This window comes from Alicyclobacillus sp. SO9 (genome assembly GCF_016406125.1).
In the GTDB taxonomy this organism is placed as follows: Bacteria; Bacillota; Bacilli; order Alicyclobacillales; family Alicyclobacillaceae; genus SO9.
Window position 1 is genome coordinate 1,614,799 of the sequence record NZ_CP066339.1, and the last position, 57,671, is coordinate 1,672,469.

Below are 57,671 nucleotides of genomic sequence, written 5' to 3' on the forward strand. Positions count from 1 at the left end.
CCTGGCTGGGCCAAGTGGATTTGGAGTCCGTTCGTATCCATTCTCGGCAATGGTGCCACTGCTTTTGTATACCAAGGACGGTTTAAACCGGAAACGTATTTGACGCTGATGCAGGACAACGGGGTCTCCCTGTTGTGTGCTACACCGACTGAATACCGTTTGATGGCAAAAGTAAAGGACTTAAGTGCGTACAGCTTGTCTCTTCGCTCCGCTGTTTCTGCCGGGGAGCCGCTCAACCGTGAAGTGATTGATACCTTCCGTCGAGAATTTGACGTTACAGTCCGAGACGGCTACGGTCAGACTGAAAACAGTCTGCTGGTTGGTACCTTGCGAGACATGGAAGCAAGACCGGGATCGATGGGGACACCGTTCCCAGGCACCAGAGTCAGTATCGTACGGGATGACGGTACGGAAGCAGATGTAGGAGAAATTGGACACATTGCTGTTCACAAGTCATTTCCGGCTTTGTTTAAAGGCTATCTTGAAGACGAAGCGCGGACACAGAAAGCGTTCATTGGAGAATGGTACATTACGGGGGACAAAGGCAGAAGGGATGATGACGGCTACTTTTGGTTTGAAGGGCGCTCTGACGACATTATTATCTCGTCTGGATATACGATTAGACCTTTTGAGGTCGAAGACGCGCTTGTAAAGCACCCCAAAGTGGCAGAGTGTGCGGTAGTTGCCAGTCCGGATTCAGAGCGGGGGCACATCGTAAAAGCCTATGTCATTCTGCGTGATGCAGACGATGCAAAAGACCCCAATCTTGTTGAAGAACTTCAAAATCATGTGAAGACGACTACGGCTCCCTACAAGTACCCGCGTTCAGTAGTTTTTGTCGACTCGCTGCCGAAGACGACCAGCGGTAAAATTCGGAGAATTGAACTGAGACAAATGGAAGATGCAAACAAGTAACAGGAGTGATAGTGCAGCATAAATCTCTCTGGTTATCATGACCATTTCTATTGACAGTACAAAAAGAACGATGCTATAGTGTTAGGAATTCAATTGAATAGTTACTGGCAACTCTTATCCAGAGCGGCGGAGGGACTGGCCCGATGAAGCCCGGCAACCACCATACATCACTGTATGGAGAGGTGCTAAATCCTGCAGGACGTTAATGTCTTGAGAGATGAGAGAGGCGAGTTGGGTTTTATAGCCGCTCCCTCTCGGAGCGGTTTTTTGCGTACTTGTGCGTGTTATCCGCTCAAAATCGAATGTGGCTGGCATTTGAACAAAAATGCGGGACCAACAGAGTTTTGGAAGAGGAGAGATGGAATATGGGAGAAACAAAGCGGGGATTTGAAACAAATGCATTACATGCAGGATTTAACTACGATGCTGCAACAAATGCAGTGGCTGTGCCTATCTATCAGACAACGTCCTATCAATTTGAGGATACGCAGCACGCTGCAGACTTGTTTGCCCTGAAGCAGGAAGGGAATATCTATACCAGAATTATGAATCCCACGCAGGATGTCTTTGAGAAACGAATTGCCGCCTTGGAGGACGGTGTTGGCGCCCTGGCTGTATCTTCCGGTCAAGCTGCCATTACCCTCTCCATTCTGAACATTGCAGAGGCGGGTCATCACATTGTCAGTTCCTCAAACCTTTACGGTGGCACATACAACCTGTTCAATGTAACGTTGCGCAGACTCGGGATTGACGTGACGTTTGTCAACGCTGGGAATTTGGAAGAAGTAGAAGCGGCCATTCAACCCAACACAAAGCTGGTCTACACAGAAACAATAGGCAACCCCAGTATTGATGTGGCAGACTTCAAAGGGCTCTCTAAAGTTGCTCACAGCCATGGTGTGCCGCTGTTTGTGGACAATACCTTTGCTACTCCGTATCTGTGCCAACCTTTTCATTATGGAGCAGATATTGTTATCCACTCTGCAACCAAATTTATTGGCGGACACGGAACGAGTATTGGCGGTGTCATCGTGGATTCTGGCAAGTTCGACTGGGACAACGGACGTTTTCCTGGGCTGACCGAACCGGACGAAAGTTACCACGGTGTCTCCTATGTTCGTGATGTGGGGGCGCCTGCGTTTATTACGAAAGCGAGGGTACAGTTGCTGAGAGACCTCGGGCCGGCGATTAGTCCGTTTAACACCTTCCTGTTGCTGCAGGGACTGGAAACACTGGCACTGCGGATGGAACGTCACTCCGAAAACGGTCTTCGAGCTGCAGAATTTTTGGAGGCACATGCGGCAGTTGAATGGGTTCGGTATCCAGGACTGGCCAGTAGTTCGAGCTATACTCTGGCACAGGAGTACCTGCCAAAAGGACAAGGAGCAATTCTGACATTCGGTATCAGAGGCGGGGTTGAGGCAAGGGCTGCGTTTATCGACAGCCTCGAGCTCATTAAGAATCTGGCGAATGTAGGAGATGCCAAGAGTCTGGTGATTCACCCAGCGAGCACAACGCATCAGCAGCTATCCGAAGAGGAACAGAAAGCTTCTGGCGTTGCTCCAAACATGATTCGTTTGTCCGTGGGAATTGAAACATCTGCCGATATCCTGGCGGATTTACAACAGGCCCTCGACAAGGCAGTCAAGTAGCGGAAAGTGACGAAAAAGTACGACGCTAGACAAAGGAGAGAAATCGTGAAGCCAATTCGAATTGGATTATTGGGCTGCGGCGTTGTCGGAACCGGTGTCGTCCGAGTTTTGCAGCAAAATCGTGAGCGGATTGAAGCAGTATTTGGGAGGCCCGTTGAAATTGAGAAGATAGCTGTAGCCGACTTAACTCGTCCGCGCATGTCCTTTGTACCTGTAGCTAAGTTGTGTGATGACTGGAAGCGTGTTTGTACTGATGACAACATTGACGTAATCATCGAAGTCATGGGCGGCCAGACTGCGGCCAAAGACGCTGTCTCCGTTGCATTACAGCACGGGAAACATGTGGTGACCGCGAATAAGGAACTGCTTTCAACCCAAGGCGGGGCTCTTTATGAGCTTGCAAGAAGCCGAAATGTGAGATTGGAATGCGAAGCCAGTGTTCTCGGCGGGATTCCGGCTCTGCACACTTTAGAGACTTATTTTCGTGTGAATCAGATTCGCAAACTGCGGGGAATTGTGAATGGAACATCGAATTACATCTTGACGAAAATGCACGCCGACGGGACAGAGTTTGCAGAGGCGCTGGCTGAGGCACAAGAGTTGGGATACGCTGAGCCGGATGCGACCATGGACATCGAAGGGTTGGACGCGTCATTTAAATTGCAGATCTTGGCGAAGTACGTGTCCAAAACGGTGACTATTGCAGAATTCAAAGCACAACCGTCAGGTATTTCACAAGTCACACAGCAGGACATTCAGCAAGCTCTGGCGCAAGGCAAAAGGATAAAACACGTTGTCAGCGCTGAATTTGCTGCAGACGGCTGCATTACCTCAATGCATGTCGGACCGCAGCTGCTATCGTCAGATGATGTGCTGTATCACGTGAACGGAGTGCAAAATGCGCTGGAACTGTCGGGAGACATTGTCGGTGACATACTCCTCTCAGGTCCAGGAGCGGGTGCATTACCCACAGCCAGCGCTATTGTCGAAGACCTCGCGAAAGTCTATCCAACCCACCTGCGGTGCTTAGGGAATTCTTCTGTCATGAGTGTCGGCAGTCGTTAGCAGTCTCATGCTTCCACGTTGTCATCCCGACGGTTGTCTCGAAGCATTGATAAATGTGATGAAACCAGACCTGCCGTCGGGATTGACATGGATGATGGATGCATTGTAGGTCTTTGCGCCAAACTCAGCTTTTCCGGCAGTGGAAAAATCCTGTCCGGAAGCGCTGCTGGCTATTTTGGTGCCAGCATCGAACTTGCCCTTGATTTGTCCTTTGTATCGAACGAAAACTTCATATGTGTGATGTTTCGTTTGCACCAGACTCCAACTCGGGGAATTGGCAGTTAGCGGTGCGCCTGTGGCAACCGGAAGCCTAATCTGTTGTCCGTGGATGTACTGTTGCAAAGGTGCGGGCAAGATAACTGGCGCACGATGCCGCAAGACAGCAAATGCCGCAATCACCAGCGCCATTAACACAATTTGCTTAAGGAATTTGGTCATCAACCTTCGCCCCAATTCGCCGGCACACTTCAAGTGTAAATTCAACGTGTGCCATGCCTTTTGCCGTAATGAAGTTGCCGTCGGTGCAGACGTCTTCGTCCACCAGCATACTCTTGCTGAAAACAGACAACCATTCATCGACTGTTTCACGTTCGGCCGCAAAACGTCTTCCGCCGAGGAGACCTGCTGCCCCTAAATAAACAGATGCAGAACAGCTTGCCGCAATCCAGCCGCCTTGACCGTCAAATTGCCGCAGAAATCTATGGAGACCTGCGTTTGCAACCGTTGTCGGTTGAATTTCTCCTCCGGCTATAAGGAGAAGGTCGAAGTCGCGGGGAGCGACTGAAGTCAGTCCTGCATCAGCAGCCAAGGCAATGCCTCCGTCGCTGTGTACCGGTCTCCCGTCCAGTGTTACTGTCCGCCATACCCAACCGTCATCATGCAGCAGCTTTTGTAATAATGCAACTTGCCACAACGCGGCTCCGTCTATAGCGAGAAAAGCAGCCTTCATACAGACATCCTCCAATTTACTTTTTGTTCATCTTACCACGTTTCATGCAGCCATCATGCAGAGTCGCAGCTATCTCACAGCCAAGTAAAAACTATGAATAGATTAGTTTGAAAAATCCATTATTGACGAAGTGTCATTCTGCTGGTACGTTAGAGGGGATAAGAAAGCGGATTCACCCTATTCCGGACTAGTCCACATGGGTTTGAAAGGAGATGCGCCATGAGGAAGCACCGCAACTTGCTGGAAATGACAGCGAATACAGTGGAGCGTTACGGAGACAAAACCGCGTTCTGGAACCCGCGGAAAGAGGACGGTTACCAAACGTGGACTTACAGCGAATTCTGGAACGACATTCGTAAGGTCGCAGGCAGGTTGCATGAAATGGGCGTTGAACCGGGCGATAAAATCGGCTTGATATCCGAAAGCAGAGCCTGGTGGCCCATTACTGATTTGGCTGTCATGAGTCTTGGTGCAGTAACTGTCCCTGTGTTCCCCAATGTGCAAGCAGAACACGTTTTTGACATCCTGAATCATGCAGAGGTGAAAGGAATTTTTCTGCAGGACGGTGCTCAAATCGAAAAAGTACTGGCTTTGCAGAACGAATGGACCACGAATATCACATTTATCTGTGCTTTTGAGACGGCTCTTGACGGTAACAAGGACCTTGAACGGCGAATTTCAGATGCAGGCTGGGCCTATTACCATTTCTTTGATTGGTTGGATAAACCTCATGTATTGGAAGCTGCTGCATGGATGCAAACGTGGCAACGCCTTGACAGAGATGATTTGGCTACCCTTGTTTATACGTCTGGTACGACAGGGAAGCCAAAGGGCGTCAAACTGACCCACGGGAATCTGTTGGCGAATGTCGAAGGAATCAGCACCCTCATCAAGATTCACCCTACTGACCGCTCTATTTCCTATCTTCCACTCTCACATATTTTTGAAAGAACAGCTTCACAGTGGTACCAGATATACAACGGGGCAAGTATTGTCTACTCGCGCGGCATCAACGAGATAGTAAGCGAGTTTGCCGAGATGCCGCCCACTGTTTTCACGACGGTTCCACGACTTTTGGAGAAGGTGCATGAGGGCGTATATCATAAAATCAAGACCGCTCCCCTCATTCAGCGCTGGCTCTTTCGGAGGGCCGTAAAGGCAGGTATCAAGGCTCGTGTGGAGAAACGCTTTGCCCCCTTTCTTTCGCTCTATGACGCACTGGTATTTCGGAAAATTAGACAACTGCTCGGTGACCGTCTGCGTCTCATTGTTGTGGGCGGGGCACCGCTGGCACCGCATATTTTTGAGTTTTTTACTGCATTGGGCATCGCTGTGGTTGAAGGCTATGGCTTGACAGAAACATCCCCCGTCATTGCCGCAAATCCGGTGTCAGATTCACGTAAAGGCACAGTCGGGAAGGTGCTTCCGAATGTGGAATTAGAGATTGCTGACGACGGTGAAATTGTGGTCAGGGGTGACAGCATTTCCTCCGGTTACTACAAAAATGAAAAGGCAACGGAAGAATCATTTTTGGACGGAGGGTGGTTTCGCACTGGTGATATTGGGCTCTTGACCGACGATAGGTACCTTAAGATAACGGATCGGAAGAAGAATCTGCTGGTACTGTCTACGGGAAAGAATGTTGCACCTGCCCCGGTAGAGTCAGCAATTCTGGGCACTTCGCTCATAGAACAGGTACTGTTGGTTGGAAATGGGCGCAAATTCGTGAGCGCTATTGTCGTCCCTGACGCTGTTGCTGTTCGACGCAAATATCAGCGACAGCATTCGGGTGCGAGGCCGCTTGACTGGCCCGATGAAGAAGAACTTCGCCAGATGTTAATGCATCAAATCAAGAAACGTACTGTGGAATTTGCAGAATACGAGCAACCAAAAGCTGTTATTCTTGCGCGCGAGCCTTTTACCATCGAGAATGAACTCTTAACTCCGACTTTGAAGGTGCGGGCAAAAAAAGTGCTGGAAGTCTATGCAAACGAAATCGATGCGTTGTACAGTGGCGCACAAAAGGATAGTAAACAGACAGGATCAAAGGCTGCGGGGGCATAAGAGCAGAGAAATGTCGCCCGTGCATACGAAAAGACTTTCTTTCGGGTTGATTGCTTCGCCTGTGCTCTTTATCATGATAAGCATGCAACTTCATGATAATAAGGTGGATGACAGCATGACCCATTCCTCAGAATCCAACGACCTTTCAACACTGTCGCGGCAGTTGCTGAAAGGTCTCAACCCGGAACAGCGCATGGCTGTTGAAACGACGGGCGGACCAGTTCTTGTTGTGGCCGGCGCAGGAAGCGGGAAAACCAGCGTACTGACCCGTCGCATTGCATACCTCATTGATGTAGAGAACACTCCAGTGCACCACATTCTGGCGATTACATTTACAAATAAGGCAGCAAAGGAAATGCAGTCTCGAATTCGCGCACTCATCGGCCAGCGAGCTGAGAACTTGTGGATGGGGACCTTCCACAGCATCTGCGTTCGCATCCTTCGAAGAGAAGCTGAAAAACTCGGGTATACTCCTTCCTTCAGCATTGTGTCCGGAGATGACCAACAAGCACTGGTACAGCAGTCCATGCTTGACGCCAATTACGATTTAAAGAAGTTTGACTCACGGGCCGTACAGGCTCAAATCTCAAAGTGGAAGAATAGTTTGTCATCTCCAAAACAAGTGGTGCGAGGCAAAGTATCTTCGCAGGCTGAAGCAGTGGCGCGAGACGTCTACGATATCTATCAGTCACGGCTGTTTGGGGCAAACGCGATGGATTTTGACGACTTGATTGGAAATACGGTGGCGCTTCTAAAAAAAGATGGCGAAGTACTTGAGAAATACCAGGAAAAGTTTCGGTATTTACATGTAGACGAATACCAGGACACCAATCATGCACAGTATCAACTTGTTCGGGTGCTGGCTGAGAAGCACCGCAATATCTGCGTTGTCGGAGATTCGGACCAAGCTATTTATGCTTGGCGAGGTGCGGATATCAGCAACATTCTTAATTTCGAAAGTGACTATCCCGATGCCAGCGTTATCGTATTGGAGAGAAATTACAGATCGACACAAAACATCCTGGAGACAGCCAACCACGTGATTCGAAACAATCGCCGCAGAAAAGACAAAAGGCTGCAATCGACACGGGGTGAGGGAGTACCCGTACGCGTCTGCGGACTGACAGAGGGAGAAGACGAGGCCAAGTATGTCGTGGACCAAATTCAAGCTTATGTGAAGGACGGAGGTAAATACGGCGATTGCGCCGTCCTGTACAGAGCGAACGCACAATCACGAGTTCTCGAAGAAGCTTTCATGGGAGAAGCTGTGCCCTATACGATTGTCGGCGGATGGACTTTCTACGACAGACGAGAGATTAAAGACATTCTGGCATATTTACGGGTACTGACGAATCCAAAAGACGAAATTTCTTTGCTTCGGATCATTAACACTCCTAAGCGCGGTCTCGGCTCGCAGACAGTAGACAAGCTGTTGAATTATGCGCATACAGAAGACATGACTCTGCTGGAGGCGCTCAATTCGGGGCGGGAAGCCGGGCTGTCGGAAAAGGCGGCTGAAGCCGCCAAGCAGCTGCATGATATTTTTCAAGAACTTGTCATGTGGATGGAAGGAATGCCTGTATCTGAATATGTCGCTGAAGTGCTTCACGCAACGCGGTACAGGGGAATATACGAAAACAGCAATAAGGAAGAAGACAAACAGCGGCTCGAGAACATTGAAGAGCTATTTACTGTCACCAAGAGGTTTGATGAACGGCGTCAGGGAACGGTAATGGAATTCCTCGCGGAAGTGTCACTCCTCAGTGACGTGGATAAGGAAAAGGGACAGACCGACGAATCAGTTCGGATGATGACCCTTCACTCCAGCAAAGGACTGGAATTCCCGGTGGTCTTTCTTATCGGACTTGAAGAAACACTGTTTCCTCATTCGAGATCGATGGATGACGAAGCTGGAATTGAAGAAGAGAGGAACCTCTGCTACGTGGGTATCACCCGCGCGCAGAATGCCCTGCACTTGACGTACTGCTCGGAACGGACCTTGTATGGTCAAAGCAGCTTTCGGCAACCGTCTCGCTTTCTCGCGGAGTTGCCCGAGCACACGATACAGCGGGTGAGTTTACTGAACGAGGACATTTACGACTGGAAACCTGGCGATCACGTTCGGCATTTCCAACATGGAGAAGGCGTGGTCCTTGAGATCCGAGAGAAACCGATTGGTCAAAGCGAGGAGACAGAAACAGTCATGCAAGTCATGTTTCATCCTTCTGTTGGACTCAAGGAATTTCCTAAGCGCTACGCAAAGCCTGTATGATCCCCATTTGCAACGAGGCAGGATGGATTAGACTCGGGTGCTGTTGCTGTTCCGCTTTGCTGTGCACGACGCCTGCAGCGTCTGCCAAGGGAATTTGTATGAGAGAACTTATTGCGTCATACTTTTAGAGTAGATGGTTTATTGCTACAATGGACAGCAGCCAACTTATTTCTCTGCTTGCTTCGATGTGGTCTCTGTACACAACACAGAGTAAAGCACTGGAGTCGGGCGGACCGTCTGTCTGGAGGAAAAGACATTGAAATCTTGGATCATACTAGGGATTGTGACAGTAGTACTGATTGCTGCGTACATCGTTGTGTTCATTTGGGCTCGCAGGCGCCAGCGGACCTTTGACCAGCAGTACAATGCAGCGAAGGAACGCCATGATATTTTTGTGCTTAATAAAAAGATGGTTCGTGAACGCCCAAAAACGGGAATGTTACGGTACATGAAAGTAAAGACCTATCAAGTGATTGGTCGTGTCAACCTCTCACAAACCGTAAAGGGCATCCAAATGAGCCGCATGCAAACCGTTACCTTTCAGACGTCAAAGGAGCAGTATCAGAAGATAGAACCCAACCACAAATACAAGGTTGAGATAGCGGGCAACTATATTGGAAATGTCTACGCACCCCCTGTGCAGAAAAAGAAGACAGCGAAAAAAGATGCTGCTAAGGGGAGTGCAGGTAAGAAGGATGCCCAAAAAGGGAAGGTTGCCAAAGGCGGCAGAGGCAGCAAGCAGGATAAGAGTAAAAAATCCAGAGCGTCCAAGTGACCTGTCGGTCAGTGAATAAGATGAATGAATGACATTCGCCCGAACACTCGCATAGGCTGTGTAAGAACATGCAATTTGTGCGGGAATAGAGGAGGCGTGTCAGCATGCATCAAAAAAGTTCACTTCGACCAAGAACGCGCAGAGCGGGAACAAAGCCCCCGCGCGGAAAGAGCAAGGCCAAAGCAACGAAGACCAAAAAGCCAGAACTACAGTTCCGTCCTCGTGTCGTGGAGGATGACACTTACATTTTGCAGTTAACGGAAGAGCAACTTGGTCAGATTCACCAACAGACTTTTGGGGAACCGTTCCCAAGAGAACAATTTATGTCGTTTATTCAGTCAGGAGCCCCTGTCACGGTTTTCGAATCTGATGGAAAACGGATTGGATATTACTCGTATTTGGTTGGACCTGACCAGAAAATGCATATCAGTTCCTTGGTCATTGACAAAGCATTTCAGTCCAAGGGTGTGGGAACTGCAGTAATGAAGCACTTGGAGCAAGAGGCAGTACAGAGAGGCGTGCAAACGATGGAAGTGTTTGTGCAAGCGGCAAATGAGCGTAGTGTGCAGTTTACAAAAAGCCTGGGCTTTCTCGAGGCATTCCGTGTTCCGCCGAATACCATAGCATTTCAAAAGCAAGTGCAGGTGCAAGTGGCCAAGAGCACAGGATACAGGTACAAGGCATAAAAATTCTTTTGGCAAATGAAGATAGTCATTTACGGAGCTGAGGTGCGGGTACGAGCCGCACCGTTTTGCTGTACAATGATAGGACAGGCAAAAGCTGAAACTCGGAAACAGGTGACGAGATGTGGAGAGCATTGATGTGGTTGACTTAAAACGATGTGCTTGGGCAAATGATGCCCAGTTGATTGAGTATCACGACACGGAATGGGGCGTGGCGCCTGCTTCTGATGCAGAGTGGCTGGAAAAAGTAGTTTTAGAAACATTTCAGGCCGGATTAAGTTGGAAGACCATTCTGCATAAGCGGGACAATTTTCGACTTGCTTTTCATGAGTTTAGTCCCCGAAGCGTTGCTGCAATGACCGGTACGGATATTGTGAATTTAATGCAGAATGCAGGTATTATACGGCATCGTAAAAAAATTGAAGCTGCAGTAGCCAATGCTCAAATTGCACTTCAATTAAGCGAACAACACGGCTCACTGTCTCGGTTCTTTGAACTGTTACAAAGGAAGCCCGCTGAGGAAATACGTGCGAGTTTGCAGTCAACCTTTCGGTTTACAGGTCCAACCACAGCCGAGAGCATCGCGTTTGCTACAGGCCTGCTGCCTGCGCCCCATGAACCAGGCTGTTGGAAGTCTGAACCAGACTGTTAAAGTGAAAGATAACAGGTGTGCGGCATCTGCGCACACCTGTTTGCTGCCTCTGCTGTTGTAATGTGTCTTACCTGGCTTCCCGCCTGTAATCAGTAAAGAGCATGGAAATAGAATAAAGACCAGCGATTCCGACAATCACGTACACAATCCGGCTGATAGGTGCTGCTGTGCCGCCAAAGATGGCAGCGACCAAGTCATAGCGGAACAGTCCCACTAAAAGCCAGTTCAGTGCACCAATTATCATGATGGTTAGTGCAGTTTTATTCAACTCACATCCCCCCTGCTGGGAGTATGCTCTATTTCTCAGGAGTTATGCGGCTCACTGTGATTTTGGCGTTGGCTGCTTTGACTGGATTGGTTTAATTCCTGTGCGGGACTCACCTGCTTTTGAAAGTTCGGTCGATTTGGTTGACCTGGAGTGGCCAGACCGTCCGCATCAGAGTGAGTCTCCAGTTTGTCAAACAGATTGACAAGCTTTTCGTCCAGGTTTTTCTGCATTTCCGTCAGTTGCGTATGGATGGATTCAAGGCGGTTTAGCTTTTTCCTTGTTTCGCGCAGTTCGTGGAGCACGGAACGGTAGCTTTGTTGAGAATACTGACTTGACGGTCTGACCGGTTTGCTCCCGGAGCTGTGCCCCTGGGTTCCGTGCTTCTGATGTGCAGAACGTTTATGTCCTTTCGTCTTCACACTGCGCACTGCAGCTGACGGTCCTGTCAATCGTCCTCCTGTAGAATTTTGTTTTGCTGCACCTGCAGGACCCGACGCTGTCGCATTGTCTTCCTGACGAAGTCTGATCTCCTGTTGTAATCTGGCATCGCTGTATGCTTTAGCTTACATATGCAAATGGCCACAGACTCATGCAAAAGCAATGGATACCTGTGTGACAGAGTAAACGGTAATGGACCGCACCAATAGGTTCACAACTTGCTTTTTTTCGTGCATATTTGCTTCTTGCCAAATTCGAGAGAAGCTCTTCAATAACTTCAGTTCCACTTCGCTATAGTCGATTTCCTTGGCTACTGGTTCACGCTGAGCACGGAGTTCCAATTCTTGTTCCTGAAGAGCATCCAGGCGTTCTCTCATTTCTACGGCCTCAATGAGTCCTTCTTCAAAGGCGTCTTTCCACCGACTTCGCCTACGTTCGATTTCTTCTAGCTTTGAATCCATGGATTGTTTGAGGTTTTTCAATTCCATCCTTTTTGGTTTATCTATATTATCTTGTTCTTCGTAAATATTTTGAATTTCTTTACGTATCATGGCATTGAGTATGAATTCTCGTATATATGGGAGATCACAGGTTCTCGATGAGTTTCGTTCTGAGCACATATAGTAACGTCTTCCTGTTTTATGGCCCTTGGCCTTCCCGATCATCGGTGCGCCACACCGACCACATCTAAGGACACCAGTCAGCGGATAACTTCCTGTGCCAGATCTCGACGGGCTCGACTTTTTCTTCTGTCGCAGCTTTTGAATATGCTTCCACGTGGCCTTATCGATGAGTGGTTGATGGTCTCCAGGCTCAATAATTGTTTCTCCTTTACTGCGACTCCCGAACCCATATCTTACATAACCAGCGTACACATCATTATCTAGTAAATATCTCAATGTATTTTGTGACCATCGACCACTTATGGGGGTCAATTTCGGATCGGTTGTATCATTCAACCACCTCAAGAGACGCATTGTTCCCCATCCCTGAAGATACTTTGCAAAAATATCCTGTACCAATTGAGCTGCCGGTCCGTCTGGCACCAATTCCCCCCCCTCATATCTATAGCCAAAAGGAGCGTGTGCGCCCGTACGCTTCCCTTGTTGAATTTTCTCTACTTGTCCCATTCGCACACGTTCCCCAAGGTTTTCACGCTCCCACTGAGCCAATGCGGCAACAATAGTGATGAATAAACGTCCCATTGCCGATGTGGTATCAAATACCTCTGTCGCACTTTTGAAAGAGACATTGTGCTTCTCAAGCTCCTGAATGAAATTGTGAAGGTCTACGACGTTTCTTGTAAGCCTGTCTAGTCTGTAGACCAATACAATGTCTAAATGATGCTCCTGTATGTGCGCCATCATTCGTTGTAGTCCAGGTCGCTGAAGATTTTTAGCGCTTTCCCCTTCGTCAGTGTAGATGTCGTATATCTCCCAAGCCTGTGATTCACAATAGGCACGTAGACGACTTAACTGAGCATCAAGTGAAAATCCTTCTTCAGCCTGTATGTCTGTTGATACACGCGTATAGAGTGCGGCTTTCATCTTCAATGCCTCCTATACCGCCAAAGTGTTCCTGATAGTCTTAAAGGGAAGCCAGATTGATGCTGTACATGATTTTGTGTTATGACACTAAAAAAGGGTATGAGATAGAGCTGGTATAAGCAATCTTTGCCGAAGAATGCATTCTTCAGAGATAGATACTTGAACTCGAGAACCCCTGCTGATAAATGCGTTGGACGAAAATTCTGCGTGTTGGGCAAGGTTCGTGCATACGGTTCATGCACCAGCGCATGAATAAAGTCGGCGGATTCGTCCACGGGAAGCGCTTATGGGCCAGTCTCAGACTGTCTCATCAGGCTGATTGCATGGCCTAATTCTTCTTAAGTGTTGCTCCGCCTCCTGCTCGTTTTTGAGCAGGGCGCGCGCGGCTTCTACGCTCCCCATTGTTTTAACCAATTCGATTGCTTGCCGGCGCGCTATGCTCTGGACCACATTCATGAATGCACTTCGCGCTTCCTCGCTCGGTTTATTAAGTACTTTGACCTCCAATTCCGTCACCCCCTGTGTATTCTATGAACTCATGGCTTGGTCAGTTGTCATTGCCACAGGATTTCTTGTTTTATTAGGAAATCTCTGCTTGCGTAGATTTTGTCTCTGTAATGGATGACATCATTCATGGGCTCTATTAAATAAAGTGTCGCTATCGGTCGATATGAGAAATATTGTCTTGACCTATTCAAAATAATATGTTAATTTCACATTAGTTAGTTATGAGACCAAACCAACATGTTTGAGGGGATATTTATTGGAACTCATTAAAGAGACGTTATCCGATTTGAGACATAAGAACAGACTGCGAATCCTTGAAATTATTAAACGATCTGAGCCAACATCTAGAGCTTACATAGCAAAATTACTTAATATGAGTCGTTCTAATGTTTCTGAAATCGTGCAGATACTTATCGAAGAGGGACTAATTACTGAAGAAGGCGTCGGTGATTCGACTTCTCAAGGGGGACGCAGACCTACCCAACTAAAGTTTGCTCCGAATTCCAAATATGCCCTGGGCATCGACATTGGAGGGAGCAAAACCATTGCAGTTGTCACCAATTTAAGAGGAGAGTGCATAGCGAGAACGAAATTCGCCTCACACCCGGCCGGAGACGGGTCAGCACTTCAACATATTCGGGAAACCGTTGCAAAGTTTCTCGATGAATCCGAGATTTCTGTCGACAAAATCGTTGCTACGGGCGTTGGTATCCCTACAATTGCCAACTATGAGACTGGAGACGTGAAATTTGCCCCAGGGCTTTCCGAGGGCGATGTCAACATTCGAAATCTATTTTTAACTGAGTTGCCTGAGCCAGTTTACGTTGACAATGATGTCAATATGGCTGTGATTGGAGAAAGATGGATTGGTAACGCGACGGGCTGCAAGGATGTAGCGTTTGTGGCAGTTGGTACAGGCGTTGGAGCTGGACTGATTGTTAACGGTAAAGTACTTCGAGGAATGTCTGGGATGGCTGGCGAGATTGGCTACTTCCACATGGACCCATTTGTTGACAAGCCGGATACGCAGTTAGCTACATATGGAGTCTTGGAGTCGACGGCTTCTGGTCGGGCAATTGAGCAACAGATACAGTACTATAAGCCAAAATTTCCAGATTCAAAATTGGAGGATGGAATGGGCATGGCGGAGATTTTCGAACAAGCTAGGGACAACGATCCCCTTTCATTGTATTTGATAGACAAAATGACGAAGTCTATTGCCTTCTCCATATCGCATTTAGTTTTGATTTTAAATCCCGAACGAGTGTTGTTGGGCGGAGGAGTTGCTCAGGTCGGCGAGAGTTTTGTTGGTCCCATTCGTGACAGGGTTCAATCTCTCGTTCCAATGAAGATTGCAGTTGAAAGGGGCCAACTAGGAGAGGATGCCGCTGCGTACGGCGCCGCCGCTATGGCTTTACTGGAAACGGAAAATTTAGTCCTCGACTAACTCGACATTGGCCATTTCATGTTACTGAGCTTGAGTGAGTCTTAAGGAGGTGGTTGGAAAACGTGTCTATTGTGTTAGTTCGCAACTGCAACCTAGAACGAGCTAAAAAATATCAAACAGGGGGCATTCTAATGAAAATCAAAGCTGGAAAGAAAGCGTTTGCGTTTGTCGCAATAGCATCCGTAGCAACCACCATTGTGGCTGGGTGTGGGAGTCCTAGTGCCAACAGTGCCAATGGCTCTGCCAGTACGAACAAGACCTCATCACAGAAGGCCGTGACTCTTAGTATTCTCTGGTTTAACAATGGAAATGAAGGTAAGGTTCTAAAGAAGATAACCAAGCAGTACCAGCAACTTCACCCAAATATACATTTCAATATTATTACTGTTCCATACAGTAATGAAAACACCAAATTGAAAACGATGATTGCTGGTGGGCAGCCTCCAGCGCTGGCTCGCATAACAGACCCAGGCGAGTTTGGAAGTTCTCTGCTTAATTTATCTAAATATTTGAACGGAACTGCTTTTTACAATAGTTTTTTAGATGCAGCGAAACCAGACACAACTGTCAGCGGTAGGCTCGTAGCAGCACCAATCGATGTAACCGCAAACGGTTTGTTTTATAACAAGACGTTATTTGCTAAAGCTGGCGTCAAAGTTCCAACATCACCCAACAACGTCTGGACATGGACACAGTGGGAAAATGCTATTAAAACCGTCATGAAAAAGAGTGGAGCCCGTGTAGGATTAGCTTACGACAAGAGTCCATTTCGGTTCTCCACACTTATTTACGAAGCAGGCGGATCTATTTTCACAAAGAACGGAAAGCATATGGCGATTAATTCGACTAAAGCGACCCAAGCTTTTACGTTTTTTAATCAACTGAATCAATCGGGTATTATTCCAAAATCTATTTGGTTAGGCAATGAGAACCCGAATGCGCTGTTCCGAACCGGCACGACCGCTATGGATTTTTCGGGAAACTGGATGATTCAAAATTATAAGAGCCTCCCGTTTAAGTGGGGGGCAACCTACTTGCCGAAGAAAGCGATACGTTCTACTGTGCCCGGAACGGACCAAATAGCAGCTTTCAAGGGAAGTGGTGTAGAAAAGCAGGCAGTGGCTTTCCTAAAGTATTTCATGTCTCCAAAGATTAACGCAGAATTCTGCGAACAAGCGTTTCTTCTCAGTTCTCTGAAAGCTAATGGGGATCTCAAATATCCCGGAGCGACACCGACTGTGACAGATGCAATGAAAGTCTTTGAAAATGAGTTGGCCGCTACTCCGCCCACTCCAGGAAGAGATTGGGCTAATCCAGCCATGCAACAGTTTCAGACACCATTGAAGCAATACGTGATTAAAATGCTTCAGAAGAAATTAACGCCACAACAGACTACTAATGCGTTGCAGAAAATTGGGACAAAAATTCTATCTCAAACTAAATAATGTCCCTCAGTGAAAAATGCATCGGGTGCCCCCTGAACAGGGCACCCGAAAGGAACCCTTTTTGTTAACAGTTATGGCATTCCAACATGGGAAATGAGGGGGTCTAACATCATGCAACAAATGACTGGAAATACACGGTTAAGGTACAAAATTATGAAGGGCAGCACTCCTTACGTCCTCATATTCCCAAATTTACTTTTGTTTTTTGTCTTTATCATTCTTCCTGCGATTTTTGGACTAATTGATTCTTTTGCAAGGTGGAACGGAATTGAACCACTACACTTTATCGGGCTAGGTAACTATGTTGCTCTATTAACTTCGCATTCCTTTTGGACCATGTTGTGGAGAACATTTAGATTCATTCTTATAGCTGTCCCTCTAACATTTTTTGTATCGTTGTGGCTGGCTTACTTACTGAGCAAAGATATACGGGGCCGTTCATTCTTCCGAATGGTATTCTACGCACCAGCAGTTATTTCCGCGATTGTTACCGGGGTAGCGTGGAAATGGATCTTGAGCAGTCAGTTTGGTGTTCTGAATTACGCACTTCATACGGTAGGAATCAGGCCCGTTGATTGGCTTGTCAGCGGCTTTTTTGCAAGTTTGTCTGTGGTAGTCGTGAGTGTATGGAGTTGGGCCGGTTTCTATATGCTGATTTTCATTGCAGGTTTGCAAAGCATACCGATTCAATATTACGAGGCAGCCGCGTTGGATGGAGCGTCCCCATTTAGGAGGTTCTGGAGTGTTACATTCCCTTTATTGCGTCCAACTAGCTTACTTGTGGTTATTTTGAATACGATACAGGCGTTCCAAACATTTGCATTAGTATATGTCTTGACTGACGGGGGTCCGGGGAATACTACCCGGTTCTTCGTTCAAGATATCTATGAAACTGGCTTCAATACGGGGCGTTTCGGGTATGCCAGTGCTCTATCGGTCATGCTCTTCGTGATTTTGGCAGTATTGACAGTAATTCAATTACGTCTTGGTCGGCAGGGAGAGAATGATTTATGAGGGAACACAGACTTAATCACGTCGGATCGTACGCTGTATTGACTGTTTTTACGTTGTTCTTTGCTCTCCCCATATATTGGACTGTCATTTCGGCCTTCAAGCCACTGCAAGAGTTGTTCACATGGCCGCCACTTTTATGGCCAAACCATTTCACAATCAAGAATTTCATTGTTGTACTACGCTCGACAGATTTTGTTCGATATTTTTTAAACAGTACCTTTGTAACTATAACTTCAACAATTATTACCTTGTTTCTAAGCCTAACCTCAGGTTACGCACTAGCAAAATTCAAATTTCGAGGCAGTACGTTCATTCTGATTTTGATACTTGGAACTATCATGTTCCCGCTAGAAGTCATTATGATACCTATGTTTCAAGTTCTCAAGGACCTCCATCTCTACAATTCTCTATGGGGAATTATCATTCCGCCAGCTGCCACACCAACGGGAGTATTTTTAATGAGACAATATCTACTCTCCATTCCCAATGATTTGTTAGAGGCAGCTAGAATCGACGGGGCTAGCGAATGGTGGATCTTTCTACGGATCATTACGCCATTGGCAAAACCAGCTATCGCTGTCTTGGCCATTTTTTCGTTTATGTGGCGATGGAATGATTATCTGTGGCCATTACTCGTGATAAGCAATCCACATAAATATACGTTGGGATTGGCTATTGCAAATTATGCTGGCGAATTCAGCGTTAATTGGACAAGTCTGTTAGCGATGACCGTAATCACCATGATACCAGTGATAGTGGTATTTCTAAGTTTGCAACGATTCATTGTCAAGGGCTTGTTTCTCTCTGGTATGAAATAGAAAAGTACTGAAGGAGTTCGGTATTCATGAAACACCAGACATACTCTCTTTATTACAATACGATGAATCGTTGGTTAGTCACTAATGTGGATACCACGGAAGTGAAACTTCCGATGAGCACCCATACCTATGACGGGAACCTAAACGATTGGCTTGTAAAGGGGTTTGCCCTGTTTGAAAATCCTGAGCGAGAAGCCTTTATAAACCGCAGGCGCCGACGTCGAATATCTTATCCGAATTTGCTGTCGGTACCTCAACCTGGACAGGTGTTTAGTGACATGAATGTTGAAAGAACTTGGGAAATTTACATTCCTTGGAATAATCGAAATGTAGAGTCTTCAGGATTTTGGCGCAACCCGACTCTACTAAGTCAGTGGGCGTACACACGGGTATATAGCGACGATCCACAATTGATACGACTTAGAATAAGAACGTGCGGAGGGGTGTGTCTGTGGTTGAACGGAGCGGAAATACTGAGGTTTGAGCCTTACACTCGCAACGAAGATAGCGAGATAGAGGTTAACGTGACCCTCGACGGGGGACTAAATGATTTTATAGTCTACCACGAGGACCTAGCTGAAAGAGATACTTTATTCAAATTCCGAATTGATGCATACGCTACATGTCCACTCTCAATTCATTTGCCCATCGGAGATGTGAATGGTGACAATTTGAGCCAACTAGAGTTAGCGGTCAACAATGCATATTTCAGAAGAGATACTTTGCGGTCCGGTGACGTTGAATTGAGGATGAGCAATCCTCTGAAGGAAGACTTGACAGTTCATGTAGACAACCAGATTGAATGGGGCAAGAGACGGTCTCAAGAGCTTTTATGGCGCAAGCAATCGAGTTCATTGGTGCTTGGGACGGTAGACGATTTTGATGTTGGTGTTAACTTTTTTGGCCTAGAATTCTCCAATGGTTCAGTTCGGCTAAAGCGTCAGTGGATGATTCAAATCTATCCATCTTGGTGGAGTACGCTTGAAGCTCCAAGTGTTTCTCAGCGTAAGTCAATCTTGCTCAAAGAAATTTCTCGGCATGGGCGTCGGGATGCACATCATGCTTATGCGATGCTGGTAAGCCACGGTTCTAGGGAAGAGATTGAGGATATCATGGGAAACGAGCTGAGTCTGATTGACCAACGGTCCGACTGCAGTGATTTCTCACTTATAGTAATGTTTCGATTTTATCTATTTTCCCTTGATAACCCGGATTGGAACAATTTAAGGCATCGGATAAAGCAAAGTATCTTGGGGTTCAGATATTGGTTTGATGAGCCTGGAAATGATGTAATGTGGTTCTTCAGCGAAAATCACGCATTGTTGTTTCATACGTGTGAGCTGCTAGCAGGACAATTGTTTCCAGATGAGACGTTTTCCAACTCAGGTCTCTTGGGTCGGGAACATGTTGAACTCGCCAAGGAACGACTTTTCAATTGGTTCTCACGGTTCCGTACAGAGGGTCTAGCTGAATGGAATTCAGCTCCCTACATACCAATAGACGTTATGGGGCTGCTTGAACTAAGAGACTTAACCCAGGACCCCGCTCTCAAACAACAGGCGAGTCAAGCTCTAGACAATATTTTTGAACATATTTGCGCTAACAGTCTGGATGGGATTCTATCATGCTCTCAGGGGCGTACTTACGAAAAGGATCTAAAGGCTACAACCACTGGTGCCATTGCTGCTTTATTATGGCTGTCCTACGGAATAGGAGCACCAAATCCGTCGTCGTTTGGCGTGGTTTCTCTATGTGTTTCAGATTACAAACCGCCACACGAACTACAGAAACTAATTGTCACTGATAAACAAAGTATCGTTTACCAATGTCACCAAGGCCCTGATAAACACGCAGACTTGTATACTTTCAAAATCTTCGGTGCCATTTTGTCAACCGCACCATCCTTCCGAAGAGGAAAGAATGGTTACTCGGAACATGTATTACATGCGGCACTTTCCTCGGAAGCAATGGTTTGGGTCAATCATCCAGGGGAGTCAGATCCAAATGGCACAGGACGACCTGGGTATTGGGCTGGTAATGGAACTCTACCTCATGTAGGACAATACCGAGGTGTCGCTGTAGCCTTGTATCAAATTGGGGAATGTCAGGATATTAGCTATACACATGCTTATTTCCCCAAATTCGCTTTCGATAGTGTGGTAGCACGAGGTCAATGGGTATTCGGTCAAGTAGGGCACCGTTACATTGCCTTATGGGTTGCTAATGGGTTCGAGTGGATACGAACTGGGGCCGGAACAGAAAGAGAATTGGTTTCCAGTGGACGAAAAAACACATGGGTTTTGGCAGTAGGAAGCGACTCTGATTTTACTAACTATAATGATTTTATGGATAAGTACAGTTCAATCGCCTTTACTGATACCCCTGGGGAGCAAATTTCCTTTCGTGATCCCCGTTATGGATTTGTCAATTTTGGATGGAAATCCAATTTCGAAATAAATAATCAGAGGGTACGGTATAGTGGCTTCGGCCCTCATCCGCGAATTGAACACTACATAAAGGAGGGCTAAGAATGACTGCACAAGGCTCTGGACTGGATTCTGTGTTAAGAAAAATCGTAGAAGCGACCATCGCTCTGCATGGTAACGCTGAAGAGGAACCATTTCCAATTGGATTGGTCGATATAAACAACTGGGAGTGGCCTCAAGGAATTGGCCTATATGGACTCTTTCAATATGCTAAAGCCACAGAAGACACTCGCATTATGGCCTTTCTCGAGGGATGGTTTGAACGGCACTTTCATAATGGTCTGCCAGCTAGAAACATTAACACCACGGCTCCACTTCTAGCTCTGATATCGTGGTATGAGTTCACGCAATCGGCCGAGCAAAATTTTGGCGAAAAATACCTGTCATTATGCCATGATTGGGCCAATTGGTTAGTAACTACTTTGCCAAGAGCCGGTGAAGGAGCTTTCCAACATACTATAACCGGTGACTCTAATGACGGACAAATTCTTATCGATACCCTCGTCATGGCGACACTATTCCTTGCAAAGTTAGGTAAGATATCGAATCGTAGCGATTTAGTGGATGAGGCTCTGTATCAGTGGTTGGTACATATCAAGTACTTAATTGATCCAAAAACAGGACTATTCTTTCACGGTTGGACATTTCGAGAGCGTCATCACTATGGTGCCGTTCGCTGGGGAAGAGGTAACAGTTGGTTTACCATCGGTGCTGTTGAGCTATTTGAACTATTAGATTCCACCAGTGGTTCAACTCTCCGGCTGATCCAAGAGACATGGAAACGTCACATAGCAGCCCTATCAGCATTGCAAGAGAGAGATGGCATGTGGCATACCGTGTTGGATGATCGATCGTCCTACCTTGAGAGCTCATCGACAGCCGGATTCGCTTACGGAATTTTGAAAGGCGTTCGACTGGGGTATCTAAGTGAAGAATGGAAACCTCTAGGCGAACGAGCTATTTCAGGCCTTGTCAATAGGGTACAGAGTGATGGAGTACTCAGAGATGTCTCCTACGGAACTCCCGTTGGTGAAACAGTGGAATTCTATAAAGCGATCTCTGTCAAACCCATGACATATGGCCAAGCATTAGCAACTCTGGCGCTGTCTGAGGGATTGTACCTCGAGCTTTAGGAAGAACAGCGATTTTGCTAAAAAATACTGAAAGGTGATGGAAATGAAAATACGCTATGCATCCCACCCGGAAGACGTAAAACATCTCTCTAGTCGCGACATATACGACAGATTTACCATCCGTAACTTGTTTGTTGAACACCAGATTAATACCGTTTTTTCGCATCATGATCGTGGAGTTGTATTGGGAATTGTACCGATTTCACCGCTAACACTCGAAGAAGAGCCAGCACTGCGAGCAAGTTATTTTTTAGAACGGCGGGAGATGGGATTGATCAATATTGGAGGGGACGGGACTGTCCAAGTCGATGGTGAGACATACACCTTACACTCTAAGGATGGAATGTATATTGGTAGAGGCGCAAAGCAGGTGACTTTCAGCAGTTTAGACAGTACCAATGCGGCTAAATTTTACGGGCTGTCTGGTCCTGCACATAAGTCACTTCCTACCACTCTCATACGCTTTCATGACACGATGTCCTTTGATCTAGGATCGGAGGAACATTCTAACAAACGAGTTTTGCGCCGATACATACATGAAGACGGAGTTCAGGGCTGCTCGCTAGCGATGGGAATGACAGTCCTAAGTGAGGGTAGTGTATGGAATACAATGCCACCCCATGTTCATGATCGACGCTCGGAAGTCTATATGTATTTTAATGTAGCAGATGGTCAGAGAGTATTTCATTTCATGGGGGAGCCAAACGAAACTCGGCACGTCATCATTGGAAATGAAGACGTTGTGATTTCGCCGAGTTGGTCAATACACAGTGGGGCGGGAACATCGAATTATAGCTTTATCTGGGGCACCATAGGAGAGAATGTCACGTTTAGTGACATGGACAATTTAAACCTTGCGGATCTTAGATAGTCCCTTTTAGGGTATTTCCAGATGGCGATTGGGAGGAGTTACGCATGTTAACGGATCTGTTTTCTCTAAAGGGAAAGACTGCTCTAGTAACTGGAGTTAGTCGAGGATTAGGTAAGGGTATTGCCTGCGCGTTGGCGGAATATGGAGCAGACATTGTGGGAGTCGGGATTAGTAATATGAACGAAACTTCAAAATGTGTAGAGGAGTTAGGCGGTCAATTTACTTCGGTACATGCAAATCTCATGGACCCAACGAGTGTGAGACAGTTGCCAGCTAAGGTTTACCAAGTTGCTGAGAGAATTGACATATTGGTAAATAATGCAGGGATTATTCGGCGTTCACCTGTAGAGGATTACAGTAATGAGGACTGGCAGGATGTGCTAGACGTAAATCTCAACGCTGTATTTTATCTGTGCCGCGAATTTGGCACAAAGATGGCTCTTCGTGGTTTTGGAAAAATAATTAACGTTGCTTCAATGCTTTCCTTTCAGGGTGGACTGCGTGTCCCGGCATACGCAGCTAGTAAGCACGGTGTAGTTGGGTTGACACGTTCACTATCCAATGAGTGGGCTGGCCGTGGGGTTAACGTAAACGCCATCGCTCCGGGATACATGGTGACGGATAACACTGATGAATTGCGGGCAAATACCGAAAGATCCAAAGCGATTTCAGCCCGGATTCCGTCGGGTCGCTGGGGTACTCCAGATGATTTAAAAGGGGCAGCAATTTTCCTGGCCTCAAAGGCCTCCGATTATGTCCATGGACATACAGTATGTGTTGATGGTGGTTGGATGTCGTCGTAACTTAGGCATCGGCGCTCGAGTTAGTGAACTACGTGCGACATACCTTGGTAAGACGCGTAAACCATATTGTTACAATACTGAACATAGTCTATATCTCGCTATCCTTATTAAACGAACTAGTTGTCATGCGGGGCTGCTGCTGAAGCCGGTCATGTCTCGATTTGCTGAACACGAGATTGCAGAAAGTGAAGAGTGCAATTCTGTTGAAAACTCGGGTAGAGAATAGGGGTGTAGTGCTTCATGGTGCTTTTGAGGTCGACACATGTAGCAGAAACGCGGGTAGTCCGCATGCCCCTCATGGCCGGTACTAAGTCTAGCTGATGTGATGACTTACGCAGGAGACTCGATGGGTTAACGGTATGTTACTGGGAGGGCCAATGGGAGATTGTTTACGTGTCGAGACAGTAGTTGGATCGCGCTTTGATAGTCATTGGGATTTTTGAAGCGTATCCAACTTGAAAGAGGTCCAGCGGGTACTTGACGAGACAAGTGAGGTTTTTTAATGAGGGGAGAAGAAATCAGTTTCATGCGTCGTTCGCGCATTATAGCGATTTTACGGAGAATCCCTTTGGAGTCGGCTGTTCAGATTACTGATGCTGCCATAGAGGGGGGTATCAGGGTGGTCGAGGTTACACTCGAAGGTAAGGATGGCCTTAAGGTACTTTATACTCTTCGGGACAAGTACGAAGACCAACTCTTACTTGGCGCGGGAACCGTAATGAGTTGTGAACAGATTAAGGAGGCTAGTAAAGCGGGAGCACAGGTTTTATTTAGTCCTTATCTAGATGTAAAACTGTTAGACTGCGCACAAGAGAATGACATTTTATTAGTACCAGGTGTTACCACACCAACAGAGATTGTGAGGGCTAACCAAGCTGGTGCAAAAGTACTTAAACTGTTTCCGGCAAACTCGCTGGGAGTGGAGTACTTGAAGAGCCTTTTAGGACCATTTCCCGAAATTTCAGTGATACCAACTGGAGGTATTACGCGAGCCAATGCGAGGTCATATCTTGAAACTGGTGCGCTTGCCGTTGGTATGGGAAGTGAATTGTTTCCAAGAACCGACGTGGAACAGGGGAATTGGTCTGAGATCATAAGATTAATCAGCAATACGTTGGAGTCGTTGTCGTAGCATCTTTGGTGGACTCAAAGTGGTGGGGGCGAGCGTATCGGTACTGATTTTGATTTTGCACATGAAAGGAGGCTCCGTATCGAATGTGATGTTGAGAGGAAAAGAATTTGTTGAAGTGAGGGGGATAGGGAAATTTGCAGATTCGTAGATTTGACACTGCCACTGAAGCAGGTTTATATGCCGCCACAATAGTCGAACAGGTCATGCTGAATCGGCGTCGCCCTGTTCTTGGGCTCGCAACAGGAGCAAGTATGTTACCTGTCTACGACTCGTTGATAGGATTCCATAGAGAAGGTCTGGATTTTGCCAGTGCGGTATCTATAAATCTGGATGAATACGTTGGACTACCGCGTGAGTGCGAGCAAAGTCTGCATGCCTATATGGACAGACATCTAATGAGATACGTTAACGTCTCAAAAAACAATATGTATATTCCAAATGGAGATGCGAAAGATCTCGATTCGGAATGCGCCCGATACGATGAGGTGCTCAGAGCTAATCCAAGAGACGTTCAACTTCTAGGAATTGGGGTCAACGGTCACATTGCGTTTAATGAACCGGATGATTCTCTTTCCACACGTACACACGTAGTTAGTCTAGCGAATGAGACCATAACGAGCAACTCGAGGTTTTTTGATGATGCTTCACGTGTTCCGAGGCGTGGCATAACAATGGGACTACAATCTATTATGCAGTCAAAAAAGATAGTACTATTGGCCTTCGGGCAAGAAAAATCCCATGCGGTGAGATTGGCCCTCTCCGGTAAAGTAACTACAGATATTCCGGCAAGTATGTTACAGCTACATCCAGACGCCACTGTCGTGTTAGATGCTAACAGTGCCGAATTGTTATCTTCCAGACAGTAGCACAACCTTGTTGGTCAAAGGAGGCGACATGTCTGTTCGGTCAATACAAATAATTGACCCTGTGGAGGTCCCTCTTAAGCCCATTAACCCACGAACACCGTATTCTTTTTAAACATTCATAGTTAAAATAAGAATTTTGGGTGAAGGTAGCTCCGTGCGTGTGTCTCCACCCTTTGTCAGATCGACTTAGGTAAGATTCGAGTGTCATGAAGAACTATCTCCCGTGCATTTGGTAGGGGTATGGCCCAGGTGGTTGATATGAGGGTTGGTGTCCTCTTTCTGACCATGGGCTTAAAGACCCCATGAATGAGAGGAAGGTGCATCGGCGTGCACGCACTCATAGAATGCCTTACGGTAGAGGTCAAGATTCTTAGGTTTAGGGAGGGTCTTTGATCTAGTATGCTTTTACGATCATCGGGATCCATCTAAACCTTTGTAATTTTTTCACACGAATCCCGCCCCTCTGTACGTTCGCCAAATGATTTAGTACAGTGTATTATGAGTAATTAGCGCTTGAGCAGGATAGCCACCTAGTATGAAGGGGTAATTCCCACCCCATCTCTTCGTTGTATCTTGCCAAAGTTGAATTTTTTAGGGTATGCTACAGCTAACGGAGGGGTTGTATGAAGATAGAAGAACGTATTGGAGAAGCCTTGGACTCAATCCGTGAGGCGATACAACAAGACGGCGGCGACGTCGAATTTGTATCTTATGATGGCTTTACAAAGACCGCTTTTATCGCACTGACGGGTCAGTGTGTAGGCTGCCCGGCCAGTACCTTGACTTTAAAAATGGGTGTTGAGCGGGCTATCAAGCAAGTTGTTCCTGAAGTAGAGCACGTAGAAGCATACTAAGAATTGTGGGCCAAACGGACGTTCTACGCAATTACACAGAAAAAATACATTGCGGCGGTGCGAGTGCACCGCTTTTTCCATGCATATGGATATACTGCGTAGTAGGTACTTGTCGTATGTAGAACAAGCGTCACTAAATGAAGCATCGCGGGTGAGAATATGGGGATATCAACCAAAAAACCAAAAAGCCCTTTTGTGAAGTTTGTCATCCACCTGTTTAACGGCGTGGTCGATCACGACATTGCTTCACTAGCGGCCACGATTGCATTCTATGCGTTTTTCTCGCTGTTTCCACTGCTGCTGCTGGTTATTTACGCAGGTTCTTTTCTGCTCCCGCATGTGCAAACCGAACAAGTACTGCTAAAGGTACTGCAGCCGTATTTTCCGGCATTAAGCGGCACACGGGAGTTCATTCAGCATAATCTCGACAATTTGAGTGTACAAGGACGCAACATCAGTTTGATTAGTGCGGTCACTTTGACCTGGTCTGCTACCAGCGGCTTCATTGCTTTGCAGCAGGCCTTGGACGTAATCTGGAAGTCACAGCAGCGTTCATTTTTGGCTCGTCGTCTGATCTCGTTTCTGATGCTGATTATTCTCCTGCTGCTTGCACTGTCCACTGCTGTGATTACATCGCTCTATCCGTTGGTACAGCACATTCCCGTGTTACAGCACGGGATTCTGGCACGGCTTTCCGCCAAGCTTTCCGTGATTAGCGGCTTTTCCAGAATCCTCTTTCCTCTCTCCCTGTTTATCGGCTGTCTTGTGATATACCGGTTTCTGCCGTCGAAGAAAGTTGATTGGACCTACTTGCTGCCTGGAGCCTTGTTAACAATGGTAAGTGTCGACGTTGGCCGTGCCTTATTTACGTGGTATGCTTCACACTTATCGCGTTATCATATCATCTACGGTACTTTTACAGTCGTCATGCTGGTGGTCTTGTGGATGTATCTGGCCAGCATTGCCATGCTGTTTGGCGCTGAAGTATCCGCCAGTCTGTTTGCCCTGCAGGAAGAAACAGATTAGTCCCAAAGCCTTCTTCAAACTCCTTGGTCATCAAGTCATCAAGTCATCAAGGTTTCACGGCAGGCGCAACGATTGTCGGCCGCACGGTGACAGCCACATTCCCGCGCAGTGCGCTTGAAACCATACAGGTGTGCTCGGCATGGTTAGCCAAGTTGATAATCTCGTTCTCGTCTATCTGCTCGCTGAAATAGATGGTAGGTTGATGTTCAATTTTATCGTAACGCAATACGTCTTCGTCCACAGCGTATCCGGATGACTTCAAATCAATCCTGGTGTATGGAATCTGGCGATTTGACAACAATGTGGAAAGCGTCATCATGTAGCAACTGGCAGATGCAGCCAATAGAAGTTCTTCTGGAGTCGTTCCCTGTCCTGGGCCCCCGCGTTCAAGGGACATGCTGACATCAGTGCTGAAAGCAGAGAAATGAATCGTGCCAGTTTCTGTTTGTGGTCCTGACCATAGACCTTGGATGGTATACGTATGACTATTTTCCATGATAGCGTTCCCCTTTCTTGACTGTTCAGAAAAATTCCAATTGTCAACAGTTATTGTAACGCCGACTGTTGGTCCATTACCAGTATGTTCGTTAAAATTTTGAGAAGTTCCCAACGGAGTATGATAAGCTAGACAAGGATTTTGCACAGAGAAAGGACGTACACGATGGATTTCATCTCATTGACGGGGCTTCAATTTTACGGATTTCACGGTGCGCTAAGTGAGGAAACACACCTCGGACAGCGATTTATCGTTCACTTGAAACTGTACCTAGACCTGCAGGACGCAGGACAGACAGATTCTCTCTCTGCAACCGTGGATTACGCGCAAGTCTATAAATGTGTTCGCAATGTCGTAGAAGGAGCCAGTGTTCGACTTATAGAACGCTTGGCAGAGCAGATAGCTCGCAATGTATTTGAAGAGTTCCCGTTGATTCAACAAATTGATGTTGAGGTGGAAAAGCCGGGGGCACCTATTCCTGGAGTGTTTGGGAATGTGGCCGCACATATCCATCGCCACCGAAAGGAGTTGCCGTAAAGCCTGTTCATTGAAAGCCAATGAACAGGTCTCGGCGGATGGCGAATGGCCAGGTGAATGGTGTATCGAATAAGTCGTTAGCGAACGATTCTATACACAATACATGCACCATAAAACAGCCAGGTTGTCGGCCCTGAGCTCCAGACCAGTTTGCGGGCAGGTTGAACCTTTGCCTGTCGGCCCACTTTGTTGTCTGACAAATACATCGCTAACAACCCATTTACGACGTGACGATGGATATTCGTGTTTGCTTCGATGCCTTGCACGTGCTGCAAGGCTTCTGCTTTGAAACGGCGCAAGCGGGAGTAGGCCTGTCCCATCGATGGATAGGATTGGACAAAATTAAAATCTCCCTCTTGAATGTCTTCTTCCAGGTCAATCAGGTAGTCCAGCAAAATGTGAAGTCCGCACAACCACGGAAAGTATCCCTTCCAAATCGCTTCAGCCTGTTCCTTAGAGAGAGCATTTTGAGCAGCTGCGAACAAAGCAAACGTCCCTAACGTCGATCCCGTTGCCGCCGCAAACTCCCACCACGACAACTCTGGAAATTGTTCTTCGTACCCTTTTGCCCATTCAATCAGGCGCGGCTGTCGCTGTGACGGCTCAATATGTTTATACTCCTGGAGCTCACAGTACCGCTGTGTCAGCCACTCCACGTAGGGCTTGGCTGCATCGTATCCAGGCAGCTGCCGGATTTCCGACTGACACGCAGTAACGAGATCCGCCAGATAACCGCCGTCGTCAGGATATCCGCGCAAAGCATAATAGGGGCGCAAAGGGGCATCCGGATTAACAGCGTCGCGCATGGCGTGATGTAACTGATGAAAATCCCGTTCGTCATAGGTCTCGCATCTGTCGCAGAGGTTGTCCAAGTAATCGCTGATGGTCTGCAATGCCACTATCAGACGAACCAATTGACGCGTTCCTGCTATCTGCTGTGCGGCGTATACGCTGCCTCCGTCAGAGTGAAAGCGTTTGGTCGTGAGGCTCGCTAAAGCCTGCTGGCGCAGAACATCGTCCGGGATGTTGGAAGCTTTTTGCGTCCATCGTCGGATTTCGTTCCGCGCCACCGGCATCACTCTGAAAAAGAGACGGTACAGAAATCGAGGAGAGTTCATCTTGATGGATGAATACAGGGTGTTACACCTCCGCAGGGGATTATAGTGTTGCAAAACTCTATTTCATGAGAAACTGACCGAGATCGCCCGCCATTTTCAACGCCTTCTTTGCATTATCGGCGGTTAAATACTTTCCCAAACTTCCTGGAACCGCTGCTCCTGGTCCTTGGGGTGTCGGAGTCTTTGCAGCAGTGCCAGGAGAGAATGGAATTGGGTGAGACTGCGCTGCGGGTTGAGCCATTTGGCTTTGCGCCGGCGGATTCGATTGTGCACTCGGACTTTGCTGCAGGTAACCCTGCTCATTATTAATGAATCCTCTGCGTTTGGCCCCTTTATGGACCATCGTCAACAATTCCCTGACTTTTTCGTCCTGAGCCACGTTAAAGGCGAGAGAGCCGAGTCGAATGAATGTGTTAAACTGCATTGTCCCCACCTCCACGTTGAGGCACCGAAAGGTTTCAGTCCCTTGACATCGTCATGTACTGATACAATTACAATATGTGAAGGCGAGTAAACCGGGACAGACACATGTCATTGTTGGCATGCGGAATTTACGAATTTCCTCTCGAGCATTATTCCATGACAAGAGGCGACTGGACATACGCCAATAAAAGCTTAAACGTATTATCAAGTGCGGCAACATGGGTTCGCTCATAGGCGTGTGAATTGGCTACGCCAGGTCCAATCAAACCGTGTTTGACGTCGACACCGGCTCGCATGGCCATGGATGCGTCGGAATTGTAGTACGGATACACATCTACCGCATATGTCAGGCCTGCCTGTTCTGCCAGAGAGACCAAGTGCCTTCTGAGTCCCAGATGGTAGGGGCCCGAAGAGTCTTTAGCGCAGATGGAGACACAGGACTCGGAAGTGGTTTGACCATCCCCGATGGCCCCCATATCGACGGCAAGATACTCCCATGTCTCCGGTGGAATGTTGGAATTTCCGCCGTACCCGATTTCCTCGTTGTTGCTAATAAGAAAATGTACTGGATGTGGGAGCTTTATGGACTTCTGCTGAATTTCGCGTAACAAGCCGAATAAAATCGCAACACTTGCCTTATCGTCCAAGTGTCTGCTTTTAATGTACCCGGAGGGAGTAATGGTTGAGCGTGCATCAAAGTACACAAAATCCCCAACAGAGACTCCTAGGGCTTCTGCTTCTTTTTTTGTATCTGACTTTGCATCAAGCACAACTTCGATATTGTCCTGGGTACGTTCTGTTTTACCGATTTCCCGGTTTACATGGACTGCCGTATTGTGCAGGATAACTGTACCCGTTATGGTCTGGCCGGACTCGGTATGTACCTCGCAGTACTCTCCTTCAATTGTATTCCATGCATATCCGCCGACCTGGGTCAGACGTAACCGACCGCTTGGCAGAATTTCCTTTACCATTCCGCCAAGTGTATCGACATGACCCGTAAGCAGACGTGCTTTGCTTGCATCTTCGCCAGGTACAGTGAAGAGGAGAGCTCCTTTTCTAGACGTTGTTGATGTAATACCAAAACTCGACACTTCTTCTGTCAGACGCCGAATAATCGTTTTTGTGTCACCTGTCGGACTGGGTGTCTTCAAGAGTTCCAACAAAAGGGTTTGTATGTATTCCACATGTTCTGGTGTGCCTGCTACAGTCGTTGATGAATTGTTCAATGAATAGACCTCCTTCAGCAACCCCTATTTTAACACTGTCTGCGTCTAACGTGTAACGACTCCGTCGGACACCTTTATTTGACAGTGTTCATCTGTTACTGTTCATTTGCCTTTACAGGCCTGTGACAGGTAAGCTTGAACAAGCACTTTATAGAAGGAGCGCTATCGATGCCTACAAATTTGATGCAGACAGAAGACAAGGTGTTTCTAACGCAGATTTCCCAGCTTGCCAAATCCTTTCAAGACTCAGGAGACAGTGCTGCGGCAAACAAGTTGAGGGATCTCATAGACCGCGCCCAAACAGATGAGGGCAGCGCGTATGCAGCTTTTGTCGGATTGTTTTCTGCAGGAAAATCAAGTTTGTTAAATACACTCTGTGGCAGTGATTTGAAGACGGGGGCAGTGCCGACAACTGCCGAGGCCACCCAAGTGAGGCTTTCCGACAGGAATTCGAATGTGGTGTTACTGGATACCCCGGGAGTGGACTCGACGGACGATGCTCATCAGGAAGCAACGGAGAAAGCACTGCACTTAGCCGATGCAATTGTGCTTGTCATGGATTATCAACATGTTGAGGCCGAAGAAAATCTGGAATTGGCTCAACAGTTTGGTGAAGGTCAGAAACGACTGGCTATCGTCGTCAACCAGATTGACAAGCATTTGGATTTTGAACTACCGTTTGAAGATTTCCGGCAACGTGTTGTGACAACCCTTGATGACTGGGGAATTGAATATGATAAGCTCTTTTTCACCGCCAATACAGATAGTCCATACAATCAGTTAGACAGTTTGTCCCAGTGGCTGTTGGAGCTTGCGATACCGCAGGTGAACGAGGGCACGGAAGAAGCACAGCAACCAGAGGACGCATTGGAAGCTCATGGCAGCACTCAACCCATTCCTGCACGCACCGATATGCTGATGCTTCGAGTCGAAGAAGTGGTAGATGAGCATGTGAGGTGGCTCTTTCAAGCAGACTGGCAGAAAGAATCTGAGCGTGTCGAACAGTTGGCAGGATTTCAACTTGACACAGTTGCAGACATCAAGCAGGAATTTGCCGATATAACGCGGCGAGTCGACGAGAACAGACGATACTTGGAGAAGGCCGCAGAGCAATTGCACCACGTTCATGACACCATCTCTGAAAAGATGTTGAGAAGCATTGATTCGGCTCAAATTGCACCTTACGAGACCACGGGAAAGGGCAAGGCCTTCATTGAAAGCATGAAACCGGGGTTTCATGTTGGATGGATACGAAAAGAGGAGAAAACGAGGGACGAACGTCAGACCAGGCTGCAACGCTTTGTCGAAGACTTGCGCTCGAAGTCAACGCAGTTTTTGCTTTGGCCGACGCAAAGTGAACTTCGCCAGATGCTTGCAGAGCAGAAATGGCTGTTCACCGAAATCGAAGACGAAATTTCCCATATGGAGTTGTCGGTGACTGAGGAATTGTGCAGCAGGTTAGTGGAAGAGGGAGCGCTGGTGTCCGACAGCTACTCTCACCAGTATGTTGCAGATGTAGCTTCCGCAATCAGGGCTCAATGTTCGAGGCAGGTCAAGCGAATCCTTGAGAAGGTCAGAGAAGTTACCGAGGAACATCACACTATGGAGTTGTCTGGTGAAAGACAAGCCTTGGAGCGTTTGAAGGAGATTCAATCAGCACTTGCTGACATGATTCGTTTGAACGAAGATATGGAAAGAGACAAGGAACAGTACATGAGTTATGTCCTAAGCCAATAAGCCGTTGCTTTGAAAGGTGAAAACATCCATGAAGTCAATGTCTATTGAAGAATTGCAAACTAGCGTAACTACGGCCGTCAACCGTCTCCAGGAGTTGCCTCACAGTTCACACTGGGACAGACCGTTGCTGCGCTTACAGCAGCGTCTTGACAACAATCAAAAACTCGTTGCCGTCTTTGGAGCATTTTCGGCAGGAAAGTCGTCCTTAATCAATGCCCTTGTTGGAGACAATGTACTGTCAGTGTCTCCCAATCCGACAACAGCCAGTATCTCACAGGTTCAGTATGGAAGCGTGCCCGGCATAGAAATCACCGCCAAAACAGAAGAGCAGGTGCAGCGGGACGTCGATGCCGCAATGACACAGTTACACAAAGCACCGGCACCTCTCACAGAAGCCCAACAGGCGGCGACAGCTATGAAACTGCCGAAGTTTTCACCTGCGCAGAGGAAATACGTCTCCTTCCTAAAGAGCTTTGCACGGGGTTTTGCAGACATGCGGGACCGTTTGGGTCACACTTGGCAGGATGAATGGGACCAGCTTCAGCGCTATACGGCCGATGAGCATATTGCAGGGTTTGTTGACAGTGTTGCACTGTCCTTTGCTGCGCCCGTATTAGAGGAAGGACTCGTACTCGTTGATACACCAGGGGTCGATTCCATACACCGCAGACATACGGACGTCGCGTTTCGGTACATTCAGGAAGCCGATGTGGTTATCTTTGTGTTGTATTATACCCATGCGTTTTCCCGGGCAGACAAGAATTTCTTGCAACAACTGGCAGGTGTACAGGATGTTCTCGGCGAAAACAAGCTCATTGTCGCAGTAAACGCCGTCGATTTGGCCTCATCCGAAGCAGAAAAAGAAGATGTCCTGGCACGTGTGCGGGATGAGTTGACCAAGCTTGGATTGCCCCATCCCGTCGTTATCCCTGTTTCCAGTCAGTTGGCCCTGGCAGCAAAACAGTGGCAAGCAGGCGCACTGAGTGAACAGATGGAGGCAGTGGTTCGAAAGCGCATCGGTTTGAATGACACAGATTCGTTACCAGATGCAGATGAAGTCTTTGCACTGTCTGGGTTTGCAGGGCTGGAGACGCAAGTAGAGCAGTTTGCGAAGGAACACGTCTACAGTAGTCTGCTTGACAGTGTTCAAAGGATCTTTGCCGATACACTAGGACACATTTCAGAGCACATCGATTTACTTGAAAAAAGACAATCGGCCACAGATGAAGAGAGGTCGCGGCTGCGTGAGATGCGCAATGAATCTGTTGTGCAGCTGAGCGACCTTATATCTGCCCTCAACAATGGACAGTTGTCAGAGGAAGTTGTGGAAACATCAGATTGGAACGAGCTTGGTTTCCACGCAGCGCAGCGCATTCGATTAAAGTTTTCTCAGTTGTTTCGGGAGGCATTTTATCCCGGCAGGTTTCGTCAGGAAGCAAAAGCAAAAATTCAATTGCAGGACGCCGCGGCTGAGTTGGCTACATCTATCGCAATGCAGTTGGATATCGAGTCGAGAACCCTCTGGCTTCGCTTTCAATCATCCTTGATGCGAGCTCATGCTGAACTGAGAGACAAGGTTGGCCAGTTGTTATACAGCTGTCAAATAGAACGTAGTGAACTTCTGGACACTGAATATACTATGAGGGACAGTGAAATGCCAATCAACGAGGCGCAAGTGTCAATTGATACATTTACTCCGGTGCTCCGTCACTACAGGTCAGCAAAGCAGTTTTTTGAAGGGGGAGGAAATCAGGCTGCACTGCAACAGGCTGAAGAGTTAGTTCAACCTTTGCTTCAGGAAAAAATACAGTCTTTCCAAAGACAGGCAGAGGACAAGTTGCGTAAGGGGTTCAGAATTGAATCCGAAAGCCTGTGCCAAAGTGCTGTCGCGATGATTCAGCAGAGCATGTCAAAATCTGAGTCCGGGGACTCAAAGGGCGGCGTTGATTCAGATTTGAGAATGTGGCGGGAGTTATACCAACAGTTTGCTACAGAACTGGAGTTATTGAAGTCAAGCCGCATTAGCTGACGTCTAGCAGTACAAATCCAAGCTTTCAGAGCCTGGACGGTTGCGGTATCATGAATCCAAGGAGGGGTTCGGTTGGCATCCAGATGGAACGATGATTTTGACAATTGGAGCAGCGGCCGACGGCGCAGTCAGTTATGGGTCGTTGTTGTCGTTGTCGGTGTAGTTCTATACATAGCCGGAGTATTCAGCGGGATGTGGATCCGCCCACAGTCAGTACAAACAGCTCCGGCGCCTGCGAATGCTACGCAGGACAACTCTCAAAACGCTGGGGGGCAATTGCCTGCTGGCGGGGTATCCTCGAACGTGGTTACCAGAGTCTACAAAGCATCTCTTCCGAGTATTGTAACCATTACTTCGATTCCACCCAACTCGAAGAATGGGTCTCAGGCAGATATCGGAACCGGATTTCTCGTCGATACAAAAGGAGACATTGTCACAAACAATCACGTCGTAGCAGGGCAGCCAACGGTTCAAGTGACAACAGGTGGGCATACCTACAAGGGCTCTGTTGTGGGTACGGATCCGCTCGATGACTTAGCGGTTGTCAGAGTGGCAGAATTAGTCGGGAAAAAACCTCTTCCGCTAGGCTCTGCCAAGCATTTGGTGCCTGGACAGACCGTCGTGGCCATTGGTAATCCCTTTGCTTTAACGGGATCGGTCAGTTCTGGCATTGTGAGCGGCTTAAACCGCTCCATGCCCACTAAAAGCGGGCGTGTTATGAGCGGTCTGGTGCAAACAGATGCAGTTCTGAACCCTGGCAATTCAGGCGGTCCACTGTTGAACAGCAAGGGCCAAGTCGTTGGCATCAATACAGCGATTGAGAGTCCAATCGAAGGTTCTGTTGGAATTGGGTTCGCAATTCCCATCGATCGCTTTCGTTCCGTGATGCCAAAACTTGTTGCCGGAAAGACAATTCAGCATCCGTATCTGGGCATTTCTGCCCTTCCAATTGACCCGGTCATTCAACAGAAGTATCAGTTGCCTGTCAGCGAGGGCGTGTTGGTGATTAGTGTTAAGAAAGGTGGTCCGGCAGCGAAAGCAGGAATTCGTGGAGACACGGGGACCACAAAGAAGATTAAAGGTGACGGCGATGTGATTACACAAATCAATGGCAAGCCTGTCACAAGTGTTGCCAGCTTGACAGCTGCCATCAGCGATTACAGCGTTGGCAGCAAAGTCACAGTCACGCTCCTCAGACATGGAAAAACCATGCATGTGCAGGTTGTGCTGGGAAAATGGCCGAAGAGCCTGTCGTAAACCCGACAGGCTTTGAAAGACGACTTGAGCGTTTGAACTAGTTTCTTCGGGGTGTCGATTTGTTCTTAAATGAAACCATGTTTCGGACAGAGCTGCCATCGAGAAGAAGGATGACTGAAAACAGCAGTGTAATCAAACTGATGCCGAGCCCCGCTTGAAACGAGCGGGGCTTGTAGTTCAGAGTGATGACGTGCTTGCCGCGGGAAACGTGAACCGCCGTCAGCATTGAGGATATCCGGGTTACAGGTGTCTTTTTGCCGTCAACCGTCGCTTCCCAGTTTGGGTCATAGGTTTGCGAAAGAACGAACTCTCCGCTGTGCCCTGCGTTTACGGTCCAGCTTTGTTGGTTCGGAGTCCACGCTTTCAGTTTGGCAGTTCCATAGTCTGGATGCAAAGGGTCGTTGGGAGAGGTGACCCAGGCTGCATACAGCGGGTTTGGATTCTTCCAAACAGTAACCCCATTAAAGTCGGCTACCTTCTTCCAGACACGGGCGCCGAAGGTCCGATTCACGTTATAGCTAACGGTTCCATGGCTGGTAAACAGCTGGACGGTCTTGACATTGAATGTTCCTTGCCAACTTTGACTTGTAATCGTCACTTTCGTGGCTGCAGTTTTTGGCCAAGTCTTTGGAATAGGGATCACGTACGAGGGTGCCGGCCACCCAGAAATTTGCTCAGTATAGTAATGCGAACCGCTTTGCAGCGTGACAGAGAACAGTGGTGCGTAGGCATCAATGACTGTATGATGTGCACCCATCACAATGCGAAGTGAGGACGTATTTTTCAGTCGCGGCAACCAGTGCATCCACTTTGCCACCCCCTGACTGCTAGAGGTAAGACCTCCGGCGTCAGCGCCTGTTACGATGTACTCCACACCCAAAGCATTAATGAACTGCCGTGGTTCAGAGAGGAACGTGCGGTCCCGCCACGTGAGATTAACATCTCGTACATACCAGTCGGCCACGAGAGAATCATAGCCGTTGATAGAGGGGATGCGATTGATTGCCGACCGGTCCAGCATCAGCGAGTTGGTTCCCAGTGAGGCAACCCGCGAAAAGGGGTAGGGGCCGGACAAATGAGTGGAAATGAACTTTTGCAAAGGCGTCGGCTGCCGAAAGTGGCCCTGTTCCCACTCGACAAATTGGGACATGGAGTAGGTCTGAGAAACGAGATCGACCACTGCAATCACCGCTAATCCGTAGCCCAGCCACGATTTGGCGCGGTCTGGGACGGCAAAGCTCACAACGATGATAAGCAGGAGCAGTACCAGCAGGGTTAGAGGCACCCAGAAGCCGGCGGGAGTCATCTTTACATACGGACCTATCCACCGCACACCGAGCAGCACAACAATCAGCACTGACACTGTTGAGGTAATGAGAACACGAAGAGTTCGCTGTGAGCTTGCCTGAAGCAGTTGTGCAAATCCGATTGCAGCTAAAATCGCTAACGAGAAGTCGGTTAATCCTACATACCGCGCGGGTACGCGAAAGAGATTGAAAACCGGAACGTCAGTCAGGATGTGAGAAAACACGGTGTTGGAACCAAGTGCCAGAAGCAATGTGAACACCCCAATGACAGCTAGGGTCCTTACCGTCCGGTCTTTAATAAATTTCCAACATGCTGTGGCGATGGCGGCAATCAAAAAGACAATCCCGGCGTATGAGAGAAATTCCCAAAAGTTGGGTATGTAGTACAGGGTTTCGAAATGGTTCACTGTAAAAGGCTGGCTGGTATATCCGCCTCCAGCAGCAAACGGGAGCAGCAGTTGGAGCAGCCCGGACCATGGCAAAGACCCGAGCAACAGAAAACTCTTACTTACATCTGCTCTATCCGAATAGCTTACGAGTTGAAGGGTAGGAATTAACTGAGCGGAAGCCAACAGACCACCCAATGCAAAGGCCGTCAAAGTAAAAAACCAACGTTTCAGTGCTTGAAAACTTGGACTCCAAAGCCACATCAGCGCCGCATACAGAACCACGAACAATGCGGTGTAAAACGTAATTTGAGGATGGCCTGCAAAGACTTCCATAGCGAACGCCAGACCGAGGAAGACAAATCTTCGCCTTGTGAAGCGCTCATGCAGGCGCAGAAACAGTAGAAAAATAAGCGGTAACCAGCTCATCGCATCGAACATCTGCGTATGAATCTGATGACCGACCAGAAAGCCGCTGTCGGCAAAACATACAGCCCCGAGGACCGCTGCAACGCGATGCCGTGACACGTGCCAGGACAAAGCGTACATACCTACAGCTAGAAGAATTTCATGAAGCACGTATGAGAGTTTCGTCGCAAAGACGATTGGAAACAGCACAAAGACAATATTGGGCAAATACAACGGTCCTGATTGCCCAGCTGCCAATAAGGGTTGTCCGCCAAAGTTAAAAGGATTCCACAGCGGCCAGCGGCCATTGTCGTAGAACCACTTTAATAGTTGTCTCTGCGGTATATTCAGGTTAGATAAATCATCAGTTCCAGGCACGCCTGTATGTATCCATGCTGGGTAAGACAGGACGACCAGCACGATTGTTATCAACAGAAAAAAACCGTGGCGCCGTCCGAAACGTGCACAGCGTGAGGCCCACGTTGTCAATGAACTCAAATCTGTCCCTCACATTCCACCAGAGTCGCTTGTTACGGCTGGTTATGACTTTTGTTTAATTGCACTCAAGACCGGTGATGAAGATGCCTTAAACAATCTCCCATTATATTGTAGATAGAGCTGATTGGGAAGAGAAGCCTGCAAAAGACGCAAGTGCCAGGACTTTGATTTGAACTCTATATAGAGGTTGCCAATAACTTTTTCTTCGCTCTGTTTAAGCTTGACTGCAGTTGGCTGTGCAGACGCCAAGGCTTCCAATACTTTTACAATCTTGTTGTGAGCGGTAATAAAGTAGATGTTTGGTTTTGTATTGGTAGGGTTGTTGGGCTTCGGTTGAACCAGCAACTGCCGAATGTTATGCGCATCTATAGATTGTCCAAACACCATAAAGCTGCGGTGTTGTTGGCGGAAATCAACATACAGTGCCGCAAACACAATTAACACAATGAACAACGGTATCAACCAAGCCGTTACAGGGAATTTTTGCCGTCTCGAACGCAGGTACATAGCAGCCACTCCGGATCGAAAAGTAGTGTGATAGAGCTCATGTTGAAAGGGTTTGGGAAAGTCCAAAACAACTCCCACATTATCAGACGATTGAAACATCAATTTTGTTACAGCAACGATGAAATAACGTTCAAGACAATGTGTAACGACTTATTCATAACAACTTATTCATATCGAAGAGACTCAATTGGATTGAGGCGCGAAGCACGACTCGCGGGATACAGCCCGCAAATGATGCCAATGATTGCAGAGAACAGAAAACTGCCGACAACAGACTGCCAAGACACAAGCGCAGAGAGGTGAAAGGAAGCTGAGACAATGACAGCAGTGAGCCAACCTAAGACAATACCGATGCCGCCGCCCAGGGTTGTTAAAACCATTGCTTCAACCAAAAATTGCCATAAAATGGTGGTTCGAGTGGCACCGAGAGACATACGTATGCCAATTTCCCGGGTTCGCTCGGTGACGGATACCAGCATGATATTCATCACGCCAATGCCGCCTACAAGCAGGGCGATACCTGCAATCGCACCTATAATGACCGTAATTGTAGTCGTGACTTTTCCAATCAAATTTGTAACGCTGGTAATGTAGCTGGAGGCGTCCGTAAATGCGTTCGAATGGTATTTTGCATTCAGGACTGCAATCACACGTGCGGAGATTGCTTTCTTATTTTGCCCCGTTTGGGTTCGAATGTCCATGGTATAAATCGGTTTTCCAGGATACAAATCTGAGAACGTGGACGTGGGAACATAGACATTCTTGTTCGGAACAAGATTTGCCAAGGGGGAAGAGTTGGTCGATTTCGAAATACCAATTACCTGCAATAATTGTCCTTGCAACGACACAAAGTGTCCAACAGCGTCTTGCGGCTTGTTTTTGTTAAACAAGTCTTTGGCAACTTGTGTCGATAAGACCGCTACGTGGCGATGTGCTGTATTGTCCATCGGCAAATACATTCTTCCCGCGGAAATTTTAAACTTGTCTAAAGATGGTAAGTAACTTGGCCCGGCTGTCACGGTAATACTCTCTCGTTTACCGGCGTATGAAAGCGTGTCGCTGGTTTGAGGTGTGGTGTAGACGTCCTTCACCCCTGAAAATCCGCGCACCAGCTGGAAGTCCGAGGGGCTAAACGACCGAATTTGACTTGGATTCGCTTGACCTTGCGCCGATAACAGGCTCTTTGGAATGATTTCAACTGTGTCTTGCGGATTGGCACTTTGAATCTCATTTAAAATCGCGCTTTTTCCACCCTGTCCAATTGCCACAATCGTGATGATAGAGCCGACGCCTACGATAATCCCAATCATTGTAAGGACAGAACGGAGTTTATTGACAAGCAATGAGTCAAATGCACTTCTCCACAGCTCTATGTTAAACATCTGCCTGCCCCCCTGTGTCGTCTTCTATGGTCCCGTCTCGCATTCTCACAATTCGCTGTGCGTAGGAGGCAACCTGCGTGTCGTGCGTTATCAGAACGACGGTCGTACCCGCTTGATTCACTTCCACCATTGTTTGCAGGATTTGACCACTGGTGACAGAGTCCAGCGATCCCGTTGGTTCATCCGCCAACAGGACGGGCGGATTGTTTGCCAGTGCCCGGGCGATAGCCACGCGCTGCCGCTGGCCGCCGGACAGTTCTGTGGGGCGGTGATGAATACGGTCAGCAAGCCCCATTCTGTCCAGCAGTTGCTCTGCCCGCTGTCTCCGCTCAGCCCGTGGTACATTCGCGTATACCATCGGGAGCTCTACGTTTCGCACGGAGCTCATACGCGGTAAAAGATAGAAGTTCTGAAAGATGAATCCGATGTGCCTGTTGCGTGTCTCGGCGGCACTAGTATTGGAAAGTGCATTGACCTCTTGGCCGTCCAAGACATACCGACCGGTTGTTGGCACATCCAAACAACCAATAATATTCATAAGCGTTGTCTTGCCTGAACCAGAGGGACCAAGAATAGCAACGAATTCACCGGCTTTGATAGACAAATCAATATGCTTTAAGGCATCAAAGCTGTTTTGCCCCATTTGGTAGGATTTTGAGATGTCCTCCAACAAAATCATTTTGCAGACACATCCTGACCTGTGACCAGGCCGCTGGGCGGATTCACAATGACTTTCTCTCCCGCCGACAAGCCATCCGTCACCTGTGCAGCCTTGTTTCCCGTGACGCCAAGCTTAATGTTGACGAGTTTGGCTTTTCCGCTCTTGTCAACCCAGACCTGACTTCCATTCCCGTTCTCAACTAACGCAGAATATGGAATCGTTAGACCTGAGACGGTTTTGGCGTTAATGGTCAGATTTACATTGAAACCGGGGTGCACGGGAAATTTGCTTGGGACGGATACCTTCACGTTCACATTAGCAGAGCCGCCGCTGTTAACCGTTGCAACAGGAGAGACGATTTTCACTTTGCCGCTCCAGGACTTTCCTGGGAAAGCCGTAGACGTTATTTTTACTTGCTCTCCTTTAGAAATGAGCGCTGCATTGGCTTGGGACAGAGATGCATCCACTTCGAGGCGCTTTAAGTTCAATACTTTAACTAAAGCACCCGACGATCCGTTTCCGCCGGCAGACCCGGTATCGCTGGAGGACACTTCTATAACGGTTCCGGAAATAGGGCTTTTTAGCGTCGCTTGTTGTACGTTGTCCTTCGCTTGTTTTAGACTCGACAACGCGTTTTGATACTGAATTTCATCTCCTTGAACCGCCTGTTCCAGCTGAATGTATGCTGAGGAGGTATGTGACGCCCCGGCTTTGTCGGCATTGTCGCGGAGTTTTTTGGCATTACTCAGAATTGCGCTTTGGGCGTTTAGTACAGATTGAGCAGTATCCACTTTGTCTTTTAGTGTTGTATCCGGATAGGTGACAAGCGTCTGCCCCTTGCTCACGTGCTGACCGAGAGATACATGAATGGAAGGCCTGCCGGAGATTCCCGCAACGGGATAGACCGCCGCAGTGGATGAAGAAGCAACAGAACCTGTGGAGAATACTTGCTGCGTTATTGTTCCGTTTTTGACGGTTGTCGTATGGACGGACAGGCCCTTGGTTGTCGTGTTATGATGCACCAAGATATAGGCGCCGGTAGCAATTGCAATACCAGCGACTACAATTATCCAGCCGTACCGTTTCAGGCCGCTCCGTCTGTCCTGACGAGCTTCTGCTTGCATTGTCAGTCTCCTCTCCATCTCACGGTCTTCTACTTAACGCGCAAATATATGAGGATAAGACCTAAAATCGTGACAATAAGAACCGGACCCGATGCCTTCCCTTTGCTTGAGCCTGTGACTTCTGCAACACCCGCAATGGTGATATACAGCATCCACAGCCAGAAGATGGACAGAGCACTTAATAAGGCTCCCGTATGACTGGTGGGGCTGGCCTGGACTAACATGTTCAGGGAGAGAAATCCCTTTGTCATGGTTCCAGTAGAAACTATCACAATCCCTGTCACGACGGCTTCAAGGGCTGCGATGATATGTGCGTTGGAGAGAATACCCAATGTATTGCGATAACTAAGATTCATACCAAATAATTTCGTCAGGACCCACAGAATCAGACCGCCTAGTAAAACAGAAATCCATGGACCAATAAAACCGGCTATTACAAGTCCGCCTTCAGTGATTGACTTCACCAGGGCTGCAGCGCCTGGCGCTTTGGCACTGGCCTGCTGCAGAGTCTGTTGGAACACCGCAGAATGCATGAGCGTCGGTAACTCAGCGATAGCCATGATTCCGGTAACAACGGAGACGATGATTAAAGGCAACACCCACGGGACCCGCGTTCGCCTGGTTCTGAAGAACTCACTTGGGCTGGAAATGAGAGAAAACCAACTAGATTTCGCCTGGTCTTCAATTGGTTGCTGAGGAGACGTATCCATTTACTAACCTCCAATAGAACTATTTGGGTTTTGTTGTAATGATTGCAGTCCATTCTATACTTTATATTACAATTTTCGCTATGTAAACGCACTGGAGAATATAAAGTCCCACTCCTCAGAAATGGAGATAACACCCATAATTAGAGCCGCTCGTACGAATGTCTCTCCTGCGTCTTTTTCGAGCATGTCCTGTGGAGTATCGCTTCGGCATCGTCCAGAGGTGCCTGAGACTACGGGCATGAGCTTTCAAGATTGCTGTTATATGCAAATAATTGGTATACGTACTCGGTCATGTGATAAATCAAGTGACAGATAGGGAGGTAGCTGTTCAACAGGTGATTTACAAACTGATTGTCTGTGTCAAATGTGGAAGATAAACAGGATTATCCTGTTTATCATTATATTGAACCGATGAACCTGCCTATACCATTAGTCTACTAGCGATCCTGTGACAAGCTTCGGAACCCCGGCCACGCCAAAAATACCCATTAGGGGTATTTTGGCGTGGGTGACCGCAATTTTCGGGGGTAACGGCAACTATATAGAGATTCCATAGAGACTGTCGATGAACTAGATAGGATAAGAGTCTCCAATTTTTGAATTTAACTCGTTATATCTTGATATTTATCCATAATTCGCTTGTTTTCGTGTATAATTGAATTATCAAAAAACAAGCGGGAGTTGGAGATATGAGCGGGGTTAAGTACAAGAACTTTGAGCAGGCTTCCTTCGAAGACCTAATGGTGTACTCGGCGATACCACCTCACCCATTCTGGGATATGGTGGCGAAACACATTGACTTTTCCTTCGCAAATAAGCTGTGTGCTCCTTTGTACTCGCCGCTCGGCCAGCACCCCTACGCCCCGTCGTTGAAACTGAAAATCCATCTCATACAGCGATACTACAATATTTCCGACCGAGAGATGGAATTAAAGATCGTCGGTGACATCTTTATCAAGCGATTCTTGGGTGTTCCGGTTTCGCTCGCCAAATTTGACCATAGCACAATTGCATTAGACAGGAGTCGACTTGGGGCGGACATATTTCATGCCTGTCATATGAACATCCTTGCTCAAGCCCTAAACCACGGTATGTGGGGCCAAGACGATGACCGTTGGTTGGTGGATGCGTTCCACACCTATGCCAATGTTGCCGCGCCAAGTACATACGAGCTTATTCAACAGGCTGCCCAAAAGCTTGTACGTCACCTGAAACGTAGGAGCCCAGCACATTATGCACAACTGAAAGCAGACATGGATGTGGGGGTGTTCTTCCGCAAGCTCAAACGTGATGTTCGGGGGACTGAAAGGAATCTCGCCTTCAGTAACCTATGCGTTTTAGGGTTTGGATTGGTGGCATGGATGAAACGCACAGAGGCTGACGAGGGGGTTACAAAATGGGAAGACCCCAGTGAACAGGAGACGGCAGAGCAACAATGCGAGGTGATGCTGCGCATTTTGCGTGAAAATGTGGACTCAAAGGAACAGGATGAGGACTCATCCGGTTCATCTGACAGCAGTGGACCACAGAATAGAGGCTTTCAATACGCTGAACTGGGTCAAAAGGAGAAACCCGCCGACCGCGTAGTCAGTGCCCATGACCCAGAGGTACGTATAGGGCACAAATCCAAGAAGCTGGCGTTTCTGGGTGACAAGACGCAAGTAGTGGAATCTGCAAGCTCTCACTTAGTCCTCAATGCAGAGCCGATCCCTGGTAATGAAGCGGATGGGGTTACACTGGAAAACGTGGTGAAGACGGTCGTGGAGCAGTTCGACAAACGCCCCAAGGAAGTGGTGGCAGACGCAGCTTACGGAAGCGGGGAGAATCGCGATAAACTTGTCAACGGGTTACACATTCATCTGACCGCACCATTGGCTAAAGTCACCAACCCTTCTGGCAAGGCATTTCGAACGGAGGACTTCACATATTTACCGGAAGATGACGTGGTCGTGTGTCCTGAAGGGCAGAGATCGGTTCGCAGGACTCACATTAAGAAATCTAAGGGTTCGCAATATGGATTTGCCGAACAAGTTTGTGGACAATGTTCTCTACGTGGGCAGTGTACCGACCATGCCAAAGGTCGCACTGTATTTGTAAGTGACTATTGGGCACTGCTGCAAGAGGCAAAGAAGTATAATGCGAGCGCGCAAGGGCAAGAGGCGTTACGAGCTCGGTACGAAATTGAGCGCACCAATAACGAGATGAAACGCCACCACGGGCTCGAAAGACCGCGAACCCGTGGCCGAAAGAAATTGCGAATTGACGTCAAAATTACGTCCATGGTCGTCAACGTCAAAGTCATGGTAAAGACCCTGGTGGAACGTTGTAAACCGTTAGAGGCCCCCGTCTGCTCTTAGAAGAAAGCGAGAGTAAAAAATGGAGGGATTGACAGTGGAAATCCCACGATTTCTGTTACTGACAATCAAAATTATACCATTTGCATCCAATTCCTTTGAAAAAATTCCCTAACGAAGGAAAACAGGAGCCTTACAGCTCCTGTTAATAGACTGTCTCCCATAGGAGCTTATTTGCCGTTTTCTGTTCTGAAGCGCTTGAATAAGCTCCTGCGAGGAGCTTAAGTGGCACCCAGAGGTCTGTTTTGGGGTGAATTTGAGGGATTAAGCTCTTCTGGGGAGTCTATTTTATAAGAGGAACTCTCTAAATCCGAATAAGCTCTTTTGGGGCTCTTATTTTAGCCAACCGGTCAGCCAGCCGGCCAGCCAGTCCTCAGCCGGTCAGCCTCGCCAGCAGCTTGCTGGTCACAGCTTTCGCGGGGCCATGTGCTGCTTTGGTTAATGCCGTGATTGAAATGATTTAAATGATTGAACAGAAGCCATGAACGCAGTAGGTATTTCCGAAGGGACGTAGGTGTTTCCAAATGGATGTAGTTATTTCCGAATGGAAGTAAGTATTTCTGTAAATTCATGCTTTCTGAGTCCGCTTTGAAGCTTGATACAGAATGCCGGGCAATTTCTTTGAGGTGATTGGTAAGGTGGAAAATACATAACCTTTGCTTCGATAATAGTGAATGATGTTCGGCAATGCCTGGATTGTATAACGACTATTAGAAACGCCGTCATGGAACAGCACAATGGAGTTAGGTCGAGCATGCTGTGTTACATTGTCATAGATTTTCTGTGATGAAGCTGTTTTCCAGTCTTCAGAGTCAACTGTCCACAGCGCTATGCGGTGTCCGTGAGCTAAAATGTGCTTGATTTCTGACTCATTAATCACTCCTCCAGGAGGTCTGTAGTACAATGGCTTCTTGTGACATATTTTTTCGATGATCTTATCTGTCTTTATGATGTCTGATACTGTAGGTTGAGTTTCTTGATTCGGAAATTCAAAAGATGGGTGAATAAATCCATGGTTCCCGATTTCATGTCCTTCGTTGGACATCCTTTTTATAATTCCAGGCAGTTCCAACACTCGATTACCAATAACAAAGAACGTTGCTTTCGCATGTTCTCGCTGCAGGATATCAAGTATTTTGGGGGTATAAATAAAACCGGGCCCGTCGTCAAAGGTTAAGTAAAGCACTTTGGGAACGCGATCATTGGCCTTGGCAGGTTGTGCCACAAAATAAACCAATAAAAGACTCGTTGTGAAAGTGATACACATTAATTTGAACCGATTCATTATGAAGAGCCCCTTATTTCGTTTTACGAAACTTAGTTTGGATTAAAGTCCGCTGTTTTATGAGAGGGGCGCTTCTAATTCGTGATTTGTGGTGTGAGGCTAATATGGGTGTAAAGAATATGAGCAAGATGAGGCAGGGTACCCGCTGATAGGGTACCCTGCCATGTCTTTGAGGCTTGTTGAGCGGCCGAAAGACGAGATGACATTGACACAAAACTTTGCTGTGGCTCGATTATGCTGTGGCTCGATTATGGTGTGTCTTGATTCTTCGGCCGGTACACAAACGGTTTTCGCTTGCGTTCACCTGCATAGGCTTGGTGGAACATCTTGAGCAGGGCCCGTTTTTCTAAGCGAGACACATAAGAACGGGATATCTTTAAATAATCGGCCACTTCATTCTGTGTCCAGTCCTTCCCGTCCTTTAAGCCAAAGCGAAGCTCAATGACGGTTCGTTCGCGGCCGTCAAGGACGTTCATCAATTTGTGCATATTGCCAATTTCAATTCTTTTATTGACTTCGTTCTCCGTCTGGTCTGCGTCGGACCCAAGAATATCAGATATGGTGATTTCGTTGCCTTCCTTATCGGTGCCAATTGGGCTGTAGAGAGAAATATCCTTTTTGGTTTTCTTTTGAGTACGTAGTTGCATTAGGATCTCATTCTGAATGTCAGAAGGCAGCGTAATAAATCTCCAATTGCATTGATAGGACAATCCCGTACTTGCGTAAAGTTTCTCTGAGGGGGAACTTCCGGGTGAAACTAACGATTCACGAAGGTGCAGGTGCGGACGAGTCGCGGCGAAACTTCTTTAAGCTGTTGCTTGACATGTACGAGAAGGGGATGCTGACTTCTCATGATAGCGATTTATGCGAGAGTATCCACGGAGGAACAGGCGAAACACGGATTCAGTCTGAACGACCAGATTCGGGAGGGGAGACGTAAAGCGGAGGCACTGTCCGGTGAACTTGTGGAGTATGTAGATGAGGGCGTTTCGGGTGAGCTCTTGGACCGACCGGCCTTGTCCAAGCTTCGTCAGGATTTGCATCGAGGTCTGATTGACACGGTCATTTGTCTTGACCCAGACAGGCTCTCTCGCAAGTTGATGAATCAGTTGATTCTCTCCGATGAAATTGAATCGCGTGCCAATTTGATGTTCGTGAACGGGGATTATGCTCATACACCTGAAGGGCAGCTCTTCTATCAGATGCGAGGAGCTATCAGCCAGTTCGAGAAGGCGAAAATCAATGAGAGAATGTCGCGTGGCCGACGGGAGAAAGCTCGTCAAGGCCGGGTGCTGCGTGACTTTCATATTTATGGATACGATTATCAGCAGACTACTGGACAATTCGTGGTGAACCCAAGAGAGGCATCTGTCGTACAACTGATTTTCAACTTGTTTACGAAACCGCCGGCAGATGTGCAAGGAATCAGTGGAATTGCGAACTATTTGAACCGCAGGGGCATCTTGGCGAAGCGCGGCGGTCCGTTTCACCGCCAGGTTGTACGTCAGATGTTGATGAATCGGGCCTACATTGGAGAGTTTTATCAAAACAAATGGAACACGGAAGGAATGTTCGCAAACAAGTATAAGAAGCCCGATGAACGTGTCCGTCAAAAGAAGAGACCTAAAGAGGAATGGATTAAGCTTCCCATACCAGCCATTATTACTGATGAGCAGTTCTATCATGCGAGTCGATTGCTGGAGCAAGCGAGACGGCGTTTTGCCGGGATCAGTCGCCACGTATACATCCTAAGCGGACTGCTTGTATGCGGTGATTGTGGAAATACATTGATGGGTCGGAAAGTGCGAAACTGGGGAAAAGAGGTCTATGTATACACAGATAGAAAGAGCGGATCAGCAGTACGGACAGAGAATCTAGGCTGTGGCACAGTTCTTCCCTGCACTACTCTCGACGACATCGTCTGGGATGAGGTGATAAACTGGGTAGGGCTGAAGACAATGAACGGAACAGAATTGAAGGCAACGAACGGAACAGCCGATGAGGCTGTCTTATGGGAGGACCTTGAATCTTCTCGCCACGAGATTGAGGAACAAATCCAGCGGATAAACCATGATTTGCAGCGGACGCAACTTGCTACGGAGCGTCTGTTGTCATTTCTGTATGACCCGGACTTGGACAGCGAAGCAGTGCGCAGAAAATTGAAGGAGTTCAAAGTGCAATACCAAAAGTTGCTTGACCAAAAGACAACTCTAGAGTTAGACCTGAAGACCTCACATGCTGCGACAAGTGAGGAGCGCCGCCGTACTATGGAACAGATTTGGCGGCGCCTCAGGGCACCTGATGAGGCGATAAATCCGGAACACAAACGCCAACTGGTCCGAACCGTTGTCAAGAACATCTACATTTCAAATGGAGGGGAGGCGGTGGATATCTACACATTCTGACAGTGGTTGCAGTTACCATCATAACCGCCGCTGTTACCATCCATATCCCCGCCGCAGTGATCGTTCATATGACGGCTGCAGTTACCATTCACATGAGCTCATCACGCTAGTGCTTGACAGCACAACGATTTGGACCTATTTCCAGTTCTGATTCCTCGTCCGCGGAGACTTGTTTATGATCCCGGTTGATGGAGATGATGGTTTCGTGATTTGGGGGTGTAACACCTGTATTGCCAACGGCAATCTGAACGAACACATCTTTGTCGGTCAGGTGCAGCATTGGATTCTTAGACCGAATTTCGCTTAGCGGTTCCCCTACATAGCCAGAGGAGTTGATTTCCCGAAAATCCGAATAATGACCTGGTAGTATCATCAATTGGTCAGACCAGTTCGCAATTGTTCTGCGAAGGGTCGCAAACATTTCTTCGGCCATCTCCCTGGCTCTTCCTTTTAAGTCTGAGCGCCCCAGACCGCTCACGAAAAGCGTGTCACCGGACAGTATATATTTCTCGTTAATTAGAAAGCATGTACTCGCTGCTGTATGACCGGGAGTACGAATACTTTTAATTCGCACATTGTCTTGCCCAAGGGAAAACGTCTTGTCATTTGGCACTGGGTTGAACGAAAAATTGGCGTCCTTGGCTTCTTCCGCTGCTATGAAGTAATTTGCCCCTGCTTGTTGTGCAAGCCTTGGCCCTCCTGAAATATGATCGGCGTGCAGGTGTGTATCAAATACAGATTTAATGTGCAGATTTAGTTGACGTGCAAAATCCAGATATTTGTCTGTATGACGCCCAGCGTCAAAGACAGCGGCATCCTTGCCGTCCGTGACGATATATGATAAACACCCCTTGGCCAATCGCATTACCTGGTAGATGGCAAAGCTGCTCGATGTAACGACAGGAAGCAACTCGTAAAATTCTGACCAGGCAGTCATGCCTCCGCTCAGAAACACGGCCTTGTAACCCTTATTTTCAAGCAACTCCGCAGCTTCTTGAGCAGAAATACCTTTGGCACAAACTGTAACGACTTCACGGTCTTTCGGGATTGCAGAAAAGGCCTCAACGCCATAGTGTCTCAACTTGCTGTTTTGGATATTTATGGATTGGACTTTCTCCCCTTCGATTTTCCAATCAGCGTAGGCATCTGCAGCTCGTACATCAAGCACCACAGCCCCCTCTTCAGAATCCATCCGTTCTTTTAGCTGTTCAGGCGTGATGGATTTCGGCATTCGGCTCACTCCTTTGTGAATCACTAAACAAGAATTCAAGTAGTTCCTTCGTAGCCTGTCCAAAACACAGGAATAGCCATTCAGGAAAGAATGGGTGCGAAGCAAATAAATTAAAGCAAGGGCGAGTGGAGAAGGGGGACTCGAAGCAGCTGCATTAGAAGCAGACAAATGAAATGAAAGGTGCATACACAATTCTACCCAAGAATTGTGTATGCACGAATGCAGCGGGTGCCAGGCACATCGGTTAACTGGAGTGTTTTTTCATATACGAAGCTAAGTCTGTTTTAAAATCATCGACACTGAAGTCATATTTGTTTGCAGCATCCTTTAATGTGGTGGATGCTTTCGTTTCAGTTGGCAACTTGGCAATTGTGTACAACTGGTCAATGGATACATGGGTGTGTTTTGAGACTTCTTCGAAGGTCATCCATCCCTTGATGTCCGTCTCGACTTGCTCCGTAGAGATTTGCTGTTCAGCAGGCACGGCGGGCACTCGTGTGATCCATGTACCGGTAAGCATTGCGGCTAAGATTGTGCCCCAGAACGTAATTAGGACCAGCACCATATAACCGTAGGGAGAAATTTTGATTTTAGGAATCAATGGTCTTCATCTCCGTTTCGTCTCCAACGAGAGCGCGCCATCTAACGGGCACGACTGGATGCAGTTCAGGCACTTAATACATTGTCCGTCACTGAGGACATTTGCTTGAGCCACATTCAGTCCCATGGGGCAGGAGCGGTTGCAAAGGTTGCATGATTTACACGAGTCGGGATTTCTCTTGAGTTTAAACAAGCTCAATCTGGAAAACAGTGAGAAGAAGGCCCCAAGAGGGCAGAGGTACTTACACCAAAACCGTTCCGACAGAATTGACAGGACAACGAATCCGGCAATCAGGAAGATTGGCAGCAGGGTTTCGAAGGAGAAGTGAAATATCGCTTTAAAAGGGTCGTAATCTGCAAACCAGAGTGAACCAAGTCGTATTGTGAAATACAAAATTAACAACAGAGAAGCAAAGCGTAAGTGGCGCAAGTATTTGTCCAAACGGGGACTGGGCAAAAAAGTTCTGCCAAAGATTTTCTTTCCGAATCCCGCCAGCACATCTTGAATCGTTCCAAGAGGGCAAATCCAGCTGCAAAAACTGGCACCTGTAAGGAGGGTCAAAAGCACAACTGAGACTAGAAGGACAATGTTGGAGAGGTTGGTTTTTGCCAAAAATGTACCGGTGGTGATGAATGTCCAGAATGTTTCGAGACCTCCAAAGACGCAATAGCTGTCGATGGGTGCAGACCCGCGGGGGCCCCCTCCCGTGGCCTGGTGACGAAGTCCCAGGTAAGCAATAACCAGGACTACAATCCCTTGGGAGACGTACCGCAGCAAGCGTAAACGTCTGGACGGGTGGAGCATGTGTGTCCGTTTCACTGGCATCATCCCTTGCGATTCAGTTTTCACAATATCACGATGACTGCTCCGACGTGTGTCAGTAGGCGTTTCCAGGAATGTCAACTGGGTTGGTAAGATAATTATCAGATAAATACGCTGGCAATGGCAGATGAAATGGCACTACAATCCGAAATACCCTGGATGGTATTTTCTTGCCTTATTAACTATATTGTTTAGTCTCTGTGATGGATTTTGTTTATTTTTCATTTGCGCTGGGAATGTAAGGTTAAGAAGATATCCAATATGTTCCGAATGCCTTATGACATTCAATTCTCATTCTGAATGCACCGTGCGGCATAAGTTGCAAATTTCGTTCCCTTTGTTGGCTGGTAGGTTTCTACCGCTTTGATGAGGCCAACGGTGCCGATGGAAATTAAATCATCGTGATCAATCCCGGACGTATCAAACTTCTTTGCGACGTGTGCTACGAGACGCAGATTATGCTCTATCAGTTCCTGATAGGCGTCACGGTCTCCATTCTGCCATCGTTCAAAGCATTCACGTTCTCGTTCCTTACTGAGGGGCTGAGGAAAAGACTGATGGACGTAACCGGTCACAAGGGTAATATCCTGAAACAACGCTGCAATGCCGAGAGCCATGGGTGATAGCAAATGCCTTTCACCTCCGGGAAGCAAAGGTCAGTATAGACCAGCGTATGCTTCCCGGTGAAAGATGGTGTCGGCTTTCTCACCGAGGGTTCATCGTACTTGAGAGCGACTTGTTTTAACGGTTAGGATGCAAGAATCGGCGCTAAGTTGCTTGCGATTACACGATGCCCCAGGTTGTTTGGATGAATAGGCGCCTTGTGCCGCACTAACACATCCTCAAGTTTCCCGGTTGTGTAGCCGGCAATCAGTTCTGGTTGACGTCCTTCAAACCATGCGTCCGCCGGCGCTAGTCCAGTGCCAAGCTTTGCACTGACCTCTCTCGTAACACTGTTTAAAGCAGCAATTGCTTCAACAGCCATCGGGCTGTTCGGAAAGGGGTTGTATTGGGTACACAGCACGACAGGAGTTCTGCTCACACCTTTAATTGCAGCCGTCATAGCGGCAATGTCCTTTCCGTACTGAACCAATGTGGTCTTAATAATGGATCTTGACGATCCGCTTAAAATTGCAAATCCTGCATCAACCAAATCGTCCCCGCCTACCCAGATGGTAATGGCACTTGACTGAGTGAGCGGCAGAGCGGAGTTGGCTGTCAGGGCGGAGAGCAGCGCTTCACTGTTCCAACCCGCTTCTGCAAGAATCTGATTGGACGCAAATGCCCTTCGTACTGCGGCAGTTTCTTTTACGACTAAAGCCGGATAAGCCAAAGTCGGACTTGAAGCTCCGAACCCAGCCGTAATGGAATCACCCAGCGCTGTATATCGAAACATGAGGAGTCACCTTCCTTGGCTGCAAGTTCGCCGTCCGTCCGCTGAATGGAAGACGAGTGATGGGAATCTGGAACTGATTTCATTGAATGCAGGCAAGGGACGAAGTGACCGGGGTAGATAACTACGGCATCTAAATTAGGCTGTACGGGTGAGGAACAGATGGCCAGCTGTGAGCAATTCGTATGGGGAAGCGTGCCCACGGCGGTTTCAAGGCTTTTGCGCAACTGGAACGATGAGGCCGTCTGCAGCTATCGTGACGTGAGGAAAGTTTTGTTCAGCTTGTGATTTTAGCATAGAAACGGTTTTGCTGTCGTATCGCTGACTGATGTGCGTGAGGATCAAATGCTTGACTTTGGCCTGATTTGCAACTTTGCCTGCATCAGAAGCAGTGGCATGCATGTACTTGGCAGCCAGTTGTGCTGCTTCATCACCAAAGGTGGATTCGTGGACTAAAACATTGGCTTTGTTCGCCAACGCAATGGACGTTTCTGTGTAACTTGTATCTCCGAGGATAGTGACCACCTGTCCCGGATGTGGCGGTGAGACTACATCCTTGGACAAAATTGTTCTGCCGTCAGGCAGGGTCACATTATGACCTTGTTTGAGCAGACCATACTCCGGTCCAGGTTTTAACCCCAGTTCCTTCAGGCGGTCTGCCTGAAGACTTCCGAGCTGCGGGCGTTCCTCGACACGGTAGCCGAGACATGGTACGTTGTGCTGAAGAAAGTCCGCCGTGACAATAGCGTGATGGTCTTCAGTTACGATACCAGATGTCGTGATTTCGTGAACATCAAGGTCGTAACCAAGATGGCTAAAGCTTGTTTCCATAGCTGTTTGGATAAAGGCCTTGATGCCCTCTGGCCCGTAAACGGTCAAAGGTGACACCGCACCTTGTGAGGAGCGGCTGGTGAGCAGGCCTGGAATGCCAAAAACGTGATCGCCGTGCATATGGGTCACAAACAGTTTTTCCAATTGATGAAGTTTGACAGGATACTTCAGGATTTGTTGCTGTGTTCCCTCGCCGCAGTCAAACATCCAAATACTCTGACGTTCTTGGGGCATGCGTAACACAATGGATGTTACATTCCGAGTTGGCGAAGGTATTCCTGCTCCGGTTCCAAGAAAAACCAAATCCATGAGGTGTTCCTCCTCAATGAGGATAAATAGGACAAGGGGGACTTCACTTGAATGACAGTGTATACCTTACCCGTAAACTTCCGCAAACCATCGTGGATTTTTTATCCCGGCACTACAATGTCCGCACCTATCCAAAGGAAGAAACTGCTGTACCTTATTATCAACTGATTGAGGATGTGAAAGGCACAAGTGCAATTCTCAGTCTGCTCACAGACAAAATTGATGACACTGTGATGGATGCAGCAGGTCCGTCCTTAAGCATCATTGCAAACATGGCTGTGGGGTATGACAACATCGACCTGCAGGCTGCAAAAGAGCGAAGTATTGTTGTTACGACCACACCGGACATTTTGACTGAGACCACCGCCGATCTCGGTTTTGCACTCCTCCTTGCCGCTGCCCGCCGCATTCCGCAGGCAGAAAGGGTGCTGCGTGAAGGCCGGTGGCAGACGTGGAGTCCAATGTTTTTGACGGGTCAAGAGGTCTATGGCAAGACCATTGGCATCATCGGTCTGGGCAGAATCGGTGAAGCAGTGGCACGGCGTGCCAAAGGTTTTGGAATGCGTCTGTTGTACCACAACCGCAGTCGGAAAATAGCTGCGGAACGAAGTTTGGGAGCCGAGTATACAGACTTGATGACACTCATGTCTGAAAGTGACTATGTCGTGGTGCTGGTACCTCTCACCAATGAAACCAAAGGACTGATTGGCAAAAAGCAGATTAATGCCATGAAGGCCAATGCGGTTTTTGTAAACATCGCGCGCGGAGACGTGGTTGATGAAACCGCTCTTTATGAGGCGCTCTCAGAAAACAAAATATGGGGAGCAGGATTGGACGTCTTTACAGATGAGCCCATTTCCACTCAGCATCCTTTTCTGACGCTGGATAATGTAGTGTTAGTTCCGCATATTGGATCGGCTGGTATTGAGACGCGCATGAAAATGGCCATGCTTGCGGCTCAGAACATTCATGCCGTGTTAAGCGGCAAACCGCCTTTGACACCGCTGCAGCTATCCTAACTTAGAGCGCAGCCAAATCACGCGGGTGCGCTTTTCGAATGAAGACAGACCTGACGTGTGGGAGACCCAATGTACAACACAACTGGGCTCACAAAGTCCGGCGCTTCAACAGCAGTAGTTTCGAGAACGGCTTTTGTGCTGGCGTTCGTCCATGTCCGGAAAATCATCGGGATCGTCCTCTTCCGAGTCGAGCATGGTCCGTCCTCTGTCCTTGTCTTCCTTGCCTGCCTCACTCTTGCTTCCCGGTGAGCCGGGTACCGTATGGACATTTTCGTAGGTACCAAAAACAACTGGCTTACCGTCTTCAACTACCAGGCGGCCTTTGGCAAAGACGTGTTGAATTTGAAACTTGTCATCGGTCAGCATTAGGTCTGCGTCCATTCCTTTTTTCACAGCTCCCTTGTGTCCAAGTTTCAGAAGTCGTGCCACGTGTTTGGTTACAATTGAGACGGCCGTTTCAATGTCAATTCCTTCCTCAACAATGGTGTCCCGCGTCTCCTCCCAGAGCGTTGCAATGGAACCAATCCCCATTGCAACCAGCTTTCCAGAGTCATCAAAGATGGGTGAACTGCCATTGCTGTCTGAACTCATGGTAATGTGGTGCGGGGGGACCCCGTTTTCAAGGAGCTTTTTGATAGCTTTTGAGGGCTTCACGGAAATATTGTCGTGTTTGTCAGGACGGATGCCTGAAGTGACATCGACAATACCTCCGGCTTGGCCCCAGCGCACTGCGTCTTCCAGCAAGTCTGGATTGCGGTTGACATGGGTTGGAACAAACATGGTCTTCGGCAGTTCTGTTCTTTTCGCCAGTTCAAACAGAATCGATAACTTCGTGTCATCGTCTCCGACATGAAGGTGCAGCACTCCGGCCTTTCCGCCCAGGAGGCCTCCAACTCTAGCTTCACTGGCCAGTTCAGCCAACTCCTGCTCGCTAGGATGACTGGAGCGCGTATCCGCAATGGCGATTTCACCGACACCAATCACTTTGTCGATTAACACAATATCCGATCTCGGTGTCCCCGTAATGGTTCTCGTAGGCACCTGATAGGCACCACAGTAGATGTATGTAGTAACTCCCTCAAAATCGAGTCCATTGGCTTTTGCCAACAATTCGCTTGTGGCCCGGGTCACGCCATCGGTACCCAGAACACCAACGAGCGTCGTCACACCCGCCGTTGTAATGTGCGACAGAGCAATTTCCGGTGTCCGATAGTGAAACCCGCCTTCTCCGCCGCCGCCCGCCATGTGTACGTGCTGGTCAATCAAACCGGGGAAGAGGTACATGCCCTTTGCATCGAACACTTCAATATCGAGGTCAGCACCATATCCCTCTGTGAGGAAACCTAAATTATCGTCAATGACAGCAATCTGCCGCCCGACCACAAGTACGTCTTTCTTACCTAGGTGTTTTGGTGCGTATACATCCGCATTTCTAATTAATGTAAACATAGCCATCCGAGTTTAACCTCCCCAAAATTCACGCAGTAACAGTTGATGCAACGATTGTCTGATTCAGAAACAGTTTCATGCCGTACTAGGATACGGTTTTTGATGTTTGTTTATGTAAAAGAAAAGCCTGCGTGAAGACTGTGATTTGAGGAGGAAGGGGGGCAGAGGAGGAGGAAGGGGTGCAGAGGAGGAGGAAGGGGTGCAGGTGGTAAGGAGCAAAGGGATGGTACACCAGCGAGCACGCGAATCAATACGCCTGATTGAATGGCTGCATCACGGTGTGCGTCGCAGTGGATGCCGAATTTATATAATTTTAGGGATTTAATTGAAATTAAAGTTTATAAATGGTAGTTAACCGCTTGCTTTTCGTTCGATCCCGTTGACCGCCCGTTGACCGCCCGTTGACCGCCCGTTGACCGCCCGTTGACCGCCCGTTGACCGCCCGTTGACCAACCGGGCTTCTCAGTCGGCCGGGACTGGC

The 57,671-nt window shown here is 47.9% G+C and carries 51 protein-coding genes and 1 riboswitch (1 of these 52 running past the window's edge); of the genes, 27 read left to right on the plus strand and 24 right to left on the minus strand.

Annotated elements, in window-relative coordinates; all coding sequences use genetic code 11:
* The 3 genes from GI364_RS07245 to GI364_RS07255 all read left to right on the plus strand — a co-directional run.
* A protein-coding gene (locus tag GI364_RS07245; protein WP_233096047.1) for an acetate--CoA ligase crosses the window boundary here: on the plus strand, positions 1-915 show its 3' portion. The gene continues 642 nt to the left of window position 1, outside the view; only the last 915 of its 1,557 coding nucleotides appear in the window; the start codon falls outside the window, past its left edge; it ends in the stop codon at positions 913-915.
* A 111-nt stretch (positions 916-1,026) separates the two neighbouring features.
* Positions 1,027-1,139: riboswitch (SAM riboswitch) on the plus strand.
* A 141-nt stretch (positions 1,140-1,280) separates the two neighbouring features.
* Positions 1,281-2,567: an O-acetylhomoserine aminocarboxypropyltransferase/cysteine synthase family protein gene (locus GI364_RS07250; RefSeq protein WP_198852967.1), complete on the plus strand. Its 1,287-nt coding sequence runs from the start codon at positions 1,281-1,283 to the stop codon at positions 2,565-2,567.
* Positions 2,568-2,612: 45 nt separating this feature from the next.
* On the plus strand, positions 2,613-3,632 hold the full coding sequence (locus GI364_RS07255; protein WP_233096048.1) for a homoserine dehydrogenase: 1,020 nt from the start codon (positions 2,613-2,615) through the stop codon (positions 3,630-3,632).
* 21 nt (positions 3,633-3,653) lie between these two features.
* Here GI364_RS07255 and GI364_RS07260 read toward each other — a convergent pair whose 3' ends face one another.
* Positions 3,654-4,070: a hypothetical protein gene (locus GI364_RS07260; RefSeq protein WP_198852968.1), complete on the minus strand. Its 417-nt coding sequence runs from the start codon at positions 4,068-4,070 to the stop codon at positions 3,654-3,656.
* A complete protein-coding gene (locus GI364_RS07265) occupies positions 4,054-4,581 on the minus strand; it encodes a DJ-1/PfpI family protein (RefSeq protein WP_198852969.1) in 528 nt (175 codons plus the stop codon). Before GI364_RS07265 ends, GI364_RS07260 begins: the two co-directional genes overlap by 17 nt.
* A gap of 219 nt (positions 4,582-4,800) precedes the next feature.
* On the opposite strand from GI364_RS07265, the gene GI364_RS07270 reads away from it, so the two are divergent.
* The 5 genes from GI364_RS07270 (at position 4,801) to GI364_RS07290 (ending at position 11,027) form a co-directional block, all read left to right on the plus strand.
* Complete coding sequence (locus GI364_RS07270) at positions 4,801-6,645, plus strand: AMP-dependent synthetase/ligase (protein WP_198852970.1); 1,845 nt, start codon at positions 4,801-4,803, stop codon at positions 6,643-6,645.
* 115 nt (positions 6,646-6,760) lie between these two features.
* On the plus strand, positions 6,761-8,917 hold the full coding sequence (locus tag GI364_RS07275) for an ATP-dependent helicase (protein ID WP_198852971.1): 2,157 nt from the start codon (positions 6,761-6,763) through the stop codon (positions 8,915-8,917).
* 256 nt (positions 8,918-9,173) lie between these two features.
* Positions 9,174-9,692, plus strand: coding sequence for a hypothetical protein (locus GI364_RS07280; protein WP_198852972.1), 519 nt, complete (start codon positions 9,174-9,176; stop codon positions 9,690-9,692).
* A 104-nt stretch (positions 9,693-9,796) separates the two neighbouring features.
* Positions 9,797-10,378, plus strand: coding sequence for a GNAT family N-acetyltransferase (locus tag GI364_RS07285; protein WP_198852973.1), 582 nt, complete (start codon positions 9,797-9,799; stop codon positions 10,376-10,378).
* A gap of 121 nt (positions 10,379-10,499) precedes the next feature.
* Positions 10,500-11,027 carry a DNA-3-methyladenine glycosylase I gene (locus tag GI364_RS07290; RefSeq protein ID WP_198852974.1) on the plus strand — a complete coding sequence of 176 codons (528 nt, stop codon included), beginning with the start codon at positions 10,500-10,502 and terminating at the stop codon, positions 11,025-11,027.
* 67 nt (positions 11,028-11,094) lie between these two features.
* On the opposite strand, the gene GI364_RS07295 is transcribed toward GI364_RS07290, so the two are convergent.
* The 3 genes from GI364_RS07295 to GI364_RS07305 all read right to left on the minus strand — a co-directional run bounded on the left by GI364_RS07295 (position 11,095) and on the right by GI364_RS07305 (position 13,280).
* Positions 11,095-11,295, minus strand: a complete 201-nt coding sequence (locus GI364_RS07295; protein WP_198852975.1) for a DUF378 domain-containing protein — start codon at positions 11,293-11,295, stop codon at positions 11,095-11,097.
* A 35-nt stretch (positions 11,296-11,330) separates the two neighbouring features.
* Positions 11,331-11,744, minus strand: coding sequence for a hypothetical protein (locus GI364_RS07300; protein ID WP_198852976.1), 414 nt, complete (start codon positions 11,742-11,744; stop codon positions 11,331-11,333).
* A 138-nt stretch (positions 11,745-11,882) separates the two neighbouring features.
* The gene (locus GI364_RS07305; RefSeq protein WP_198852977.1) at positions 11,883-13,280 is read right to left on the minus strand and encodes a recombinase family protein; all 1,398 of its coding nucleotides are present in this window, start codon (positions 13,278-13,280) and stop codon (positions 11,883-11,885) included.
* Between the two features lie 763 nt (positions 13,281-14,043).
* On the opposite strand from GI364_RS07305, the gene GI364_RS07310 reads away from it, so the two are divergent.
* The 12 genes from GI364_RS07310 to GI364_RS07365 all read left to right on the plus strand — a co-directional run bounded on the left by GI364_RS07310 (position 14,044) and on the right by GI364_RS07365 (position 27,682).
* Complete coding sequence (locus tag GI364_RS07310) at positions 14,044-15,234, plus strand: ROK family transcriptional regulator (RefSeq protein WP_198852978.1); 1,191 nt, start codon at positions 14,044-14,046, stop codon at positions 15,232-15,234.
* A 131-nt stretch (positions 15,235-15,365) separates the two neighbouring features.
* A complete protein-coding gene (locus GI364_RS07315) occupies positions 15,366-16,679 on the plus strand; it encodes an ABC transporter substrate-binding protein (protein ID WP_198852979.1) in 1,314 nt (437 codons plus the stop codon).
* A 111-nt stretch (positions 16,680-16,790) separates the two neighbouring features.
* A complete protein-coding gene (locus GI364_RS07320) occupies positions 16,791-17,693 on the plus strand; it encodes a carbohydrate ABC transporter permease (protein WP_198852980.1) in 903 nt (300 codons plus the stop codon).
* Positions 17,690-18,511 (plus strand): carbohydrate ABC transporter permease, encoded by an 822-nt coding sequence (locus tag GI364_RS07325; protein WP_198852981.1) that lies wholly within the window; start codon positions 17,690-17,692, stop codon positions 18,509-18,511. The genes GI364_RS07320 and GI364_RS07325 overlap by 4 nt, the downstream gene beginning before the upstream one ends.
* A gap of 26 nt (positions 18,512-18,537) precedes the next feature.
* Positions 18,538-21,039, plus strand: a complete 2,502-nt coding sequence (locus GI364_RS07330) for a hypothetical protein (RefSeq protein WP_198852982.1) — start codon at positions 18,538-18,540, stop codon at positions 21,037-21,039.
* A gap of 2 nt (positions 21,040-21,041) precedes the next feature.
* Positions 21,042-22,130 (plus strand): glycoside hydrolase family 88/105 protein, encoded by a 1,089-nt coding sequence (locus tag GI364_RS07335; protein WP_198852983.1) that lies wholly within the window; start codon positions 21,042-21,044, stop codon positions 22,128-22,130.
* A 43-nt stretch (positions 22,131-22,173) separates the two neighbouring features.
* A complete protein-coding gene (kduI, locus tag GI364_RS07340) occupies positions 22,174-23,001 on the plus strand; it encodes a 5-dehydro-4-deoxy-D-glucuronate isomerase (protein WP_198852984.1) in 828 nt (275 codons plus the stop codon).
* 44 nt (positions 23,002-23,045) lie between these two features.
* Positions 23,046-23,804 carry a 2-dehydro-3-deoxy-D-gluconate 5-dehydrogenase KduD gene (gene kduD, locus GI364_RS07345; RefSeq protein WP_198852985.1) on the plus strand — a complete coding sequence of 253 codons (759 nt, stop codon included), beginning with the start codon at positions 23,046-23,048 and terminating at the stop codon, positions 23,802-23,804.
* 502 nt (positions 23,805-24,306) lie between these two features.
* A complete protein-coding gene (locus tag GI364_RS07350; RefSeq protein WP_198852986.1) occupies positions 24,307-24,936 on the plus strand; it encodes a bifunctional 4-hydroxy-2-oxoglutarate aldolase/2-dehydro-3-deoxy-phosphogluconate aldolase in 630 nt (209 codons plus the stop codon).
* 134 nt (positions 24,937-25,070) lie between these two features.
* Positions 25,071-25,802, plus strand: coding sequence for a glucosamine-6-phosphate deaminase (nagB, locus tag GI364_RS07355; RefSeq protein ID WP_198852987.1), 732 nt, complete (start codon positions 25,071-25,073; stop codon positions 25,800-25,802).
* Positions 25,803-26,425: 623 nt separating this feature from the next.
* Positions 26,426-26,656 carry a NifU family protein gene (locus GI364_RS07360; protein ID WP_198852988.1) on the plus strand — a complete coding sequence of 77 codons (231 nt, stop codon included), beginning with the start codon at positions 26,426-26,428 and terminating at the stop codon, positions 26,654-26,656.
* Positions 26,657-26,851: 195 nt separating this feature from the next.
* Positions 26,852-27,682: a YihY/virulence factor BrkB family protein gene (locus tag GI364_RS07365; protein WP_233096049.1), complete on the plus strand. Its 831-nt coding sequence runs from the start codon at positions 26,852-26,854 to the stop codon at positions 27,680-27,682.
* 46 nt (positions 27,683-27,728) lie between these two features.
* Here GI364_RS07365 and GI364_RS07370 read toward each other — a convergent pair whose 3' ends face one another.
* Complete coding sequence (locus GI364_RS07370) at positions 27,729-28,178, minus strand: OsmC family protein (protein WP_198852990.1); 450 nt, start codon at positions 28,176-28,178, stop codon at positions 27,729-27,731.
* A gap of 165 nt (positions 28,179-28,343) precedes the next feature.
* Between GI364_RS07370 and folB the strand changes: the two genes are divergently transcribed.
* A complete protein-coding gene (folB, locus tag GI364_RS07375) occupies positions 28,344-28,715 on the plus strand; it encodes a dihydroneopterin aldolase (protein ID WP_198852991.1) in 372 nt (123 codons plus the stop codon).
* 77 nt (positions 28,716-28,792) lie between these two features.
* Here the strand turns inward: folB and GI364_RS07380 are convergent, their stop codons facing one another.
* From GI364_RS07380 to GI364_RS07390, 3 genes are all read right to left on the minus strand, one after another.
* Complete coding sequence (locus tag GI364_RS07380; protein ID WP_233096050.1) at positions 28,793-29,791, minus strand: tetraprenyl-beta-curcumene synthase family protein; 999 nt, start codon at positions 29,789-29,791, stop codon at positions 28,793-28,795.
* A gap of 100 nt (positions 29,792-29,891) precedes the next feature.
* Positions 29,892-30,257, minus strand: a complete 366-nt coding sequence (locus GI364_RS07385) for a hypothetical protein (RefSeq protein WP_198852992.1) — start codon at positions 30,255-30,257, stop codon at positions 29,892-29,894.
* A gap of 148 nt (positions 30,258-30,405) precedes the next feature.
* Positions 30,406-31,443 carry a M42 family metallopeptidase gene (locus GI364_RS07390; protein WP_198853892.1) on the minus strand — a complete coding sequence of 346 codons (1,038 nt, stop codon included), beginning with the start codon at positions 31,441-31,443 and terminating at the stop codon, positions 30,406-30,408.
* 210 nt (positions 31,444-31,653) lie between these two features.
* Between GI364_RS07390 and GI364_RS07395 the strand changes: the two genes are divergently transcribed.
* The 3 genes from GI364_RS07395 to GI364_RS07405 all read left to right on the plus strand — a co-directional run bounded on the left by GI364_RS07395 (position 31,654) and on the right by GI364_RS07405 (position 36,508).
* Positions 31,654-33,222, plus strand: a complete 1,569-nt coding sequence (locus tag GI364_RS07395; RefSeq protein WP_198852993.1) for a dynamin family protein — start codon at positions 31,654-31,656, stop codon at positions 33,220-33,222.
* A 28-nt stretch (positions 33,223-33,250) separates the two neighbouring features.
* The gene (locus tag GI364_RS07400) at positions 33,251-35,251 is read left to right on the plus strand and encodes a dynamin family protein (protein ID WP_198852994.1); all 2,001 of its coding nucleotides are present in this window, start codon (positions 33,251-33,253) and stop codon (positions 35,249-35,251) included.
* 72 nt (positions 35,252-35,323) lie between these two features.
* Positions 35,324-36,508, plus strand: coding sequence for a S1C family serine protease (locus tag GI364_RS07405; protein ID WP_198852995.1), 1,185 nt, complete (start codon positions 35,324-35,326; stop codon positions 36,506-36,508).
* Between the two features lie 37 nt (positions 36,509-36,545).
* Here GI364_RS07405 and GI364_RS07410 read toward each other — a convergent pair whose 3' ends face one another.
* The 6 genes from GI364_RS07410 to GI364_RS07435 all read right to left on the minus strand — a co-directional run bounded on the left by GI364_RS07410 (position 36,546) and on the right by GI364_RS07435 (position 43,491).
* Positions 36,546-39,107 (minus strand): YfhO family protein, encoded by a 2,562-nt coding sequence (locus GI364_RS07410; RefSeq protein ID WP_198852996.1) that lies wholly within the window; start codon positions 39,105-39,107, stop codon positions 36,546-36,548.
* Positions 39,108-39,149: 42 nt separating this feature from the next.
* Positions 39,150-39,614, minus strand: a complete 465-nt coding sequence (locus tag GI364_RS07415; RefSeq protein WP_198852997.1) for a hypothetical protein — start codon at positions 39,612-39,614, stop codon at positions 39,150-39,152.
* A gap of 164 nt (positions 39,615-39,778) precedes the next feature.
* The gene (locus GI364_RS07420) at positions 39,779-40,996 is read right to left on the minus strand and encodes an ABC transporter permease (RefSeq protein ID WP_198852998.1); all 1,218 of its coding nucleotides are present in this window, start codon (positions 40,994-40,996) and stop codon (positions 39,779-39,781) included.
* A complete protein-coding gene (locus GI364_RS07425; protein ID WP_198852999.1) occupies positions 40,989-41,675 on the minus strand; it encodes an ABC transporter ATP-binding protein in 687 nt (228 codons plus the stop codon). Before GI364_RS07425 ends, GI364_RS07420 begins: the two co-directional genes overlap by 8 nt.
* The gene (locus GI364_RS07430; RefSeq protein WP_198853000.1) at positions 41,672-42,781 is read right to left on the minus strand and encodes an efflux RND transporter periplasmic adaptor subunit; all 1,110 of its coding nucleotides are present in this window, start codon (positions 42,779-42,781) and stop codon (positions 41,672-41,674) included. The genes GI364_RS07425 and GI364_RS07430 overlap by 4 nt, the downstream gene beginning before the upstream one ends.
* Before the next feature lie 29 nt (positions 42,782-42,810).
* Positions 42,811-43,491 (minus strand): YIP1 family protein, encoded by a 681-nt coding sequence (locus GI364_RS07435; RefSeq protein WP_198853001.1) that lies wholly within the window; start codon positions 43,489-43,491, stop codon positions 42,811-42,813.
* Between the two features lie 689 nt (positions 43,492-44,180).
* On the opposite strand from GI364_RS07435, the gene GI364_RS07440 reads away from it, so the two are divergent.
* Complete coding sequence (locus GI364_RS07440) at positions 44,181-45,848, plus strand: transposase (protein ID WP_198853002.1); 1,668 nt, start codon at positions 44,181-44,183, stop codon at positions 45,846-45,848.
* Between the two features lie 565 nt (positions 45,849-46,413).
* Here GI364_RS07440 and GI364_RS07445 read toward each other — a convergent pair.
* Positions 46,414-47,130, minus strand: coding sequence for a polysaccharide deacetylase family protein (locus GI364_RS07445; protein WP_198853003.1), 717 nt, complete (start codon positions 47,128-47,130; stop codon positions 46,414-46,416).
* 248 nt (positions 47,131-47,378) lie between these two features.
* Positions 47,379-47,840 (minus strand): sigma-70 family RNA polymerase sigma factor, encoded by a 462-nt coding sequence (locus tag GI364_RS07450; RefSeq protein ID WP_255524613.1) that lies wholly within the window; start codon positions 47,838-47,840, stop codon positions 47,379-47,381.
* 141 nt (positions 47,841-47,981) lie between these two features.
* Between GI364_RS07450 and GI364_RS07455 the strand changes: the two genes are divergently transcribed.
* On the plus strand, positions 47,982-49,535 hold the full coding sequence (locus GI364_RS07455; RefSeq protein WP_198853005.1) for a recombinase family protein: 1,554 nt from the start codon (positions 47,982-47,984) through the stop codon (positions 49,533-49,535).
* Between the two features lie 106 nt (positions 49,536-49,641).
* On the opposite strand, the gene GI364_RS07460 is transcribed toward GI364_RS07455, so the two are convergent.
* The 6 genes from GI364_RS07460 to rnz all read right to left on the minus strand — a co-directional run bounded on the left by GI364_RS07460 (position 49,642) and on the right by rnz (position 54,722).
* Entirely contained in the window at positions 49,642-50,766 is a 1,125-nt protein-coding gene (locus GI364_RS07460) for an MBL fold metallo-hydrolase (protein ID WP_198853006.1), read from the minus strand.
* Positions 50,767-51,010: 244 nt separating this feature from the next.
* Positions 51,011-51,367, minus strand: coding sequence for a hypothetical protein (locus tag GI364_RS07465; protein WP_198853007.1), 357 nt, complete (start codon positions 51,365-51,367; stop codon positions 51,011-51,013).
* A 6-nt stretch (positions 51,368-51,373) separates the two neighbouring features.
* Entirely contained in the window at positions 51,374-52,186 is an 813-nt protein-coding gene (locus GI364_RS07470; RefSeq protein WP_198853008.1) for a 4Fe-4S binding protein, read from the minus strand.
* A 287-nt stretch (positions 52,187-52,473) separates the two neighbouring features.
* Positions 52,474-52,818 carry a sigma-70 family RNA polymerase sigma factor gene (locus tag GI364_RS07475; protein ID WP_233096051.1) on the minus strand — a complete coding sequence of 115 codons (345 nt, stop codon included), beginning with the start codon at positions 52,816-52,818 and terminating at the stop codon, positions 52,474-52,476.
* Between the two features lie 119 nt (positions 52,819-52,937).
* A complete protein-coding gene (locus GI364_RS07480) occupies positions 52,938-53,585 on the minus strand; it encodes an SGNH/GDSL hydrolase family protein (protein WP_198853009.1) in 648 nt (215 codons plus the stop codon).
* 207 nt (positions 53,586-53,792) lie between these two features.
* Positions 53,793-54,722 carry a ribonuclease Z gene (gene rnz / locus GI364_RS07485; RefSeq protein ID WP_198853010.1) on the minus strand — a complete coding sequence of 310 codons (930 nt, stop codon included), beginning with the start codon at positions 54,720-54,722 and terminating at the stop codon, positions 53,793-53,795.
* A gap of 47 nt (positions 54,723-54,769) precedes the next feature.
* Between rnz and GI364_RS07490 the strand changes: the two genes are divergently transcribed.
* Entirely contained in the window at positions 54,770-55,741 is a 972-nt protein-coding gene (locus GI364_RS07490; RefSeq protein WP_198853011.1) for a 2-hydroxyacid dehydrogenase, read from the plus strand.
* Positions 55,742-55,846: 105 nt separating this feature from the next.
* Here the strand turns inward: GI364_RS07490 and iadA are convergent, their stop codons facing one another.
* Positions 55,847-57,196 (minus strand): beta-aspartyl-peptidase, encoded by a 1,350-nt coding sequence (gene iadA, locus GI364_RS07495; RefSeq protein ID WP_198853012.1) that lies wholly within the window; start codon positions 57,194-57,196, stop codon positions 55,847-55,849.
* Positions 57,197-57,671 lie beyond the last annotated feature (475 nt).

Excerpts from the sequence above, each read along its gene's own strand:
- GI364_RS07250 (WP_198852967.1), top strand. The coding sequence starts at position 1,281 with ATGGGAGAAACAAAGCGGGGATTTGAAACAAATGCATTACATGCAGGA.
- GI364_RS07260 (WP_198852968.1), bottom strand. The coding sequence starts at position 4,070 with ATGACCAAATTCCTTAAGCAAATTGTGTTAATGGCGCTGGTGATTGCG.
- GI364_RS07265 (WP_198852969.1), bottom strand. The coding sequence starts at position 4,581 with ATGAAGGCTGCTTTTCTCGCTATAGACGGAGCCGCGTTGTGGCAAGTT.
- GI364_RS07270 (WP_198852970.1), top strand. The coding sequence starts at position 4,801 with ATGAGGAAGCACCGCAACTTGCTGGAAATGACAGCGAATACAGTGGAG.
- GI364_RS07275 (WP_198852971.1), top strand. The coding sequence starts at position 6,761 with ATGACCCATTCCTCAGAATCCAACGACCTTTCAACACTGTCGCGGCAG.
- GI364_RS07285 (WP_198852973.1), top strand. The coding sequence starts at position 9,797 with ATGCATCAAAAAAGTTCACTTCGACCAAGAACGCGCAGAGCGGGAACA.
- GI364_RS07305 (WP_198852977.1), bottom strand. The coding sequence starts at position 13,280 with ATGAAAGCCGCACTCTATACGCGTGTATCAACAGACATACAGGCTGAA.
- GI364_RS07315 (WP_198852979.1), top strand. The coding sequence starts at position 15,366 with ATGAAAATCAAAGCTGGAAAGAAAGCGTTTGCGTTTGTCGCAATAGCA.
- GI364_RS07320 (WP_198852980.1), top strand. The coding sequence starts at position 16,791 with ATGCAACAAATGACTGGAAATACACGGTTAAGGTACAAAATTATGAAG.
- GI364_RS07325 (WP_198852981.1), top strand. The coding sequence starts at position 17,690 with ATGAGGGAACACAGACTTAATCACGTCGGATCGTACGCTGTATTGACT.
- GI364_RS07330 (WP_198852982.1), top strand. The coding sequence starts at position 18,538 with ATGAAACACCAGACATACTCTCTTTATTACAATACGATGAATCGTTGG.
- GI364_RS07335 (WP_198852983.1), top strand. The coding sequence starts at position 21,042 with ATGACTGCACAAGGCTCTGGACTGGATTCTGTGTTAAGAAAAATCGTA.
- kduI (WP_198852984.1), top strand. The coding sequence starts at position 22,174 with ATGAAAATACGCTATGCATCCCACCCGGAAGACGTAAAACATCTCTCT.
- kduD (WP_198852985.1), top strand. The coding sequence starts at position 23,046 with ATGTTAACGGATCTGTTTTCTCTAAAGGGAAAGACTGCTCTAGTAACT.
- GI364_RS07350 (WP_198852986.1), top strand. The coding sequence starts at position 24,307 with ATGAGGGGAGAAGAAATCAGTTTCATGCGTCGTTCGCGCATTATAGCG.
- GI364_RS07360 (WP_198852988.1), top strand. The coding sequence starts at position 26,426 with ATGAAGATAGAAGAACGTATTGGAGAAGCCTTGGACTCAATCCGTGAG.
- GI364_RS07370 (WP_198852990.1), bottom strand. The coding sequence starts at position 28,178 with ATGGAAAATAGTCATACGTATACCATCCAAGGTCTATGGTCAGGACCA.
- folB (WP_198852991.1), top strand. The coding sequence starts at position 28,344 with ATGGATTTCATCTCATTGACGGGGCTTCAATTTTACGGATTTCACGGT.
- GI364_RS07380 (WP_233096050.1), bottom strand. The coding sequence starts at position 29,791 with ATGCCGGTGGCGCGGAACGAAATCCGACGATGGACGCAAAAAGCTTCC.
- GI364_RS07385 (WP_198852992.1), bottom strand. The coding sequence starts at position 30,257 with ATGCAGTTTAACACATTCATTCGACTCGGCTCTCTCGCCTTTAACGTG.
- GI364_RS07395 (WP_198852993.1), top strand. The coding sequence starts at position 31,654 with ATGCCTACAAATTTGATGCAGACAGAAGACAAGGTGTTTCTAACGCAG.
- GI364_RS07400 (WP_198852994.1), top strand. The coding sequence starts at position 33,251 with ATGAAGTCAATGTCTATTGAAGAATTGCAAACTAGCGTAACTACGGCC.
- GI364_RS07415 (WP_198852997.1), bottom strand. The coding sequence starts at position 39,614 with ATGTACCTGCGTTCGAGACGGCAAAAATTCCCTGTAACGGCTTGGTTG.
- GI364_RS07420 (WP_198852998.1), bottom strand. The coding sequence starts at position 40,996 with ATGTTTAACATAGAGCTGTGGAGAAGTGCATTTGACTCATTGCTTGTC.
- GI364_RS07425 (WP_198852999.1), bottom strand. The coding sequence starts at position 41,675 with ATGATTTTGTTGGAGGACATCTCAAAATCCTACCAAATGGGGCAAAAC.
- GI364_RS07430 (WP_198853000.1), bottom strand. The coding sequence starts at position 42,781 with ATGCAAGCAGAAGCTCGTCAGGACAGACGGAGCGGCCTGAAACGGTAC.
- GI364_RS07435 (WP_198853001.1), bottom strand. The coding sequence starts at position 43,491 with ATGGATACGTCTCCTCAGCAACCAATTGAAGACCAGGCGAAATCTAGT.
- GI364_RS07440 (WP_198853002.1), top strand. The coding sequence starts at position 44,181 with ATGAGCGGGGTTAAGTACAAGAACTTTGAGCAGGCTTCCTTCGAAGAC.
- GI364_RS07445 (WP_198853003.1), bottom strand. The coding sequence starts at position 47,130 with ATGAATCGGTTCAAATTAATGTGTATCACTTTCACAACGAGTCTTTTA.
- GI364_RS07455 (WP_198853005.1), top strand. The coding sequence starts at position 47,982 with ATGATAGCGATTTATGCGAGAGTATCCACGGAGGAACAGGCGAAACAC.
- GI364_RS07460 (WP_198853006.1), bottom strand. The coding sequence starts at position 50,766 with ATGCCGAAATCCATCACGCCTGAACAGCTAAAAGAACGGATGGATTCT.
- GI364_RS07480 (WP_198853009.1), bottom strand. The coding sequence starts at position 53,585 with ATGTTTCGATATACAGCGCTGGGTGATTCCATTACGGCTGGGTTCGGA.
- rnz (WP_198853010.1), bottom strand. The coding sequence starts at position 54,722 with ATGGATTTGGTTTTTCTTGGAACCGGAGCAGGAATACCTTCGCCAACT.
- iadA (WP_198853012.1), bottom strand. The coding sequence starts at position 57,196 with ATGGCTATGTTTACATTAATTAGAAATGCGGATGTATACGCACCAAAA.